Annotated in this window: 48 protein-coding genes (1 of these 48 running past the window's edge); 35 read left to right on the top strand and 13 right to left on the bottom strand. The window is 35.1% G+C overall.

Annotated features, from left to right (window positions below):
* The 4 genes from VFM92_RS08300 to VFM92_RS08285 form a co-directional block, all read left to right on the top strand.
* Positions 1–354, top strand: the 3' portion of a protein-coding gene (locus VFM92_RS08300; RefSeq protein ID WP_325121742.1) for a BamA/OMP85 family outer membrane protein. 2,313 nt of this gene lie to the left of the window's left edge; only the last 354 of its 2,667 coding nucleotides appear in the window; its start codon lies beyond the left edge, outside the window; the stop codon is at positions 352–354.
* Between the two features lie 6 nt (positions 355–360).
* Positions 361–903 (top strand): OmpH family outer membrane protein, encoded by a 543-nt coding sequence (locus VFM92_RS08295; protein WP_325121741.1) that lies wholly within the window; start codon positions 361–363, stop codon positions 901–903.
* A 16-nt stretch (positions 904–919) separates the two neighbouring features.
* Complete coding sequence (locus VFM92_RS08290; protein WP_325121740.1) at positions 920–1,450, top strand: OmpH family outer membrane protein; 531 nt, start codon at positions 920–922, stop codon at positions 1,448–1,450.
* A 135-nt stretch (positions 1,451–1,585) separates the two neighbouring features.
* On the top strand, positions 1,586–2,506 hold the full coding sequence (locus VFM92_RS08285; RefSeq protein ID WP_325121739.1) for an LD-carboxypeptidase: 921 nt from the start codon (positions 1,586–1,588) through the stop codon (positions 2,504–2,506).
* On the opposite strand, the gene chrA is transcribed toward VFM92_RS08285, so the two are convergent.
* Together chrA and VFM92_RS08275 are read right to left on the bottom strand one after the other, a co-directional pair.
* Positions 2,483–3,661 carry a chromate efflux transporter gene (gene chrA, locus VFM92_RS08280; protein ID WP_325121738.1) on the bottom strand — a complete coding sequence of 393 codons (1,179 nt, stop codon included), beginning with the start codon at positions 3,659–3,661 and terminating at the stop codon, positions 2,483–2,485. The genes VFM92_RS08285 and chrA overlap by 24 nt on opposite strands.
* A 3-nt stretch (positions 3,662–3,664) precedes the next feature.
* Positions 3,665–4,639: an isopenicillin N synthase family dioxygenase gene (locus VFM92_RS08275; RefSeq protein WP_325121737.1), complete on the bottom strand. Its 975-nt coding sequence runs from the start codon at positions 4,637–4,639 to the stop codon at positions 3,665–3,667.
* A gap of 94 nt (positions 4,640–4,733) precedes the next feature.
* On the opposite strand from VFM92_RS08275, the gene VFM92_RS08270 reads away from it, so the two are divergent.
* The 10 genes from VFM92_RS08270 to VFM92_RS08225 all read left to right on the top strand — a co-directional run bounded on the left by VFM92_RS08270 (position 4,734) and on the right by VFM92_RS08225 (position 17,462).
* A complete protein-coding gene (locus tag VFM92_RS08270; RefSeq protein WP_325121736.1) occupies positions 4,734–5,564 on the top strand; it encodes a phosphopeptide-binding protein in 831 nt (276 codons plus the stop codon).
* A gap of 271 nt (positions 5,565–5,835) precedes the next feature.
* Entirely contained in the window at positions 5,836–7,038 is a 1,203-nt protein-coding gene (locus VFM92_RS08265; protein ID WP_325121735.1) for a pyridoxal phosphate-dependent aminotransferase, read from the top strand.
* 175 nt (positions 7,039–7,213) lie between these two features.
* Positions 7,214–8,209, top strand: coding sequence for a bifunctional ADP-heptose synthase (locus VFM92_RS08260; RefSeq protein WP_325121734.1), 996 nt, complete (start codon positions 7,214–7,216; stop codon positions 8,207–8,209).
* A 38-nt stretch (positions 8,210–8,247) separates the two neighbouring features.
* On the top strand, positions 8,248–10,071 hold the full coding sequence (locus VFM92_RS08255) for a TrkH family potassium uptake protein (protein WP_325121733.1): 1,824 nt from the start codon (positions 8,248–8,250) through the stop codon (positions 10,069–10,071).
* Between the two features lie 81 nt (positions 10,072–10,152).
* Positions 10,153–10,704: a hypothetical protein gene (locus VFM92_RS08250; RefSeq protein ID WP_325121732.1), complete on the top strand. Its 552-nt coding sequence runs from the start codon at positions 10,153–10,155 to the stop codon at positions 10,702–10,704.
* Positions 10,691–11,347 carry a hypothetical protein gene (locus VFM92_RS08245; RefSeq protein WP_325121731.1) on the top strand — a complete coding sequence of 219 codons (657 nt, stop codon included), beginning with the start codon at positions 10,691–10,693 and terminating at the stop codon, positions 11,345–11,347. The genes VFM92_RS08250 and VFM92_RS08245 overlap by 14 nt, the downstream gene beginning before the upstream one ends.
* Positions 11,348–11,407: 60 nt before the next feature.
* Entirely contained in the window at positions 11,408–12,187 is a 780-nt protein-coding gene (dapF, locus tag VFM92_RS08240; protein WP_325121730.1) for a diaminopimelate epimerase, read from the top strand.
* Positions 12,188–12,253: 66 nt separating this feature from the next.
* Positions 12,254–15,607 carry a preprotein translocase subunit SecA gene (secA, locus tag VFM92_RS08235; RefSeq protein ID WP_325121729.1) on the top strand — a complete coding sequence of 1,118 codons (3,354 nt, stop codon included), beginning with the start codon at positions 12,254–12,256 and terminating at the stop codon, positions 15,605–15,607.
* The gene (locus VFM92_RS08230) at positions 15,600–16,109 is read left to right on the top strand and encodes an SPOR domain-containing protein (RefSeq protein WP_325121728.1); all 510 of its coding nucleotides are present in this window, start codon (positions 15,600–15,602) and stop codon (positions 16,107–16,109) included. The genes secA and VFM92_RS08230 overlap by 8 nt, the downstream gene beginning before the upstream one ends.
* Before the next feature lie 162 nt (positions 16,110–16,271).
* Positions 16,272–17,462 carry a M20 family metallopeptidase gene (locus VFM92_RS08225; protein WP_325121727.1) on the top strand — a complete coding sequence of 397 codons (1,191 nt, stop codon included), beginning with the start codon at positions 16,272–16,274 and terminating at the stop codon, positions 17,460–17,462.
* A gap of 84 nt (positions 17,463–17,546) precedes the next feature.
* On the opposite strand, the gene VFM92_RS08220 is transcribed toward VFM92_RS08225, so the two are convergent.
* Positions 17,547–18,686, bottom strand: a complete 1,140-nt coding sequence (locus VFM92_RS08220; protein WP_325121726.1) for a hypothetical protein — start codon at positions 18,684–18,686, stop codon at positions 17,547–17,549.
* 335 nt (positions 18,687–19,021) lie between these two features.
* On the opposite strand from VFM92_RS08220, the gene VFM92_RS08215 reads away from it, so the two are divergent.
* Positions 19,022–20,164, top strand: coding sequence for a Na/Pi symporter (locus tag VFM92_RS08215; RefSeq protein WP_325121725.1), 1,143 nt, complete (start codon positions 19,022–19,024; stop codon positions 20,162–20,164).
* On the opposite strand, the gene VFM92_RS08210 is transcribed toward VFM92_RS08215, so the two are convergent.
* Positions 20,153–20,383, bottom strand: coding sequence for a cytochrome b5 domain-containing protein (locus VFM92_RS08210; protein WP_325121724.1), 231 nt, complete (start codon positions 20,381–20,383; stop codon positions 20,153–20,155). The genes VFM92_RS08215 and VFM92_RS08210 overlap by 12 nt on opposite strands.
* A 278-nt stretch (positions 20,384–20,661) precedes the next feature.
* Between VFM92_RS08210 and VFM92_RS08205 the strand changes: the two genes are divergently transcribed.
* Complete coding sequence (locus VFM92_RS08205) at positions 20,662–21,051, top strand: STAS/SEC14 domain-containing protein (RefSeq protein WP_325121723.1); 390 nt, start codon at positions 20,662–20,664, stop codon at positions 21,049–21,051.
* Between the two features lie 306 nt (positions 21,052–21,357).
* Here the strand turns inward: VFM92_RS08205 and VFM92_RS08200 are convergent, their stop codons facing one another.
* Complete coding sequence (locus VFM92_RS08200; RefSeq protein ID WP_325121722.1) at positions 21,358–23,667, bottom strand: M1 family metallopeptidase; 2,310 nt, start codon at positions 23,665–23,667, stop codon at positions 21,358–21,360.
* A 25-nt stretch (positions 23,668–23,692) separates the two neighbouring features.
* The gene (locus VFM92_RS08195) at positions 23,693–24,280 is read right to left on the bottom strand and encodes a HupE/UreJ family protein (RefSeq protein WP_325121721.1); all 588 of its coding nucleotides are present in this window, start codon (positions 24,278–24,280) and stop codon (positions 23,693–23,695) included.
* A 181-nt stretch (positions 24,281–24,461) separates the two neighbouring features.
* Between VFM92_RS08195 and VFM92_RS08190 the strand changes: the two genes are divergently transcribed.
* Together VFM92_RS08190 and VFM92_RS08185 are read left to right on the top strand one after the other, a co-directional pair.
* Complete coding sequence (locus VFM92_RS08190; RefSeq protein ID WP_325121720.1) at positions 24,462–24,962, top strand: DUF6702 family protein; 501 nt, start codon at positions 24,462–24,464, stop codon at positions 24,960–24,962.
* A 178-nt stretch (positions 24,963–25,140) separates the two neighbouring features.
* Positions 25,141–26,028 carry a hypothetical protein gene (locus VFM92_RS08185; RefSeq protein WP_325121719.1) on the top strand — a complete coding sequence of 296 codons (888 nt, stop codon included), beginning with the start codon at positions 25,141–25,143 and terminating at the stop codon, positions 26,026–26,028.
* A gap of 89 nt (positions 26,029–26,117) precedes the next feature.
* On the opposite strand, the gene VFM92_RS08180 is transcribed toward VFM92_RS08185, so the two are convergent.
* The 3 genes from VFM92_RS08180 to VFM92_RS08170 form a co-directional block, all read right to left on the bottom strand.
* Positions 26,118–26,996 carry a YicC/YloC family endoribonuclease gene (locus tag VFM92_RS08180; RefSeq protein ID WP_325121718.1) on the bottom strand — a complete coding sequence of 293 codons (879 nt, stop codon included), beginning with the start codon at positions 26,994–26,996 and terminating at the stop codon, positions 26,118–26,120.
* Between the two features lie 79 nt (positions 26,997–27,075).
* Positions 27,076–30,336: a hypothetical protein gene (locus tag VFM92_RS08175; RefSeq protein WP_325121717.1), complete on the bottom strand. Its 3,261-nt coding sequence runs from the start codon at positions 30,334–30,336 to the stop codon at positions 27,076–27,078.
* Between the two features lies 1 nt (position 30,337).
* Positions 30,338–31,396: an NAD(P)/FAD-dependent oxidoreductase gene (locus VFM92_RS08170; protein WP_325121716.1), complete on the bottom strand. Its 1,059-nt coding sequence runs from the start codon at positions 31,394–31,396 to the stop codon at positions 30,338–30,340.
* Positions 31,397–31,555: 159 nt separating this feature from the next.
* Between VFM92_RS08170 and VFM92_RS08165 the strand changes: the two genes are divergently transcribed.
* From VFM92_RS08165 to VFM92_RS08140, 6 genes are all read left to right on the top strand, one after another.
* A complete protein-coding gene (locus tag VFM92_RS08165; RefSeq protein WP_325121715.1) occupies positions 31,556–32,200 on the top strand; it encodes an MBL fold metallo-hydrolase in 645 nt (214 codons plus the stop codon).
* A 6-nt stretch (positions 32,201–32,206) separates the two neighbouring features.
* Positions 32,207–32,890 carry a CDP-diacylglycerol--serine O-phosphatidyltransferase gene (gene pssA / locus VFM92_RS08160; protein ID WP_325121714.1) on the top strand — a complete coding sequence of 228 codons (684 nt, stop codon included), beginning with the start codon at positions 32,207–32,209 and terminating at the stop codon, positions 32,888–32,890.
* Between the two features lie 41 nt (positions 32,891–32,931).
* A complete protein-coding gene (gene porU, locus VFM92_RS08155) occupies positions 32,932–36,309 on the top strand; it encodes a type IX secretion system sortase PorU (protein WP_325121713.1) in 3,378 nt (1,125 codons plus the stop codon).
* Positions 36,310–36,335: 26 nt separating this feature from the next.
* A complete protein-coding gene (gene porV / locus VFM92_RS08150) occupies positions 36,336–37,505 on the top strand; it encodes a type IX secretion system outer membrane channel protein PorV (protein ID WP_325121712.1) in 1,170 nt (389 codons plus the stop codon).
* Positions 37,506–37,545: 40 nt separating this feature from the next.
* Positions 37,546–38,805 (top strand): pitrilysin family protein, encoded by a 1,260-nt coding sequence (locus tag VFM92_RS08145; RefSeq protein ID WP_325121711.1) that lies wholly within the window; start codon positions 37,546–37,548, stop codon positions 38,803–38,805.
* A gap of 83 nt (positions 38,806–38,888) precedes the next feature.
* On the top strand, positions 38,889–39,494 hold the full coding sequence (locus tag VFM92_RS08140) for a YkgJ family cysteine cluster protein (protein WP_325121710.1): 606 nt from the start codon (positions 38,889–38,891) through the stop codon (positions 39,492–39,494).
* A gap of 73 nt (positions 39,495–39,567) precedes the next feature.
* Here the strand turns inward: VFM92_RS08140 and lpdA are convergent, their stop codons facing one another.
* The 4 genes from lpdA to VFM92_RS08120 all read right to left on the bottom strand — a co-directional run bounded on the left by lpdA (position 39,568) and on the right by VFM92_RS08120 (position 45,829).
* Positions 39,568–40,971, bottom strand: coding sequence for a dihydrolipoyl dehydrogenase (gene lpdA, locus VFM92_RS08135; RefSeq protein ID WP_325121709.1), 1,404 nt, complete (start codon positions 40,969–40,971; stop codon positions 39,568–39,570).
* A gap of 102 nt (positions 40,972–41,073) precedes the next feature.
* Positions 41,074–41,427, bottom strand: coding sequence for a four helix bundle protein (locus VFM92_RS08130; RefSeq protein ID WP_325121708.1), 354 nt, complete (start codon positions 41,425–41,427; stop codon positions 41,074–41,076).
* A gap of 57 nt (positions 41,428–41,484) precedes the next feature.
* The gene (gene odhB, locus VFM92_RS08125; protein ID WP_325121707.1) at positions 41,485–43,068 is read right to left on the bottom strand and encodes a 2-oxoglutarate dehydrogenase complex dihydrolipoyllysine-residue succinyltransferase; all 1,584 of its coding nucleotides are present in this window, start codon (positions 43,066–43,068) and stop codon (positions 41,485–41,487) included.
* Between the two features lie 28 nt (positions 43,069–43,096).
* The gene (locus VFM92_RS08120) at positions 43,097–45,829 is read right to left on the bottom strand and encodes a 2-oxoglutarate dehydrogenase E1 component (protein WP_325121706.1); all 2,733 of its coding nucleotides are present in this window, start codon (positions 45,827–45,829) and stop codon (positions 43,097–43,099) included.
* A gap of 284 nt (positions 45,830–46,113) precedes the next feature.
* Between VFM92_RS08120 and VFM92_RS08115 the strand changes: the two genes are divergently transcribed.
* The 11 genes from VFM92_RS08115 to rplS all read left to right on the top strand — a co-directional run bounded on the left by VFM92_RS08115 (position 46,114) and on the right by rplS (position 57,484).
* On the top strand, positions 46,114–46,425 hold the full coding sequence (locus VFM92_RS08115; protein WP_325121705.1) for a DUF6660 family protein: 312 nt from the start codon (positions 46,114–46,116) through the stop codon (positions 46,423–46,425).
* A 297-nt stretch (positions 46,426–46,722) separates the two neighbouring features.
* A complete protein-coding gene (locus VFM92_RS08110) occupies positions 46,723–51,129 on the top strand; it encodes a CusA/CzcA family heavy metal efflux RND transporter (RefSeq protein WP_325121704.1) in 4,407 nt (1,468 codons plus the stop codon).
* 35 nt (positions 51,130–51,164) lie between these two features.
* Positions 51,165–52,373 (top strand): efflux RND transporter periplasmic adaptor subunit, encoded by a 1,209-nt coding sequence (locus tag VFM92_RS08105; protein WP_325121703.1) that lies wholly within the window; start codon positions 51,165–51,167, stop codon positions 52,371–52,373.
* A 58-nt stretch (positions 52,374–52,431) separates the two neighbouring features.
* Positions 52,432–53,223, top strand: coding sequence for a cation transporter (locus VFM92_RS08100; RefSeq protein WP_325121702.1), 792 nt, complete (start codon positions 52,432–52,434; stop codon positions 53,221–53,223).
* Between the two features lie 2 nt (positions 53,224–53,225).
* Positions 53,226–54,113 carry a cation diffusion facilitator family transporter gene (locus tag VFM92_RS08095; RefSeq protein WP_325121701.1) on the top strand — a complete coding sequence of 296 codons (888 nt, stop codon included), beginning with the start codon at positions 53,226–53,228 and terminating at the stop codon, positions 54,111–54,113.
* Entirely contained in the window at positions 54,103–54,543 is a 441-nt protein-coding gene (locus VFM92_RS08090) for a Fur family transcriptional regulator (protein ID WP_325121700.1), read from the top strand. The genes VFM92_RS08095 and VFM92_RS08090 overlap by 11 nt, the downstream gene beginning before the upstream one ends.
* Before the next feature lie 58 nt (positions 54,544–54,601).
* Positions 54,602–54,964, top strand: coding sequence for a DUF3703 domain-containing protein (locus VFM92_RS08085; protein ID WP_325121756.1), 363 nt, complete (start codon positions 54,602–54,604; stop codon positions 54,962–54,964).
* A 240-nt stretch (positions 54,965–55,204) separates the two neighbouring features.
* Positions 55,205–55,795, top strand: a complete 591-nt coding sequence (locus tag VFM92_RS08080; protein ID WP_325121699.1) for a 30S ribosomal protein S16 — start codon at positions 55,205–55,207, stop codon at positions 55,793–55,795.
* A gap of 12 nt (positions 55,796–55,807) precedes the next feature.
* The gene (gene rimM, locus VFM92_RS08075) at positions 55,808–56,362 is read left to right on the top strand and encodes a ribosome maturation factor RimM (RefSeq protein WP_325121698.1); all 555 of its coding nucleotides are present in this window, start codon (positions 55,808–55,810) and stop codon (positions 56,360–56,362) included.
* On the top strand, positions 56,352–57,032 hold the full coding sequence (trmD, locus tag VFM92_RS08070) for a tRNA (guanosine(37)-N1)-methyltransferase TrmD (protein WP_325121697.1): 681 nt from the start codon (positions 56,352–56,354) through the stop codon (positions 57,030–57,032). The genes rimM and trmD overlap by 11 nt, the downstream gene beginning before the upstream one ends.
* Before the next feature lie 101 nt (positions 57,033–57,133).
* A complete protein-coding gene (rplS, locus tag VFM92_RS08065; protein WP_325121696.1) occupies positions 57,134–57,484 on the top strand; it encodes a 50S ribosomal protein L19 in 351 nt (116 codons plus the stop codon).
* The last annotated feature ends 187 nt before the right edge of the window (positions 57,485–57,671 follow it).

The following is a 57,671-nucleotide window of genomic DNA, read 5'->3' as shown; positions in this document are numbered from 1 at the left end:
CTCAGACCAATTGAGTCGGTAAGAAGTGTTGAAAAAGGTGACGTAACTACTCGTCAGATTAGTGGCGGTACGATATATAATAAATTTGTGATGGAACTAAGGTATCCTATATCTTTGAACCCTTCTGCAACAATATATGTACTCGGTTTTGGTGAGGCGGGAAATACTTGGACTAGTTTTGACGACTACAATCCATATGACTTAAAACGTTCAGCAGGTGTAGGTGCGAGAATCTTTATGCCAGCTTTTGGTACAATTGGTATTGATTGGGGCTATGGATTTGATAATGCGCCTGGTAGAAATCAACCGAGTGGTGGACAAATTCATTTTACGATTGGAAATCAAATAAGATAAATTGGTATGAGATTTGTTAATGTCCTTATAACAATTGTAATTTTGAGTATTAACACGCAAATGGCGTGTGCTCAAAAGTTTGGTTATGTGGATTCAAAATTCATCCTTAGTAAAATGCCAGAATATCAAGAGGCAAAAGATGAAATAAATGCTTTAACTTCTGCTTGGCAAAATGAGATTAAAGAGATGCGTAAGGAAATTGAATCAAAGTATGCTGAACTGAAAGCAGAAGAGGTACTTTTAACCAATGATTTAAAAAACGAGCGCTTGGCTGATATTGAAAAGAAAGAAAAGGAAGTTGAGGAGTATCAGAATAAAGTATTTGGCGTAAATGGGTTGCTTTTTCTAAAAAAGAAAGAATTAGTGAAGCCTGTTCAAGATAAAGTCTTTGAGGCAGTTGAAGTTGTTGCAAAAAGGGAACGTTTACAAATAGTATTTGATAAAGCGGGCGAATTAATAATGATTTACACTGATCCTATTCACGACTATACAGATTTAGTTTTGGAAGAATTAGGGTTGATTGATGAAAACGATTTAAATAAAAATTAATAAAGACAGAAAAAAGATGAAAAAGGGTTTAGTTTTGATTTTAGCATTGGGCGTATTTTTTACAGCAAATGCCCAACAAACAAAAATAGGTTTTACTAATGCGGATTACGTATTAAGTTTAATGCCAGAGTCTAAAGTAGTACAATCTCAAATTGAAGCGTATGAAAAGCAATTTTCAAATTCAATTCAGCAAAAATATCAGGATTTTCAAACAGAAGTAGCTGAATATCAACAAAATGCACCTACTATGACTGAACAAGTCCGAGCTGAAAAAGAACAGGAATTGCAAGATTTACAGCAATCTTTACAAAAATTTCAGCAAGATGCTGAGCAATCTATTCTTCGTAAGCAACAGGAGTTGTATCAGCCATTGTATGAGAAAATTCAAAATGCAATTGATAAAGTTGCAGAAGAAAACGGATATACTCATGTTTTAAGAGCTGAGTCTTTATTGTATATAGGTGATGAAGAAACTGGTGATATTTCTGATATGGTTTTAAGAAAATTAGGAGTTGAACCACCAAAAGCTTCAGCAACTGACGAATAATCAATATTGAAAATATACCGAATTTCTATTTAGCAGCTATTTATTGAACTTAGCCTCGAATTTATTCGAGGCTTTTTTTTTAATTTTTCCAAAGTTCTGAACTTTGGAAAATGTTTTCTTGAAAAGAATATATTTATGATACAAAATCCACCATTCCTTTCTGGAAAAGATTTAATTCTGGTCATTAGCCCTTCTGGAGTGGTAAATGAAGGTTTAGTTCGAAAAGGAGCTTTCATTCTAGAAGAAGCAGGGTATAAAGTTGATTTTGCCCCTAACGTTTTTAATGCTCATTTTAAGTTTGGTGCCAAACATCAAGAAAGACTTTCTGATTTACAGTATGCCTTAGACCACAAAGAAGCAAAAGCCATTTATTGTGCCAGAGGAGGTTTCGGAATTACGCATATTATCGATTCTTTGGATTGGACTCAGTTTAAGAAATATCCAAAGTGGATAATTGGCTTTAGTGATATTACAGCTCTCTTACATGCTACTTTTCAAAATGGATATTGTGCATTACACACCAGCGTTCTGCAAGGATTACCTAAGCTATCCATTAATTACCAATCACAAGTTATACATGCATTGTCTGGTAAGTTTGAAAATTTGAAATCTAAAAGTTCCTTTAATAAAGATGGGAGTGCTTATGGACAATTAATCGGAGGTAATCTATCTCTTTTGGTTCATCAAATTGGAACAAAAACTGAATTAGATTATACTGGTAAAATTCTTTTCATTGAAGAGGTGGCAGAACCTCTTTATCATATTGACCGAATGATGCTGCAATTAAAAAGAGCTGGGAAATTAAGAGAGTTGGCTGGATTGGTAGTGGGTCAGTTTACAAATCTATCGGAGGATAAATCCATTTATGGGCAATCAGTGGAAGAAATCATTTTGGGTCACTGCCAAGATTATGATTTTCCTATAGGTTTTAATTTTCTATTTGGGCATGGTGTAGATAATGTTCCTATTATTCATGGGGCAGAAACTAGTCTTAAAGTTGAAAAGGGATTTTCGACTTTAGAATACAAAAATTTACCCCAACAAAAACCCAGCTAGCAACCCAATCAATACCACATAAGGAGCTGGAATTTTTGTGAATAGTAAAATTCCCACAGTACCAATTATCAAACTAAAATTGAGCAGGTTAGTCTGAACCGGTTCGAAAAGCAAGAAAATTGCCGCTATCACCATTCCAGAGCTGACTGCGGTGATACCTTCAAGCGAGGCTTTTATGATCCTGAATTTTTTCAGTTGATCCCAGAATCTAATCAAGAAAATCATCATCAAGGTGCCCGGAACAAATATTCCGACTGCGGCTAAGAAGCCACCTAAAATTTCACCCCAAATGCCATATTCTCGCATGGAAAGCGCGCCTATATAACTGGCAAACGAAAAAGTAGGGCCAGGAATGGCTTGAGCAATTGCAAATCCACTAAGAAATTCTGAGGAAGACAAATAATGTTTGAAATCAACAAATTCCGTATAAAGAAAGGGAATCAATACCTGTCCACCACCAAATATCAAGCTTCCGTTTCTGTAGAAATTCTCTAAAAGTCGGATGGGTAATGATTGAGTATATAATCCAATTATAGCAATTAAAATCAAAACACTGATCCAGATGATTAAAGCCGTCCACCTGATTTTAATCTTTTCCTTTTCCTCTATCGGTTGAGACTTGTATTTGAATGCGGTTATAAATCCACCAGCCAAAATCAATGCTGGAAATAAGTAAGGTGAATTAATCCAAACTGAAATGGCCGCTGATATAATTAATAATACCACACTTGTTTTAGTATGAATTACTTTTTTAACAATCCTGTAAGCTGCAGCTGCCACAAAGCCGACTGCAATCGGCTGCACAAAAGTTAAAAAATGAGTAGAAACCTCTCTTTCATCTAGATTTGACATTAAAATTCCAAAGCCAGTCATTAAAGCAACTCCTGGAATAACCCAGACAAATAAAGTCAAAAAAGCAAAAGGTGCTCCTCCTATTTTTGTAGCCAGACCCGTTAAGATTTGAGTAGAAGAAGGCCCTGGCAACATTTGGCACAGGGCGTTCATTTCTATCAATTCTTTTTCAGTTAAATATCCTCTTTTGTAAACTAAATGATCCAAAAAATAGGCAAAATGGGCAGTAGCACCTCCAAAAGTGGTGATAGATAGGATAAATATATCCTTTAAATATATTAGATATCGGATATTTCTAACCACTAATTACTTCTTCAGCAATCCAATTTCGGCTAATCTTTCAGCCAGAAATTCTCCAGCTTTCATATCAGTATAATTTTTAGGGTTTTCCTTATCCACGCAACTATCTAAACAGGTTAAATCCATGCTTGATTTCGGATGCATAAAAAACGGAATGCTATAGCGGGAAGATTTCATTTGTTCTCTTGGCGGATTTACTACCCTATGAATAGTAGATTTTAATTTATCATTAGTCAATCTTGCCAACATATCTCCTACATTCACCACCAATTGATTAGGTAAAGCTGTAATCGGAATCCATTCGCCATCTCTTCTTAAAACTTGTAATCCATCTGCACTAGCGCCCATCAACAAAGTAATTAAATTAATATCACCATGTTGAGCTGCTCGAACGGCATCTTCTGGCAAATCTTCAGGATTTTCAATCGGTGGATAGTGAATTGCACGCAAAATACTATTTCCGTAGGTTACTTCTGAATCGAAATAATTTTCATCCAAACCTAAATAAAGCGCAATGGCTCTCAACATCTCAAAGCCAGTTTTCTCTAATTTTTGATACGCTTCTTTGGCTAATTCAGCTAATTCCGGAACTTCAGATGGCCATAAATTATTAGGATATTCTTTTTTCATTTCATGACCATCAGGCACGAATTGTCCAACTTGATAAAATTCTTTTAAATCAGGTACTTTGTGCCCTTTTGCTTGCTCTTTACCTTTGCTTGTATAGCCTCTTTGTCCTGCTAGCTCTTCTTTTTCATAGGCTTTTTTCTGCTCAGGACTCAGGTTAAAGAATTTCTCAACTGCTGCATAAAGCTTTTGGCTTAAATCATCGCTTAAGTAATGTCCCTTTATGGCGACAAATCCTATATTATTGTAGGCTTCACCTAATTCTTTGACAAATTTTGCTTTTGTTTCTTTTGTTCCCTTGGTGAAATCCTCCAGATTTAAGGATGGAATTTCATTATATAATCTTTTGCTCATAACAGTATCGAAGTTTATTAAGTTGATAGTGTAACATATTCGCACTACCTTAGTACACATTACTAGAGTAAAATAAAACAAAAAACACAAAACCATGAAAAAAGCCACAATAAGATTTAGTTTTTTATTTGCGATGGCAGCAATATTTGCTTGTAGCACCGGAAATAATGAAGAAAAAGCCACGTCTGAGGATGAAAATTCAACAGAAGAGAATTCTGAAAAATCATCGTCTATTAGTTTAACACCAGTAGAATCCCCTGAATTTGAGGATTCAATGTTAGAAATGTTAAGCCCAATGGAAAATGAAACCAACTTGGAAGCTGGCGCAGTTAAGTTTTCTTACAATGTGAAAAATTATGAATTAGCAACACAAACTATAGATGCGGATATTAAAAACTGTGCAAATTCGCCTAAAGGTCAACATATTCATTTGATTTTAAATAATCAGCCGTATTCTGCGCATTATGAGTCTGAATTCACCAAAGATTTAGAAGAAGGTCATTATGTAGCCTTATCTTTCCTGTCTCGTTCTTATCACGAAAGTGTGAAGAGCTATGGTGCAGCTAATATTCGTCAGTTTACAGTAGGTAAGAAACCAGCTGATGAAGAAATAGCTGATTTATCTGACCCACATATGTTTTATAGCCGTCCGAAAGGAACTTACACTGGTGATGATGCCAAAAAAGTATTATTAGATTTCTATTTATTGAATACTGAACTTTCTGAAGAAGGGAATAAAGTAAGGGCTACTATTAATGGTCAGGAGTTTATGATAGATAAATGGCAACCATTTTTTATTGAAGGTGCTGAGATGGGCGAAATGACTATTAAGCTTGAATTATTGGATGCAAGAGGAGAGTTAATTCCTAGCCCTTTCAATCCAGTTGAAAGAACTGTTACTTTAGAAGAAGGTGATGCTTCTTGATTATTTATAAATTAAAATTTAGACCCGCTAGGCTTCAAAAATCTTGCGGGTTTTTTTATATCAACTTTTCCAAAGTTCTTAACTTTGGAAAAGGTAATCAGGCTTCTTTGGTCAATTCTCAGTTGAAAAACATTTTGTCAATTGAAAAATTAGCACATCATTCGCTAATTACTTAATTTTAGCACTGTAATAAAAGATGTATGAAATAAACAGAAGGAGAATTATCTGATACTTAACTAATTTTCATACCATAAAGTAATAACTCAATATTATGAATTATCCGATAAGCGAACGCATCAATAATATGTCAGAATCTGCAACTTTAGCTATGGCAGCTAAAGCTAGAGAATTGAAATCTCAAGGAATTGACATTATCAGTTTGAGTTTGGGAGAACCTGACTTTAAAACTCCTAAGCATATTCAGGAAGCAGCTAAAAAAGCGATTGATAGCGAAAAATATTTTACTTATCCACCAGTATCAGGTTATCAGGATTTGCGTGAAGCGATTGCCCGCAAACTGGAAAAGGAAAATGGTATTCCCAGTTCTGCTGACCAAATCGTAGTTTCCAATGGAGCTAAACAATCGATAGCGAATTTGATGTTGTCCTTATTAAACCCAGGAGATGAAGTGATTGTCTTCGCTCCATTTTGGGTAAGTTATACGGAATTGGTGAAATTGGCAGGAGCAACTCCTGTTTATGTAACTGGGACGCTTGAAAATGATTTCAAGCCTACTGCAGAGCAATTGAAAGATGCTATTACAGATAATACAAAAGCCGTTTTATATTCATCTCCATGTAATCCTACAGGAAGTGTTTTTTCAAAAGCAGAGTTAGAGAAACTGGCGATGGTACTCAGGCAATATGATAATATTGTGGTGATGTCTGATGAGATTTACGAGCACATCAATTTCGGAAAAGAAGGACATGTAAGCATGGCTTCTTTACCTGGAATGGCCGAAAGAACCATCACGATTAACGGTTTTTCAAAAGGATTTGCCATGACAGGCTGGAGAGTGGGTTATATTTCTGCTCCATTACCGATTGCTAAAGCAGCTGCGAAAATACAGGGTCAAATTACTTCTGGTAATGCTTCTATCTCGCAAAGAGCAGCTTTAGCAGCAATCACAGGAGACCTACAACCAACCCGTGATATGACCAAAACCTATCACAAACGCAGGGATATGGTGTTGGATTTATTGAAAGAAATGCCTGGTGTTGTGACTAATGTACCGACAGGGGCGTTTTATATTTTTCCAGATATCAGTAGTTTCTTTGGGAAGTCTGATGGAGAAACAAAAATAAAAGATGCAGATGAATTAGCGGTCTATATTTTGAAGAAAGCGAATGTTTCAGTAGTAACTGGAGGTGCATTTGGAGCACCAAATTGTATTAGAATTTCTTATGCTGCTTCTGATATTGAACTGAAAGAAGCAATGAAGCGCTTGAAGAAAGCATTAGCAGAATTGAACTAAATAGAGCCTATTTAAATAGATAGCGTCATGCCGGAAAATTAAGTCTTAATTTTTCAAAAGACTTCATTTATGCGGTATTTCTTGTCAAATTTCCGAGATGACGTATTGCCATTTATTTGAATAATATAAAGTACCAAATTTTATTGTTGAGTAATTTTATTTTAGAATTTAATAGATGTCGATCAAAAGTATTCCTGATATATTTAAAGCATTTCAACAACTGAAAGTATTGGTCATTGGTGATGTGATGATTGATGCTTATATCTGGGGCACTGTTTCAAGAATTTCTCCTGAAGCGCCTGTGCCTGTTGTAAATGTTAAAAATCGTGAAAAGAGAATGGGTGGGGCGGCTAATGTTGCTTTAAACTTACAATCATTGGGAGCAGAGCCGATTTTATGTGCTGTTTTAGGAGATGATGAGGGGGCAGATATTTTTGAAGGCTTATTGGAAAAAAGAAATATCACAGGAAAAGGCATCATTCGTAGCAAGGACAGAATTACCACTCTTAAAGAACGAGTTTTATCAGGTTCACAGCATTTATTAAGAGTAGATTCCGAAAGTCTAGAGCCGTTAATTCAAGCAGAAGAAAATTTATTACTGGCAAAAATTCTTGAATTGATTAATGAGGTAGATGTTATTGTTTTTGAGGATTACGATAAAGGTACGATTACTCCTCAAATCATTCAGCAAACTGTAGAGAAAGCCAAAGAATTAGGAAAGCCAGTTGTTGTAGATCCTAAGAAAAATAATTTCTTCGATTATAAGGGAGTTGATTTATTCAAACCTAATTTGAAAGAGTTGAAAGAAGGTATGCACGTGGATTTCTCCAATTCTGATCAGGATATGCTAAAAGAGCAAACACGATTATTGCGTGAAATGCTTTCTGCCAAGTTTGTGATGACTACTTTATCTGAAAAAGGAGTTTACATTCAATCAGAGAAAGAAGATTTTTTAATTCCTGCTTATAAAAGAAGTATATCTGATGTTTCAGGTGCTGGAGACACGGTAATTAGTATTGCAGCCCTCTGCATAGCATTAAAACTAAGGTCTGATTTTGTTGCTTCACTATCAAATTTAGGTGGTGGAATCGTTTGCGAGGAATTAGGGGTTGTACCAATTGATGCTAAAAAGTTGGAAGTAGAAGCAATAAAGCATAATTTACAGTTCTAAATAGGGCATAAATTTAAAAGCCAAGCATTTCTAATAGAATGAATTTTTCAAAGCTTAAAAATGACGTAATAGAGTGGTTAAATAATGCAATCTACAACAGTAGAAACGCAGTATTAAATACTTTAGTATCATTAAAGGCATTTATTTGGCTTACTGCCGCTATTTTATTGTTTTTCGTTTTTGGATTTGAAACGGAGTCTAATGAGTTAGATCAAGTCTTTTTAGGGCTCGATATTGTTCTGATAATTTATTTCTTCTCATTCTTAATTCGCCTACTTTATGAATTCCGAAGGACTGAATTTCTGAAATCTAATAAACTGGAGGCCGTATTGGTATTTATTATCATTATCAATACAATAAGTAATTATTATTTTGATAATCAACTAATAAAATACTTAGCGGATACACTTGGTTTTAAAAATTATGAAGACGCATATCTCACTTTTATTACCTTCTACTTCTTAGTATTAATTATATATGAATTTATCAGGGCAAGTACCGTTCTTTCCAAATTAAAGACGAAGCCTGCTAGAACTTTTATCTATAGCTTTTTGCTATTGATTGCCTTTGGAACAGGAGTATTGATGTTGCCAGCTATGAGTGTTGAGGAAGGCTCCATGTCTTTTATGGACGCTTTATTTACCTCAGTTAGCGCAAGTTGTGTTACTGGATTGATAGTAGTGGATACTGCCACATATTTCACGATGAAAGGGCAATTTGTCATCATGATTTTATTTCAACTAGGGGGATTGGGAATTATTTCTTTTACCTCCTTTTTTGCCACTTTCCTCAAAAGTGGGGTAGGTATTAAACAACAATTAATGCTTCAGGATTTTTTAGTGAGTGATTCTTTGTTTTCCGCAAAGGGCTTATTAAGAAAAATCATTGGTATTACTATCATAATTGAGGTTATATCCTTCATTATGATATTTTTTAGCTGGGGAGAGGATGTTGTATTTGATTCCATGGGACAAAAGATATTCTTTTCGGCTTTTCATGCAGTAAGTGCATTTTGCAATGCAGGGTTCAGTTTATTTACAAATGGGCTGTTTGAAGAAGAAGTTGCAAATGGATATGTGTTACATATTATTATTGCCTTGACCCTTATCTTAGGTGGATTAGGATTTTCTACTATTCAAGATTTATTTTCCAGGAAAAACCTAAGAGATAGGTTTCAGAATCCTTGGAAGGACTGGGCGCTAAGCACTAAAATAGCGGTTTATACTTCATTAGTTTTACTTGCATCAGGTACACTGATATTTTATCTATTAGAATATAACAATACACTATCAGATAAAAACTTCATTGAATCATTAATAGCAAGTTTCTTTCAATCAGCATCAGCTCGTTCAGCAGGTTTCAACACAGTCGACTTTGCTGCACTAAGAACGCCAACTTTAATTGTAATTACCTTTTTAATGTTTGTGGGGGCTTCTTCTGGTTCTGTAGGTGGAGGAATTAAAACGTCAACTTTCTATTTATTGATAGTTTCAGTTTTCGCTACTTTAAGAGGAAGATTAAAAATTGAGATTGACAGAAAATTCATTCCTAAAGAATTACTGTTTAAAGCTTTATCCATTTTCTTCTTTGCTGCTTCATTAAATTTAATTGGGATTTTTATCCTTACGATTACCGATAGTAATTTCACCTTAAGGCAATTAATTTTTGAGCAAGTTTCAGCTTTCGGAACTGTAGGGTTAAGTACTGGTATTACTGCTGATCTTTCATTTGCCGGTCGGGTTGTTATTATCCTTTCCATGTTCATTGGTAGGGTAGGGACATTAACATTCGCCCTTGCCTTAAGCAGCAGAAAATCTACTCAAAGCTATAAATATCCTAAGGCGCATTTGATGGTGGGGTAAATTTGCCTTCTTTATTTCCAACTAATTTCATAAATAAGTTGTCTTTAAAACTGATACTATCAACCTTAATTTTTTTAATCAATGAAGATCTTAATTATTAGTTTCCTAATAGCGTCCGTTGGATTCTGTACTCCTAAATGTGATGAGAGTAATCTTATCGATGCTTACGCCTTTCCGGAAAATATGGAGGAATTAATTCCTTACGAAAATCAAGATAAATTTACGCTCATCCATAATTCAGGAACTGAAATTCCTTTTGAGGTATTTAGAAATTCCACAATTGAAACTGGAGGCTGCGACCATTGTTGTGATTATTATACCTATGAAAACGAAGAATTATTCGTTATTTCTGATTATCCTTTCTATGATATCCAATTTAATATTAATGCTGGAGAGGAAGGGATATTTAATTACGGAATTTCTATAGGAAGAGAATATTTTTCATTGGAAGAAAATATGCAAATGTCAGATTCTGTAAAAATTAATGATCAGTACTTTCATGAAGTGTTTAAATTAAAAAGCAATAGCTACAGTGAGGAATATGAAAGAGAGGTTGATAGTTTGTATTTCAATTATTCTACTGGAATTCTGAAAATAATTCAGCAAAACGGAGATACTTATGAAATTCATTAAATTATTCCTCTTTGCATCTTTTTTACTATTAATTTCATGTAATGGAGCTATAGTTTACGAAGAAATTGACCTCCAAGCTGAGACAGAAGCCTGGATTGTGCAGGAAGAAAGTTACCGTAGTTTTCAAATGACAGATGAAAATGGGATTAAAAATAGCTGGAATCTTACAGAGGAAGATAATTATTATAGTGAGTCAGGGAGTGCATTTTTATTAATTCCTACACGCAAGACAATGCGTGAAATGTATTATCAAAAATTCAGGAATACCATTTTAGGTGATTTTAGTATAAACGCTGATGCTGGATTCTCTGATGTTAATCCTTGGGTATCTTTTAATATGCCTGATTTATCTTTTGAATTTGATGCAGTAACTCATAAACCAAATCGTTTATACTTGTCCCCAAATAATGGTAAATCTTTTTCATGGTCAGAATATGAGGATGTGGAACTGCCTTTGGAATTTCAAGTCGTGACCAATTTTGAAGTTAATGGTAAAACTTATCAAGAGGAGGTTGCAATTTTTGAATTAACGGATCAGATAGGGATTTTAGAACCAAAAAGTGTAGTAAAATTTGCCTTTTCAAAAGATGTAGGACTTATTTTTATAGAGCTTAAAAGCGGGTTGAAATATTTTAGGATTTAAATTCAAAGTGCCAATCTGGCATAAGAAATTCTTTGGTGCTATTTTCGCTTAATGGAGCACATGGCAAGTATGGAATTTTATAAATATCAAGGAACAGGCAATGATTTTGTGGTGGTAGATAATCGTTCCCAAAAGTTGGATAGAACAGATAAAACCATAGCCCAAAAACTTTGCGACCGTAAGTTTGGAGTGGGTTCCGATGGATTGATATTAATTGAAAATCACAAGGAATATGATTTTGAAATGATATTTTTTAATCCGGATGGATCTCAAAGCATGTGTGGGAATGGAAGCCGATGTGCTGTTAAATTCGCTCAATTTTTAGGTATAATTGAGAATAAAACTACTTTTCTTTCTACGGATGGAGTTCATAAAGCCACTATTGAAGGTGATATTATTCGCTTAAGTATGCAGGATGTAGCCCAATCCAAAATCAATACTTTTCCTGAGCATTTTACCATTAATACAGGTTCTCCTCATTATGTTATTTTTGCCAGTAATTTAAAAGACAAAGATGTAAAAGAAGAAGGGGCTAATATTCGTTATAGTGATGAATTTGCAGCCGAAGGCATCAATGTTAATTTCGTTGAAAAGCAATCTAATAATAAAATTTCAGTTAGAACCTACGAACGTGGTGTTGAAAATGAAACCTTGTCATGCGGGACTGGGGTTACGGCTTGTGCCATAGCTCATGTGTTGCATGGAGGTATTTCTCCTGTTGAAATTGAAACCTTGGGGGGGCAATTAAGTGTTGAGTTTGAGTTGGAAAAAGATGCTGCAAAAAATGTGTGGTTAATTGGACCGGCAAAGAATGTTTTTAAAGGTGAAATCACACTTTAAAATTTAAATAAATCATAAAAAAGCGTGTAAATTAGCGCATATTTAAAATTATTATAGCAAAAAAGCATGTTTGATTTTTTAGCAAAAGGACTAACGAAAGTTTTCGGAACGAAGTCTGATAGAGATATAAAGGAAGTTCTTCCAATAGTTGAGCAAATTAATAAAGAATTTGCCAAGTTAAAGGATATATCCAACGATGAGTTGAGGGCTAAAACCAATGAGGTTTTAGAAAGAATCAATCAATATTTGAAAGATATTGATGATGAAATAGAAGCTCTTCATACCAAAGTGGATGATAATCCTGATATGGATTTACATACTAAAGAGGACCTTTTCAATGAGATTGATGCATTAGAGGAGAAAAGAAATGAAAAGTTGGAGGAAGTACTTTTGGAAGTGCTGCCTGAAACTTTCGCTATAGTAAAAGATACTGCTCGCAGGTTTATGGAAAACGAGCAATTGGAAGTGACTGCTTCCATGTTCGATAAGGAAATGTCTGGCAAGGCTGAACACGTAAATTTAAAGGGCGATAAAGCCATTTGGAATAATACTTGGAAAGCTGCTGGAAATGATACGACCTGGGACATGATGCACTATGATGTGCAGTTGATTGGTGGTATTGTGCTCCATAAAGGGAAAATTGCTGAGATGGCAACGGGTGAAGGTAAAACTTTGGTGGCTACCTTACCTGCTTTCTTAAATGCCTTAGCTAAAAGAGGCGTTCATATTGTGACCGTAAATGATTACCTAGCTAAACGTGATGCCGAATGGATGGCACCTATCTTCCAATTCCATGGAATTTCATGTGATTGTATTGATAAATATAGACCTAACTCGGAAGAGAGAAGAAGAGCTTACCAATCTGATATCGTTTATGGGACCAATAATGAATTTGGTTTTGATTATTTGCGTGACAACATGACGCGTGAAACCAAAGAATTGGTTCAGGGAAAACACCACTTCGCCATGATTGATGAGGTGGATTCCGTTTTAATTGATGAAGCTAGAACTCCACTAATTATTTCCGGACCAGTTCCTAAAGGAGATGTTCATGAATTTGATTCACTTAAGCCCAGAATTGAGAAACTAGTTCAAGAGCAAAGAAAATTAACTTCGGACTTCCTTTTAGAAGCAAAGAAACTTATAAAAGAAGGAAAAGAAGATGAAGGTGGATTGGCACTGTTTAGAGCTTTCAGAGGTTTGCCAAAACATAAGCCTTTAATTAAATTCTTGAGTGAGCAGGGCATGCGTCAGATTTTACAAAAGACTGAAAATATTTATCTGGCTGATAACTCCAAATTGATGCCAGAAGCTGATGAGCCATTGCTTTTCACCATAGAGGAGAAAAATAATAATATTGACCTTACGGAAAAAGGGATAGATTTAATTACAAAAGATGGTGAAGACCCTAATTTCTTTATCCTTCCTGATATAGGTATAGAAATCGCCAATTTGGAAAAAGATGATTCTTATTCCGATGAGGAAATGTTGGAGAAGAAAGATAAACTCATTAAAGATTATGCTGAAAAAGCAGAGCGAATTCACTCTGTAAATCAGCTATTAAAAGCTTATACACTTTTCGAAAAAGATACAGAATATATTCTAGTCGATGGAAAAGTGAAAATTGTAGATGAGCAGACAGGTCGTGTGATGGAAGGAAGAAGATATTCTGATGGACTCCACCAAGCGATTGAAGCAAAAGAAAATGTGAAGGTAGAAGATGCTACGCAGACTTATGCTACTATCACATTGCAGAACTATTTCAGAATGTACCACAAATTAGCTGGTATGACAGGTACTGCAGAGACAGAAGCTGGTGAGTTTTGGGATATTTATAAATTGGATGTAGTGGTAATTCCTACTAACAAACCAATTATAAGAGATGATCGTCAAGATAAGGTTTACAAAACGGTAAGAGAAAAATTTAATGCTGTTGCTGCTGAAATTGAAGAAATGAGTAAAGAAGGAAGACCTGTTTTGGTGGGTACAACCTCTGTAGAGATTTCTGAAATCTTGAGCCGTATGTTGAATATGCGTAAAATCAAGCATCAAGTATTGAATGCAAAGCAACATGCGAAAGAAGCTGATGTAGTTGCAGAAGCAGGTAAGCCTGGAACCGTAACCATTGCGACTAACATGGCAGGTCGTGGTACAGATATTAAATTAGCTAAGGAATCTAAGCAAGCGGGTGGTTTAGCAATTATAGGTACAGAAAGGCATGAGTCACGAAGAGTCGATAGACAGTTGAGAGGTCGTGCTGGACGTCAGGGAGATACTGGTTCTTCTCAGTTCTTTGTATCCCTAGAAGATAACTTGATGCGTATGTTTGGTTCCGACAGGATTGCCAAACTGATGGATAGAATGGGATTGGAAGAAGGAGAAGTAATTCAGCATTCCATGATTTCGAAATCCATTGAAAGAGCGCAGAAGAAAGTAGAGGAAAATAACTTTGGTACTCGTAAGCGATTGTTGGAGTATGATGATGTGATGAACTCTCAACGTGAAGTAATTTACAAGAGAAGAAAGAATGCCCTTTATGGAGAGCGATTACAGTTGGATATCATGAACATGCTTTTTGATACTTGTGAAGATATCGTCAACAACTCCAAGGCAATGGATGCATTTGATGATTTCAGATTAAGCATTTTAGGCACTTTCGGAATTGATTTTGAAATTAGTAAGGAAGATTATGAATCCTTAAAGCCAAATGAGCTAACTGAGAAATTGTATAATCATGTTTATACGTCTTATAAAGCTAAAAATGAGAGAATAAAGGAAAAAGCATTCCCAATTTTAAAGGAAATTTCTAAAAATAAAGGTGCCACTGTTAGAGAAGTGATGGTTCCTTTCACAGATGGGAAAAAGCAAATTGGCGTAGTAACCGACTTGCAGAAAAATTTAGATTCTGAAGGTCAGGAATTGGTATTATCCATGGAGAAAATCTCTACACTTGCTATCATTGATGAAAATTGGAAAGAGCATTTAAGAGAAATGGATGATTTGAAGCAATCGGTACAAAATGCGGTTTATGAGCAAAAAGATCCATTATTGATATATAAATTTGAAGGCTTTGAACTCTTCAAAAGATTTATAGGTAAATTGAATGAAGACACCAGCTCATTTATGATGAAGCTTGATTTACCTGTTCAGGATAGTTCTCAGGTGCAAGCAGCAGCTCAAAGAAAGCAACAGCAGAATTATAAGGAAAGTAAAGAGGAATCAAGCTCCGTATTAAGTGGAGGTCAAAATAAAAACAGACCGCCAGTTGAAAAGCAGATGCCTGTAAAATCTGAAAAGATTGTGGGTAGAAATGATAGAGTTTCCGTTCAGTATCAGGATGGAAGTGTGAAAAAAGATGTGAAGTTTAAGACGGTGGAAGAAGATGTTAAAAATAATAAATGTGTTTTATTAGATGAATAAATTTGGAACCCTTATAGCGTTTTTATTATTTGGTTTTTTTATAGTAGGTTGTGCTACTACGCAACCTACTTCTACTGCTAGCAAATCTTTTAGCGAGGACTTGAGTGAGTATCGACCAGAAGTTGACACAGCTTTCGAGATGGAGGAAGAAAAGAGCAGTTTCCGAAAAACGAGTGAGTATTTTGAAGCCGAAAGTGATGTAACAGAACTTATAAATAAGAAACTGGATACACTGGCAGAAAATAATAAGGAAATACGTTATGTAAATGGTTATTCTATTCAAATTTATAGCGGGAGTAGCAGTTCAGAAGCTTATGAAGCGAGAGATACAGCCAGAGTGGTTTTGCCTGAAATTAGAACTGATGTGGAATACAAACAGCCTATTTATAAAGTAAGAGTAGGCAGGTTTACGGAAAGGCTGGAAGTTCAAAGGACGTTGCTACAATTAAAGCCTAAGTTTCCTGATGCTATTTCTGTTCCGCAGAGAATTTATATTAATTAGGCATTACAAGGAAACTGTCAGGTTTAGTGAATAGAGATGCTTGAAGCATTACCAACAATTGTCAAACAGCTTGCCCCAGTCGGTAGCTCAGCAACTTGAATTATGGAAGCAAGAAACCCAGCAAAATTTTAGGTGATAAAGACTTAATAATCAACATATATTATGGATTTAAAATCAGAGATTCAATCACTCGCAAAGTCACAATTTGAAGAAGTTAAGGGTATTCGTGAGCATTTGCACCGGAATCCTGAATTATCTTTTGAGGAGTTTGAAACGGCTAAATTTATCAGTAAAACATTAACTGACTGGGGAATTAAGCATCAAACAGGAGTGGCTGAAACAGGTACTGTGGTTTTAATCAAGGGTAAAAATCCAGATAAGAAAGTGACAGCTCTTAGGGCAGATATTGATGCCCTTCCTATAACAGAGCAAAATGATGTTCCGTATAAAAGCCAAAATGTTGGGGTGATGCATGCTTGCGGTCATGATGTTCACACTTCTTCCATGTTAGGGGCTGTAAAAATCCTACATCAATTAAAGGAAAATTTCGAAGGGACAGTTAAAGTAATTTTTCAGCCAGGAGAAGAGAAAGTGCCTGGTGGAGCTTCTAAAATGATTAAGGAAGGGGTATTGAAAAACCCCGATGTAAATAATATTATTGGTCAACATGTGATGCCTTTAATTGATGCCGGTAAAGTAGGATTCCGAAGTGGAATGTATATGGCCAGTACGGATGAATTGTATATGAAAGTTATCGGCAAAGGTGGTCATGGAGCTATGCCTGAATTGAATGTTGACCCTGTTATTATAACAGCCCATATTTTGGTTGCACTTCAACAGATTGTAAGTCGCCATGCCAGCCCAAAAGTCCCTTCTGTTTTATCTTTTGGGAAAGTGATTGCCAATGGAGCCACTAATGTAATACCTAATGAGGTTTATTTAGAAGGTACTTTCCGTACGATGGATGAAGAATGGAGAGCTTCTGCCCATAAGAAAATGAGAAAAATGGCAGAGGGAATGGCAGAAAGCATGGGGGCCAAGTGTGAATTTGAAATTAGAAATGGATATCCATTTTTGATTAACGAACCCGAATTGACGGAACGGGCAAAGACTAATGCAATTGAATATTTAGGAGAAGATAATGTGGAGGACTTGGATTTATGGATGGCAGCTGAAGATTTCGCTTATTTCTCTCAAGCTTCTGATGCTTGTTTTTACAGATTAGGAGTCAGAAATGAAGCAAAAGGAATAAATTCTTCCGTACATACACCTACTTTTGATATAGACCCTGTTGCTTTAGAAACTGGCATGGGCCTAATGGCCTGGTTAGCGATTAAGGAATTGGAAAGTTAAAAGTTAGATAAATCCTAGAATAATAAAGCCAATATTTAAAACTTGAATATTGGCTTTATTATTTTTAATCAGTGAGAAGATTTCTTAAAACAAATTCATGAATTCACTCACAATCTGGTCTTGGAATTTTTTATTAACACCAATTGCTAATAGTACAGAAAGTATCAGTCCTATTGTAGCGTAAAGGAAATCTCTCCCTACAATTTTACTAGCTCTTCTAATGTTTTTAATTCTTTTCTTATGTCGTTTTTTGCTAATTGCAATTGCCACTTCTCTGCCGCCCAACAATCCTATAAATACCCAAGTTGTACTAATTGGAACGGTGCTGATTACCTTGAAATAGTATAGTAGAATGGCATATACGAAATCTACTATTGTGGCCGCCCGGACATCTGTTACACCGGCTTTTTCATTTACTATGCTTTGAATTTTATCTCCTTTTAAATAAAATAACAAGCCCATTCCAATGAATATAAACCCAGCAAATGCTATGAATTGATAAATATCTAAGCTTCTTGGAAGAAAAACGGCAATATTAGCTGCATCTTGAGATACCCAAACTGACCATAGAGCTCCACTTATAATCCATTGTAGTGGAGTCCAAAACTTAGCTGGTTTCTTACTTGTGAAGTACTTAGAAACAAATCTAGAGACAATAAACCAAATAAAAATGGCAGTCACAAAAGCTAATAAATAACCTGATAAACTTTTACCAACCATTGCTCCAATGGAAGATGCTTGAGTTGAAAAAGCACTTAATAATAAAAAGGTAGTAGAAACAGGCATTCTAAAGCGCGTTAATACTAAAAGTAATATAGGAGCTGCTAATTGTAGAAAACTAAAAGAAGTCGGGGCTTTATCAAATCCTTTTGTCATTAAACGCTGGCTACTCACATCTCCGTCAAAAACTATCCAACTATAAAGTACGGTTGCCAGAAAAATTAACCCCATAAATAACCATAATATCCACCATGGTTTTTTGCTGTTGGAAGCTATAAATGTTCCTATAGTTTGAATACTATCATTGGCAATGGCAGAGTAGGCGGCTAATCCAAAACCTACCCACATGGCAATTTGTGGATATGGACTAATGATACCGCAGATGAAAGTGAAAATAGCTATTAGAGTTATAAAAGCCTTTTCTTTTTTTGCTATCTCAAAAGTTTTGTAAGTAACTTCAGAAACTGTGCTTCGATTGTAATTAAGAAATGGTTTTTTAGCCATAAAAAATTTGATTCAAGACTGCTTTAAGCAAAATTATGTTTCAGCCACAAAGCTAATTAATCTTAGTGAAACAATGCGTTAAAAAATTGTTAACAATGTTACCTGAATGTTAATCGTATTTACAATACTTAATTTTTTATGCTAATAAGCAGATGTAATGTTAACTTTAGGTTAACTGGGGTAATATTTAAATCTTAACAATTGCTTTACTTTGCAAATGCAATTACTAAAAATATTGCAGTTAATTTTGCATTTTAAATACCCTAAGAAAATATTTAATTATCAGCAATCCAGTTTTAAATAGTGAGCAGAAGTGGCAATCAACCTTATTTAGGGTGATATTGATTGCATTTAATATTTTTCTATTTCTATTGGCGATAGATTTTATCGGCTATTCCTTTAGATTGCTGAATAAGGATATTGCCAATTCTATCATAAACCTTACAGCAAATCCATTTATAAGTCTTTTTATTGGACTCTTAATCACAGCAATTATTCAAAGTAGCAGTACCAGCACTTCTATGATTGTGGCTATTGTGGCTTCTGGCTCTATTGAGTTTTCTGATGCAATTCCTATGATTATGGGGGCGAATATTGGAACTACTTTAACCAGTACTTTGGTTTCTTTGAGTTTTATCACGAATAGAGATGAATTTAGAAAAGCAATAGGAGCAGGTGTAGTCCACGATTTCTTTAATATATTGGTAGTGGCCATACTATTTCCTTTAGAATATAATTATGGTGTATTGACTAATCTTTCCTCGGCAGCCTCCAATTTCATTTTAGGAGCTGATTATGTAGCCCAAGATTCTGAATTTAGATACTTTTTGTTTACTAAGCCAATAGTATTGTTTATTGGCGGTTTAATTCCTTATCCTGTTGTTTTGGCTATTTCTTCTTTTGTTATGCTAGCCATAACAGTCAAATTTTTATCTAAGACTTTATATAAATCTATTACAGGTGGCTCAAGAGAATTTTTACAAAAATACTTCTTTGGAAGTCCATATCGCTCTTTTTTCTGGGGGATTGTTTTTACAGCTGGCGTTCAAAGTAGCTCAGTAACAACATCAGTGATTGTCCCATTTGTGGCAACTAGAAAAATCAGTTTGAAGCAAAGTTTTACTTTTATTTTAGGGGCAAATATTGGGACTACTATTACGGCATTAATTGCAGCACTTTTTAAATCAGAAGCAGCTGTTAGCATTGCCTTGGTTCACTTGTTTTTTAATTTGATTGGAGTCTTAATTTTCCTTCCATTTCCAATTATTAGAAATATTCCTGTAAGAATGGCTAAATCCTTTGGGCGTTTGGCTATGAAATTTAGAATTGCTGGTTTTGTTTATATTATCCTAACCTTCTTCCTAATTCCATTTGTTTTAATATCCTTTAACAAAGAAGAAGGAAATGAAAAGGAGACAGATATTAAAATAGAAGAAAGTATACATAAGACTATCAATCCGACTGATTCATTGGATTAATTCCCCAATAATATTCAATCTTTCAAATACTATTTCTGTATGTGGTGCATCTTTTAACTCATTGGTTAAATCTTGTCCTGACCAATGTTCATAATGCGTTCCATTTCTCCACAGTTTGGAATTGGTTGCATCATATATAATTCCCTTATAAGCTATCCAGATTTCTTCTCTGTCTTGTCCGTTACGCAAAGCAAGCTGTTGAGGGCTATATTTCTTCATTAGATACTTTTTTAAAATTAAAGCTAATCAATATATAATTTTATTACATGCTAATTTATTTCAAATTTCAGAATAAAAATTTGAAAATATGTAGTTTTTGGGAATAATCTAACCTATTCATGTTTATAGGCAATAGGTCTATCTTAAAAACTAAAGGTTGTCTAATCAAATAATTGAAAAATACATTTAGAACTACTTCTGTACCTTAATTCGTCAGCTAAATAAAACAGTTTTAAAGTAGTCAGCTACTTTTACATTGTATAAAAAATTATAAGAATATGTCAACTTTAGTGTCTCAATCAGAAAAAGTAACCATTGAAGAACAAAGCGATGTTCAAGCTGCCATGATTACTTTTCATGGAAGTTTAAAAAGTGAGGATTATCGTGCTGCAATGCTAGCGAATTACGAATTATGTAAGCAACCGCAAATCAAAAATTGGCTTCAAAATAATATTGATGCTGGATTATTGTCATTAGAAGATCAAAAGTGGGTTTCTGAGTCACTAATTCCAAAAGCAGCTCAGGAAGTAGAGAAAATTGCGGTGGTGGTTTCAAAAGATGTATTTAGAAAATTTGCTGCGAAAAATATTTTAGATAAGCAGAAAGGGAAATTGAATTTTCAATATTTCAACAGCTTGGAGGATGCTAAAGTGTGGTTGAAAGCATAAGTCATTTCATGTAAAACAGGGAATAATTTAGTTTAGGTTAACAAAAAAGGCAGGGGTGGTTCCCTGCCTTTGTTTTTTCACAGCCTAAGGCTGTGTACTTTTAACCACTAAGTGTCTCGAAAAATTCACGAAGGACACAAAGGGTATTAAAATTGATCAATATCTATTTTTAATAAAAAACCACAAAAGAATCTAATTGATCAAAAGTACTTGAGGCTTTATGCTCATTTTAATTGCCAACGGCAATTATACTTTTGTTTTCTGTTGACTCTTTTGTGGTAAAATATTAATTGTAGTGAAACTACTTTATTTATTTCTGCTCATTTCATTATCCTCAGGAGATTGACCTCTTGGGGTAGCATTCCTTATTTGATATAATTCAAATTTGTTTGGAATACTTCTTGGTGGCCAGTAGTTGTTTTCTTCATCAACATCCGCTGTCTCTCTTTTAGGGTCCACCTGAAATTGAATAATCTCTTTTTGAGAGATAATTACTTTCGTGGCAGTATTTTCTCTCTTTCTCCAAATTTCAGCAGGATATTTTAAAGTTTCTTTGCTTCCATCTTTATAAGTAACTTCCACTATGATTGGCATTACTAATCCACCTTTGTTTTCATATTTAACCTCGTAGAAATTATATCCTCCATCCATTAATTCTTTTTCTTTTGGAGATAAGGAGGCTCTAAAAGATTTGTAAGCTTTTCTATCATCGCTGCTTACTTCAAAAGGATCGTAGCTATTGTAGAAATCTTTCAATTCAGGATGTTTTTCTACAACAGTTTGAACGCCTTCTTCACTGTTTTTATCTGGAGTTACATGATAACTTCCTTGTTCAGCTCTCTCTTTATTGATTTTGTTTTCAATATCAGGATTTTTAGAATCAAGCTGGTACCATTCTACATCTTTGATAGCGATATCCACATGGTCAGTGCTGTAGAACCAACCTCTCCAAAACCAATCTAAATCAACTGCTGAAGCATCTTCCATTGTACGGAAAAAGTCTGCAGGAGTGGGGTGTTTAAATGCCCATCTTTGAGAAAATGTTTTAAATGATTTGTCAAAAAGCTCTCTTCCCATTACTGTTTCTCTCAAAATATTAAGCGCAGTTGCAGGTTTCCCATACGCATTATTTCCAAACTGGATAATGTTTTCAGAGTTAGTCATAATTGGACGGATATTGTTTTTATCGCCCTTCATATATGAAACAATATTTCCAGCAGGACCTCTACGACTTGGGTAGTTTGGTTCCCATTCTTGCTCAGCAACAAACTGCACAAAGCTGTTCAAACCTTCATCCATCCAAGTCCATTGACGCTCATCTGAATTTACAATCATAGGGAAGAAGTTGTGACCAACTTCATGGATAATTACACCTATCATTCCGTATTTAGTTCTTGCTGAATATGTACCATCTTCTGCTGGTCTTCCGTAGTTGAAACAAATCATTGGATATTCCATCCCGTTGGCTGCTTCTACCGAAATAGCCACAGGGTAAGGATATGGAATAGTCATCCTTGAATAAACTTTTAAAGTGTGAGCTACAACCTCGGTGGAATATTTATCCCACAAACCCCAAGCTTCTTTTGGATAGTATGACATGGCCATTACCGTTTTGCCATCAATATCAACACCCATTGCATCCCAGATAAATTTACGGGAAGAACCGAAGGCAAAGTCACGAACATTTTCTGCTTTGTATGTCCATGTTTTGGTACCAGACGCTTTACTTTTCTCAGCTTTTTCAGCCTCTTTTTTAGTTACAATTAAAACAGGCTCATCAGCAGTTTTTGATTTTTCCCATCTTTCTAATTGGTCAGCGGTTAATACTTCATTTGGATTTTGCAATTCTCCAGTTGAAGCAATAATATGGTCTTCAGGAACAGTGATGTTTACTTCATAATCTCCGAATGGCAATGCAAACTCACCGCTTCCGATAAATTGCTTGTTCTGCCATCCTTCGAAATCATTGTAAACTGCCATTCTTGGAAACCATTGTGTGATAGTATAAACCGTATTATCATCACCCTCAAAGTAGTCAAAACCACCTCGGCCGCCCATTCTGGCTCTGTCGTTGATGTTGTAAAACCAGTCAATAGAGAAAGAAATTTGTTCACCTGCTTTTAAAGGCTCATCCAAATCAATTCTCATCATAGTATTGTTGATGATGTAATTCATGTCGTTACCATCAGCATCAACTAATTTTTGGATTTTATGTCCACCATCATAATCAGGATAACCCATCATCTGGTCAATTTGTCCTTCACTTGCTCTGCTAGGAACACTATTTTCATCCACAGCATAAGTCATACTATTTTTAGCACGCATATTCTGGTCAAGCTGAACCCATAAATAGGTCAAATCATCAGGAGAATTATTGGTGTAAGTGATGGTTTCTGAACCAATTATTTGGTTTTTCTTTTCATCTAACGTCACATCAATTTTGTAATCCGCTTTTTGTTGCCAATACATATGTCCTGGTGCACCTGAAGCTGTTCTATACACATTCGGTGACCTTAACATATAATCAAGTTGCTCAAATTTGCCTTGGTTTTTATACTCTTGAGCAGTGGCTGCAAAAGCAAAAAATGCCATTATGGCTGTAAATATTCTTTTCATATCTATTTTTAATTTAATGTACTACTTACCAAAATTTTGTTTCCATCATGATTGTCACAGCGATTCCTGCAATGGCGCTGGAAACAATCAGCACCCAATCTCTTCTTTTTAAACCGAATAGATCTATAAAGATAAAAGATAAAACCAAGAAGCACAGCACTATGATAATTTGTCCTACTTCAAGTCCTATATTGAAAGCCAATAATTCCATTACAATCGAACTGTTTTTACCCAATATAGCTTTCAGGTAATTACTAAATCCTAATCCATGTATTAAACCAAAAAGCAAGGCGAAAATATAATTTAATTGCATGCTTCCATTGTTTCTTAACGCTTGCTCCTTTTTAAAAAGATTGACAAAAGCGGTTATAAAAATGGTGACAGGAATTAAAAATTCTATTAATGCTGGGTTTATCACCACATAATTTAAAGTTGATAACGCCAAGGTAATAGAATGACCAATTGTAAAAGCTGTGATGAGGATTAAAACCTTCTTCCAGTCACGGATTAAATAAATAGCGGCCAGCGCAAGAACGAATAAAATATGATCATATCCGTTTATGTCCAGTATGTGTTCTAGTCCTTCTAGAAAGTAGGCTTTAAAAGTTGACATATTCTTTATGTAGAATCTAAAAATTAATATTGCATTAAATTTATCATTTGCTGCTGAATATCAAGTAGATGTAGACCATTCCTAATATTTATAAATGGACTATTTTAGTAATTTTTCAGTTTTATGATAACAAAACATAATATTACCATAATTTTGTAAAACAGTCACTAGACTTTCAAAAATGTTGTATAGCAATTTTATTATCGGTTTTTTATGGGTGCTTAGCGGAATGCTACATCCTTTCTATGTTTCCATATCAGACTTGGTTTATAAGGAAGATAGTAAGTCAGTTCAGATTATGCATAAAGTTTTTGTGGATGATTTCGAACAAACTTTAAATAAACATTATAATGTTAATCTTGATATTTTAGCAATGGAAAGCACTGCTGAAATTGACGAAATGGTTAAAGATTATTATTCCAAAAGGTTTGCAGTTGAGATTGATGGTAAGATACAGGAAATCACATATATAGGCAGTGAGTTAGAAGAAAATGTGCTTTGGGTATATCAGGAAATCTACAAAGTAAGGAAGCCAGAAAAATTTAAAATCACCAACACAGTCTTGTTTGATGAATTCGATACACAATCTAATTTGGTTCACACCGATTTAGCCGGAAAAATCAAAACGCTAAGATTAACAGAAGGTAATGGAACTCAAGAAGTAGAGTTTGAGGTGTATTAGCTATCATTAAGTAAGAAACAGTAGGCTATATTTTAATTTCTCAAGAAGCACCCTAAAATCAAGTTTAAACTCTGCTCAAGAGTTTATTTATCTCTTCATTCAATTAAATGTTGACTTTAATCAACTATAGTAAATCTTATACGTTTGTATTATAGATAAAAAATCTAAATTACTTAGTATGAAAAATTATACGTTGATTTTGTTCCTGGTATTCATGGTGTCTTTCACTTCGTGCCAGAATAAATTAAAAGAAGAAAATGCCGAATTGAAAGAGAAAATCTCTGAATTGAGAATTGAGAATGATAAATTAAGAAGAAGTAGTAGTGAAATTGAGGTTTCTATTGACCAATACGAAACTACATTAGATGAGATTGATGAAAACCTTAAAGAAATTGCCGAAAATCAAGCATCGGTTAGTGAGCTAAAAGCTGATTTAAATGATAGCAAAGATAAAGATGTCGCTAAAGTCATTCGTAATAGAATATCTCAAATAAATGCTATTATTGAAAATTCTAGAATAAAAATCATGAATTTGACTAAAAGTCTAGTTCATTTAAGACAACAATCAGGAGCTAAAAGTGAGGAGATTTTGGCGTTAGATAAAAGATTGGAAGAATCCAGTAAAAGCCTTATCGAAAAGGAGAATGAAATAACTGAATTACGAAATTCACTAGAGCAACAACTAAGCGAGTTAGAAGTTAAGCTGGAAAACCAGATTTCAATATCTAATGAACTAGAAACCAAATTAAATGAAGCGTTTTACCTAGTAGCTGATTCAAAGACTTTAAAAGAAAAGGAGATTGTAAATAAAGAAGGCGGTTTTATTGGATTAGGAAGAGTGAAAGTGATTAATGCGGAAGCTTCTGACAGCCTGTTTAATAAAGCAAAGAAAGACGAATTGATGTCGATTGAATTGAACAGTAAAAAAGTCAAATTGATAAGTATACACTCAGAAGACAGTTATGAATTAGTAGAAAATTCATATGAGGTTGAGCGCCTTAATATTTTGAAACCAGATATTTTTTGGAAGGATACAAACTATTTGGTTATAGAGATTGATAAGTAATAACTACAAAAAAAAGGTATCAGCTCTTCAGATAAATTATAAGAAGAGCTGATTCCTACTAAAAACCGATACAAAATTATTGTTTTACCTTAAAGTACGTTCAAACTCTGTTCTTTAATTTTTTCTAGCTCTTCTTTCATTTGAATGACTTGTTCCTGCAAATCTGAATCATTGGCTTTGGAGCCTAAAGTGTTGATTTCCCGACCAATCTCCTGGCTAATAAACCCCAATTTTTTTCCGTGAGATTCTTCTTTGCTCTTGAGCGTATTTAAGAAATATTTTAAATGAATAGACAAACGTTCTATTTCTTCATTTACATCCAATTTTTCTGAATAATAGATTAATTCTTGCTCCAATCTTTCTTGGTCATAATCCACAGATAGAGTCAATTCTTTAATGTTGTTTTGCAATCTGTTGCGGATCTTCTCCATTCTTTTTGGCTCAATTTCCTTGGCCTTTTCCAGTTTTTCAGAAATTGTGTTAATGTAACCTCCTAAAATATCACTCACTGTTTTCCCCTCTGTTTCTCTGAATTCATTACATTTTTCTAAGGCACTTTTTAAGGTTTCAATAATTAGCAATTGGTCTTCTTCCCGAAGCTGATCTTCTTCATATTTTATGATATCTGGTGCATCTAATGACATTTTCATAATATCATGAAAGTTTCTACCATTAAGCTTTTCTAGTTCTGAAAGCTTTTCCAAATAAGCAGCGAAAAGTTCTTGGTCAATATTGGGTAATGCCAGTTGTTTATTTTTTTCTGAAACTTTGATGAAAACGGATGTTTTCCCTCTAATCAATTGTTGAGTAATTAAATTTCGGACCTCAATTTCTTTTGCATTTAAAACTTTAGGAAGCTTTAAGGATAGGTCTAAAAATTTAGAATTAAGCGTTTTTATTTCTACCTCAATTGTAATGTTATCGTTTTGGGCTTCGGCAATACCAAAGCCAGTCATTGATTTTATCATAAAATTTTTAAATCTGTAATTAATTCGCTTTCAAAATTCAGTTTTAAACTAAATCGTTTATTCTAATAGATTGAAAAGATTAAAAATCGTAACCGATGCTTAAACTTAATTTTGGATTTTGTACGATATAATCTTCAATAGGATAGGCGTAATCAAGTCTTACATAGTATCCTAAAATAGTGGTGCGAATTCCCATTCCGAGCGAAGATAGCCAAGGGTTTTTATAGTTTCTAATGACTGCAGAGAAATTTTCTGATTCTATAGTTTGCCGGTTAATACTATTATTTTGATCCCATGGGCTTCCACCTAACCAGGCAGTTCCGATATCGTAGAATCCAATGAGTTGAAAATTTCTAGCAAAATCAGAAGTCATTGCGTTATTACTTAAAACTCTAAAAATAGGAAATCTTAATTCATTACTAAGCAACATTACATTTTTCCCACTAAATTCATTTAATTGAAAGCCTCTTAAGCCAGTTACAAAGTCATGAAATAAAATATGCTTATTGTGAACAGGACTTTCAGCAGAAGTAAGGGTTAAAGGATTATCTTCAATACTAACATTATCGGAATTTGGTCTAGGCTGATTTATTCTTCTGAACACCCAATTATCTACACCTCCAAGCATAAAATACGGAGAGTTTTTCCCAAAAAATCCGCCAGCATAAAATCTACTTGCAAAAGTTATTTCTCTAAATACTTTTTGATAATTCCTTAAATCAAGGTACAATTTGCTAAAGGATTGACCTTCTTGAAAACCTGAAGTATAATTTTCAAATACTACTTTCCCTCTAAAACCTTGTCTCATATTAAGTGCTATTGGCTGAGAGTTATCGTATATATATTCAATTTTTCCTCCAAAAAAGATATCATTTTGTAGTGGTGATTTTGCAAGAGTGTTGCTTTGGGTCAATACATTATAGCTAGTTTCTACATAGCGCTGATACACTATATGTGGTTTAATACTGATTCTACTATTATTGGAAAAAGGATAAGCACCTCCAAAACTGAAATGATTTAAAGAATAGGTCTGGTCAGTTTCCCTATTATTTAATTTATGGGCATAAACTTCTCTTTCAAATCGAACACTATAATCAACTAATCTTTCTAAATACTGATATTCACCGAAAATAGCACCGCTTTTAAAATCTTGTAATGACACATTAAAACCGCCATAGAATTTGTTGTTTTCTCTCAAGTCATTCATTTGATATCTGGAATACATGGTTAGCCCAATTAAAGGGTCAATATTCCAAGAGGCCGTAACATTATTTGTAGTGAAAGTAGGTTCATAATCTAATGGACCAACCAGACTAGCTGTATTTCTTAATTTACTTAAGTTTTTTAATAATGAGCTCTCACTTTTATTACCAGCACTTTCCTTCTGTTCAAAATCGAAATTATCAGCATTTAATTTCGAAGTTGATTCAGTTCTTTCATTTAGCTTTCGTTCTAAACCAGATAAAGTTGAATCTCTTTTAAACTCATTGGGATTTTCAGGTTTGGGTTTTATCTTAAGTTCCCTTTCCTGTGGCTCATTTTTTGGTGAAATGTTAAGGTTTCTACTTAATTCAACCTGTTTTCTTAAAGTAGAAGGTAAAAATTTGGCTTCATTTCCAGAGAAATCTTTCCTAAAATACAAATTCTGATCCCCATGTTTATCGATAACAAAAGAAAAGTATTCGTATTGTGGTCTGAAATCGTAATCTTTAATACCTGTACCAAATGCTGTAATTTGTTTTGCCGTATTATTGGATAAATCGAGTTTGTACAAATTCTGAATACCTGACTTGTCACTCACATAATATAGAGCACTACTGTCTGGAATAACTACTTTAGAGTTTTGTCCAAAATCATTAGTCACTTGATCTAATTGGTCTAAATCGTCAATATCTAATTCAAAAAGATTGCGATTATCAGCTAAATCAGCATATTTAAATTCTGTAGATAGGCTATCTGTATTTCTATTCGATGAAAATATTATTCTCTTGGTTTCAGGGATAAAAGCGGGATGTAAATCATCAAAAACATCATTTGTCAATCTTCGGATATTAGGCCTGCCAGTACTTATCAAATATAAATCAGATTGTGCATTAATATTGGCGCTTAAAACAGCTGTTTTTCCATTCGGGTAAATATCCATTTGATTTACCTGATCAAAACGTCTCAAGTCTCTCTTTTGAAATTTACCCTCATAAGGATTGTACAGATATAAAATATTAACTCCTCTTTCGTAATTAACTATACCGAAGGTAGCACTGTCACCCCAATCCATTACGGGTGCAAATGCGTCATGTCTTTCCTCATGAATTCTTTGTCCGCCTGTGAAAATAGTTTTTTCTTTGCCTGTATTAATCTCTCTAAGAATTATTTTGAATTTCCCATTATTATTCATTGAATAAGCAAGAAAGTCACCATTAGGGCTGATTTTTGTTCGGTATTTCAAATCATCACGCCATGGTTTCGATAGTCGATTTTTATTGCTAAGCTCTTCAGGTTCCATATCAGAGAAATTATTAACATAAAAGTATTTGTATTCATTTAAAAATGCTTTGTAAGGAATGCCTAATGTGTTAGTAATACTTTTCTCTTCATTTCTAATTATTCTAGTCAAATTTAAAATATTTGAAATATTTATTCTTCCGTATTTTTCAGAGATAAAATTCCATACTGATTGACCTGCTAATTCAGCTTCCTTTCCTTCTAATTTATCGATCGTCTTTGGACTGTTATTCATTAAAAAACTTCTCACAAAATCATCCATTTCGGCACTCCAGCCAAATGCTATATAGGCAGCTATCCCATCAATAAACCAGTCAGGCACGTTGAACAATGAGTTGGATTGAAAAACTTCAGAAACCAATCCGCCTCCAAAAAGCATATCTTTAACATAAAGCTTAGATATTTTATAAATTAATTCGTCTTTGAATTTTTGGTAAGAACCTGAAAAAGCAATTTCGATATGGGTTTTTAGAAAATTAGTCTGGCCACTTATACTAAATTGGGCTTCATTTAATCCAACGTTACTTTGATTGTAATCTAGATTACTATTGAAAATGAATATTTTCGTTTTGTTGAAAGGGGCATAACCCATAATATCAGTAATACGAAGGAAATCTTCTTCAATATTTTCAGCAATTTGTTTTGCTAAAGTTTGTCCACCATAATAGTAGTAAACATCAAAGTGTGGAGTGCTGTAATATTTCCATTCAAAATAGCGGTACTGAATTCTACTCTTTCCAAAAGTTTCTTCAGAATTTTGCGAAAATCCATTTTTAGGCACACAAAAACAAAGTATGCTTAGAATGATGAACGTATTTTTAAAGTATTTCCAATTCATATTAATTTGAATATAATGGATAATAACGGTTTATGTTTACTTCATCGTTAACTTTTCTTGAATTTATTATCGAATCCACAAACTCACGGGCGAAATATGGTGCTAATGATACACCTTTTGTGCCTAAACCATTGAAAATAAATACGTTCTTCATTTCAGGATGGTTTCCTATTAAAGGTCTACGGTCTTTTGAGGCTGGTCTTATACCTGCTACCTGGTCAATAATTTTATACTCAACATTTAATAAATCATTTAATTTATCTGTCAGTTGATGTTTAGCTTTCTCTGTAGGTTGATAATCTAAATTCTTCCACTCGTAAGTGGCACCAACCCTATAGTAATCGTGGTTTGGATTTTTGACAATGAAAACCCCTCTATTAAAAATTACATCATCTGGCAGTGGCTTTTCAGTGGTGATATGAAGAATTTCACCTTTGACAGGAGCAGTGGGTAGCCAATCGAAAAATGGATTTTGGCTTAAAGGACCATCGCAAAAGATTATCTTCTCACTTTCAAAATCTTTATATCGTATTTGATTTTTTTCGATTTTTAACTCCTCATAATTCACTTTCTCTTCTACAAATTGTTTATCATTTATAAGTTTTTGACGGTGATATGTGAGCATTTTCTTGACATCCAAAAAGCCACTCTGTTTTAGTAATATCCCACCAAAATTATCTCCAATAAATTCTGAAAAATTAGAATTCGTAAACGTGCTTTTAATAAAAAAATCGTTTTTATGTTCTTTTGCTATCCAATCATTTTGGTCTTCAAGTGACAAGAAAGGGCGATAGATTGCTTTCTTATGTAAAAATTCAGTTCTAAGAGATTTTTCCAAGTCACCATAAAATTCCTCTAAATAGGGGAAAAGTTCTTCGGCCAGCCATGTTTGTTTCATTTTTCTGCCCGTAACAGGGTTGTACAATCCAGCTGCAACTTGTGAGCTGGAATTTGGGTTTTCATGCGAAAAAACAACAAAAGTTGCACTACATTTTCTCAAGTGTTCAACCACGGCCACAGAAGCCAAACCATGCCCCACTACAATAAAATCAACTTTCATAAACTGAATGAGTTCTTCGTTTTAAATTTGTGTTGCTAAAAAAAGCAATTTTTGGTTATTAATTTAATACGTTACTTTCCTTAAAGACGTATCATTTAGTAATTCTTATTTTAGGCAAACAGTTTTAATTTCAGCAAATTTGCATCAAACTTTAATGATATGATAAATATAAAGCAATTTGTTTTTAATCCATTTATGGAAAATACCTATGTAGTGTATGATGACAACAAAAATGCCGCCATTATAGATCCAGGATGCTATGAAGGCTATGAACAAAACGAATTGGTCGATTTCATTAAAAGTGAGGGTTTAAAAGTTCAGCAGTTGATTAACACCCATTGTCATATCGACCATGTGTTGGGAAATGCTTTTGTTAAAGATAAATTTGGAGTGGAATTGTATATGCATGAACTGGATTTACCGGTGTTGGAGGCAGTCCCAAGTTATTCAGCGGCATATGGTTTTGCAAATTACCAGCCTTCTCAACCTGACCATTTTCTTAAGGAAGGTGACATTCATAAAATTGGTAATATCGAATTTAAAGTTCTATTCTTGCCAGGACATGCGCCTGGTCACATTGGTTTTATGAATGAATCTGAAAGAGTATTCATTGGTGGAGATGTTTTATTTGATGGTAGTATTGGAAGGACAGACTTGCCAGGTGGTGATCATGAAACTTTAATAAGCAGCATCCAGAATAAACTTTTTAAATATCATGATGATGTAAAGGTATATTGCGGCCACGGACCTGAAACAACATTAGGGAAAGAAAAAGCTACCAACCCATTTTGTGCTATAAAATAAATTCCAATGATTAAAAAGAACATTCCAAATATAATTACTGCGGCTAACCTTTTTACTGGAGCTGTAGGGGTTTATTTTGCGAGCCAATTTGATTTTGAATCCGTAGCTTTTTGTATTGTATTGGCTGCCCTGTTTGATTTTTTGGATGGAATGTTGGCTCGATTGCTAAAAGTGCATTCTGAAATCGGAAAGCAATTAGATTCATTGGCTGATATGGTGACTTTTGGATTTCTTCCATCTTATGTTCTTTTTCAATTTTTGCAATTGAATGATGCTGGGATTTTAAGTTTTGCAGCTTTCTTAATCGCAGTTTTTTCAGCATTTAGATTGGCTAAATTTAATATTGATACGCGACAATCAGAAGAATTTATAGGCTTACCGACTCCCGCAAATGCTTTGTTTATTGGCTTTTTAATTTTCTTAAAAGATATTGAGAATACAAGCTTTTTATTTGAAACGCCTGCTTTGCTTGTCATTTCTGTCGTTTTTTCATTATTGCTTGTAGCTGAGCTGCCTATGATAGCGCTGAAATTTAAAAACTTCAGTATGAAAGAGAACATTTTTAGGTATCTAACTATTGTAATGGCAATAATTTTAATTAGTATATTTCAATTTTCTGCTGTGCCAGTCGTTATCTTGCTTTACATTTTATTATCAACAATTAAGTTTACTTTGTTAAAACGAAATTAATTTGATTCAAAAGCTGTTAAGTCAGTTATTCAAAACATTTAATGAAATACTTACTAGGTGTTATATTAACCATTTTGGCTTGTCATGAACTATGCAGTCAATCTATTTTAGAGAAAAGCGGTCTTATAAAAGTGGCTACTGTTAAGGAAGGTATTCATAAAATAGATTTGGCTTTTATTGAATCCGCAGGTTTAAATGCGCAAGATGTTAATCCTAATCAAATTCAAGTTTATGGAATGCCAGGCGGGCACATTCCTCAAGCAAATGCAATCCAATATCCTTTTGATCCGCAGCCTCTTCCCATGAAGATTCAGTCTAATGGCGATGACAGTTTTCAGTCCGATGACATTGTTTATTTTTATGCGGATGCAGTTCAAAATATCAAGTATGATTTTGAGAAAGAGGTTTATCAGTATAGTAATAATCTTTATAGTGATTCTTTATTTTTCTTTATTGATGTGCATGCTGATGAAGTAAATGAAATAATAACGGAATCATCCAGCGAATTTTTAGGGGGAGAAGTAATTGATTGGTTTGATGCTGTTTATGCTCATGAAATTGATGAAATCAATATTTTAAGGTCAGGAAGACAATGGTTTGGTGAATCATTTAATATTAACAAAACACAAGAATTTCAATTTCAATTAACCCATGAGTTAGCACAGAATAATGAAATAATTCTTTATACGCAGTATATGGCACAGACCTATAACTCAGCAAATTTGAATATTTCGTTAAATGAGTTTGATTTGGCTTCTGAGAGTATGCCCACAGTTTCGGACTTTACCATATTCCCATACAGAGAAAAAGGAGAGATGGTACGAAATTATTCTCAGCTTACTACAAATCTTTTGTCAGGTCAAGATCTTATTGTGAACCTTACGCATGAATCATTAGGGTCGGGTAGGTCAGATGGATATTTGGATTTTTTATTTCTAACCGTTCCCCAAAAGTTAATTGTGGGTGACAAACAACTTGTATTGAGAAACAGAGCATTTCAACATGCTGGAAATTATCAAGTGCAATTTTCAGGTCTCACGTCTTCTCATGAAGTTTGGGAGGTAAGCGATCTACTAAATTATAAAGAAATAAGTATTAAAAATCAGCAATTTAATTTCAGTCAATCCGAGGATTTGAAAGAGAGAAAATTTGTGGTCTTCGATGCATTTAATGCCCACGATGTTGCTTTCATTGAAGAAATAGAAAGTCAAAACCTAAAAACTTCAACTAGCCCAAATTATCTGATAATTGCTTATGATGATTTTGCGGAAGAAGCGAATCGATTAGCTAATTTTAGAAGAAATCATAATGGATATCAAGTAGAGATTGCTTCGGTTAGCGAAATTTATAATGAGTTTGGGTCTGGAAGGAAGGATGTTTCCGCAATTAGGAATTACATAAAATCTTTTTATCAAAAAAATCCTGATAAACTTCAATATGTCCTCCTATTAGGAGGAGCTTCTTACGACTATAAGGATAGAGTCACCAATAATACTAATCTGGTTCCCGTCTATCAATCCAGAAATTCCCTTCATCCTGTATTCACCTACGCCTCTGATGACTTTTATGGTTTCATGGAAGAAAATGAAGGAGTTTGGGAAGAGGTTTTTAATAATATTGACGATGTTGATTTAGGGATTGGTAGAATTCCAGCAAAATCAATTGAAGAGGTTCGAGATGCTATTGATAAAATCATTCATTACGAAAGTAATCCTCAAGTTTTTAATAAGTGGAGAAACGAAATCTATTTTATTGCTGATGATGAAGATGGAAATATTTTCCATAGAGATTCGGAAATTCTTAGCGATTATGTCATTGATAACTTTGGATTCTATAATATTAATAAACTTTATTTAGGGGCTTTTGAGCAAGAGGTTTTTGCCAGTTCGCAGCGTTCTCCAAAAATGCGAGAAGCCATCAATGAGATGAGTGAAAAAGGAGCACTCATAGTAAATTATATTGGACATGGTTCGGAAAATAGCTGGACCAATGAGGCAATTCTTACAAAAGAAATGGTGAATGATTGGAATAATTTGGACCAATTACCACTTTTTGTTACCGCTACTTGTGAATACGGAAGATTTGATAATCCTAATATAGTTTCTGGAGCACAAGAAATGTTACTGAAAGCGGATGGAGGAGCAATTGGATTATTAACTACCTCCCGTCCAGTGGAATCAAGTTCAAATGCAACACTAAACCGCGCTTTTTTTCAACATGTATTTAAGCCAGCCGGAGGAGAGCCTCAAAAGTTTGGCGATATCATTAAGAATACTAAAAATTCAGGAATAGTAGGGGTGAAGAATCGAAATTTCATTTTATTGGGAGACCCTGCAGTAACCTTAGCGGAGCCTCAAAATAATATAAAAATTGAGGAAGTACTGAATGAAAATGGTCCGACTGATACGATTAGCAGTATGTCTAAAATTACGGTGAGCGGTATAATTGAAAATTCTTCCGGACAAAAAATGAATTCTTTTTCGGGTCAACTAACAGCGGAATTGTATGACAAACCAGCGGAAAGCAGCACGACAGATCCAGGTGAAAACCGATTTAATTTTATGACTTACGATCAAGTGATTTACCGTGGAAAAGCAAGTGTTTCAAACGGAGATTTTGATTTCACTTTTTTCGTTCCCAAGGAAATTGATTACAAAATTGAGAATGGTAAGTTTAGCTTATATGCTGAAAACAAAGAGCAACTTTTAGATGCCAATGGTTTTAATGATAATTACGTGATTGGGGGTAGTAGTCTAGTAACAAACCAGGATAATATAGGACCTGATATTAATATTTTCTTAAATGATAGAGGTTTTACAAATGGAGACAAAACAGGTAGTGGAGCTGATTTAATAATTGATTTATTTGACGAACACGGTATTAGTATTTCTAATAATGCAATCAATCCTGGGATCACTTTTTCGTTAGATGGAAACGAACCTGCAAAGTTGAATGATTTTTTCTATTATGATATAGACTCTTATCAGGAAGGTACAATTCGCTATAATTTAACAGATTTGCCAGAAGGCAAGCATTATTTAACTGTGACAGCCTTAGACGTTTTCAATAATAAATCGAAATCTACAATAGAATTTGAAGTGGTAGGAAATGAAGAATTTTCAATTTTAGATTTTAGAATGTATCCAAACCCTGCCACTAATGAGGTTAATTTTACTTTAAGACAGAATAGAAGAAATGCAGAAGTAGAGTTCACTTACCAAATACTAAATAATCAGGGGAAGTTAATATATGCACATAATTTTCGGACAGAAAATGATTTCCAACAGGATATCTGGAATCTGAAAGATAAAAATGGAAGAAAACTTTCGGCAGGAATATATTTTGTCAGGGTTTTTCTTCGTTCTGTAGAAGATAATGCAAAAACTGACCAAATTAAAAAGCTAATTGTTATCAATTAAGTATATTTGAAGTAAATCATGATAAAATGCGAGCAGCTAAATTAATATATATTACCGCTTTTACATTCATATCGAGTGCAGCTTTAGGCCAAATAGCAAATCCTTCAGGTTTGACAGGGGCTGATCCTGAAAGAAATGTGATTACAACAGCTATGCCTTTTTTGGTAATTTCTCCTGATTCTCGTTCGGCAGGTATGGGCGATGTAGGTGTTGCTCTTTCAGCTGATGCAAATGCTATGCAATGGAATGCAGCTCGATTAGCCTTTGTAGAAAATGAAATTGGGGCTGCCGTTTCCTATTCGCCTTGGCTTTCTAATTTAGGAGTTACAGACATGTCTATATCTTATTTAAGTGGATACTACAGGTTAGATAAAGAGCAAGTTATAGGCCTAGCTTTGAAATATTTCGATTTAGGAAATATTTTCTTTACCGATAATGGAAATACTGGTACTGATTTTTCACCTAAGGAATTTTCGATTTCAGCTGCTTACTCAAGAAAGTTAAGTGATAATTTTAGTGCTTCTTTAACAGGTATGTTTGCTCGATCAAATTTATTCGGAAACTTTAATAATAATAGTAATTCAAGTCCTACTCCTGCAACTGCAGTTGGTGTAGATTTAGGTTTGTTTTACACAAAGGATGTTCTATTTAATGGTCAGGATTCAGAATTTTCATCTGGTCTTCAAATTTCCAATATTGCAAATAAAATATCCTATAGCGGAGATGATAATGAGCAATTCTTACCAATAAATCTTAAAATTGGTTCGGCATTTACTACCAATTTAGACCCTTATAATACCATTACAGTAGCACTTGATTTTAATAAACTGATGGTTCCAACTCCAAATGAAGCCGATACAGTTACTGCCACATTGCTCGAAGGTATGTTTGGCTCATTTAGTGATGCACCTGGCGGATTTCAGGAAGAACTAAGGGAAATTTCAATTGCTTCTGGTGTAGAATACTGGTATAATAACGTATTTGCTATTCGTACAGGATATTTTTATGAACACTTAAGTAAAGGTGGTCGTCAATATTTTACAGCAGGTTTAGGATTTAGATATCAAGTATTAGGATTAGATTTTTCCTATTTAATTCCTACCAAACAAAACAATCCATTAGCAGAGACGCTTCGGTTTACTGCAGTTTTTAAGTTTGAAAATTTAGGAACTGCAAAAGCCTCTATAACAGAATAATATCTGAATAAATTTATTTATAATATTTAATTTCCTTTCCATGTTAGACAGACAAATAGCTCCTCAATCCTTTATGTTAAAAGATTTGGCTCTTACAAAGCCAGAAGTAAAGGAATTGTCGAATGGCTTGTCTATACATATAATTCAGGATGAAACAAATCCTGTTTTGAAAATCGATTTTCTTTTTGCAGCTGGCAAGGTGAATGACGAAAAATCAGGGCAATCATTAATATGTGCAAAGGCGATGGTGGAGGGAACCAAAAGTTATCCCGGAAGTGAACTACAAGAGTTATTGGATCATTATGGGGCTCATTTAGATGTGTCTGTCGATTACGATCACACAACCGTTAGTTTATTGTGTCTTAAAGAGCATATAAATCCCTTATTACCAGTGCTTAAAAGTGCTATCACTGAGCCTTTATTTGATGAAGCTGATTTTGAAAAGATTAAACTTCAGCAAATTCAAAAAATAAGAGTAAATAATCAGAAAAATGCACTGATTGCCACCAAAAATCTTAGAAATAAGCTTTTGAATGGAACGCCTTACGCTACAACTTTAGAAGAAGAGCATTTGAAAGCTATTACAAAAGATGATATTGAAGATTATTTTAAACAATATTTCACCATTAAGCCTGAAATAATTATTGCTGGAGATTTTGATGATGATATCTTTAAATTTTTGGAAGAGCATTTTGTAATGCTGGAGTTTTCAAGACAAGAAGAACAATATGATAGTAAATTATCTCCGGTAATTGTAGATGACTTGATTAAACGAGATGGTTCTGTTCAAGCCTCTATTCGAATGGGAGCAATTTCAATCAACCGTAATCATCCTGATTACTTTGATTTGTCTATTGCAAACGAAATCTTAGGTGGATACTTTGGTTCTCGTTTGATGAAGAACATTAGAGAAGACAAAGGGTATACTTACGGTATTTATTCTGTTTTAATAAATTATAAGCATTTAGATTATCATATCATTGGTGCTGATGTTAAAATTGACCATGTTGAAGATACGGTTTCAGAAGTATATAAAGAAATGGAACTATTAAAAAACAGCCTTGTTCCAGAGGAAGAAATTGAAACAATTAAGAATTATATGTTAGGCAAAATTGCAAGTAGCCTAGACACCGTTTTTCATCAATCTGAAAATTACAAATCCAAACTTGCGGAAGGTGCAAATTATTTGGATTATTTTGATGCTTACGTGAAAAGTATCCGAAACATAACAGCCGATCGAATTTTGGAAATCAGTAATAAATACTTTTCTGAGAAGTATTGCGTAGTGAAAGTAGCCTAATCAAAGTCGTTTTATTCTCAGAAAATATTTATGTGAAAAATGAATTGAATGATTAATTTTCAATCTACATTTACACCTGAAATATGACCATAAAACATAAAGTTCTAGCAGTTGAAAAATTATTCAAAACCCTTGATAATGAGATTGCTGCATTTAGAAAAGAATCTGGGATCTACTGTTTTTCCGGTTGCGGAAAATGTTGTAATAAATCAGATATTGAAGCATCCCCTCTTGAATTTTTACCATTAGCTTTTCATTGGTTTTCTCAAGGGAAAGCCGATGAAATGCGTCAGAAATTGGAAGAAAACCAATCGCTTAATTGTATGGTTTATCAGCCTCTTTCAAAGGATGATCCGAATCACGGTCATTGTGGAGAATACCAACATAGAGGATTGATATGTAGGCTATTTGGATACGGAGCAAGTAAAGATAAATACGGTCAACTCCGTATGGTTACTTGTAAGTTGATTAAAGAAAATCAAACAGAAAGTTTCGCAAAGGCAGTGGAGATGTTAAAAACAAAATCAACCGTACCAGTTTTTGCTGATTATTATCAAAAACTAATGCAAATTGATTTTAGACTTGCAAAAGATGTACTTCCTATAAATGAAGCGATTCTCGCAGCATTAGAGACAGTTATGCAATATTATGCTTACAGGGAATTCCCAGCGAGTAAAGGAGTGGCCTAATTGTTATGAATTCAAAATACAAAAGCCCGAAGAGTTATCTACGGGCCATTGTTTATGAGTTTAAATTCTAAAATTACATATGAATCGGTCGGTTATCAGAAGCTGCTAAACAAGCTTCCTTAACCGCTTCCATATAAGTTGGATGTGCGTGAGACATACGAGAAACATCTTCAGCAGATGCGCGATATTCCATCGCAGTAACCCCTGCTGCAATCATATCAGCAGCTCTCGCTCCTATGATATGAATTCCTAAAATTTCATCTGTCTTTTTATCGGCTATTACTTTTACCAAACCTTCCGTATCACCACTTGCTCTGGCTCTTCCTAAAGCTTTATAAGGGAAGGAACCAGTTTTATACTCTGTGCCTTTATCTTTTAATTCCTCTTCAGTATAACCTACACCTGCAACTTCTGGCCAGGTATAAACCACATTCGGAATCAATTTATAATGGATATGAGGTTTTTGGCCTGCCATAGTTTCAGCAACAAATACACCTTCTTCCTCGGCTTTATGGGCTAACATTGCACCTCTTACTACATCTCCGATGGCATAAATATTATCTACATCAGTTTTTAGGTTGTCATCTACCGAAATTCTTCCTTTATCATCTGCTTTTAGTCCTGCAGCTTCTAAATTTAAGCCTTCGGTATAAGGTTTCCTTCCAACAGCTACTAAGCAATAATCACCTTTAATGGTTTCCTCCTTACCTTTATCAGTTTCAAAAGTTACTTCAACTTCTTTGCCTTTATTTTCAACCTTGGTTACCTTATGTTTCAGTTTCAAGTCCATGCCAAGATTCTTCATGCTCTTTTTCATTTCCTTGCCCATAGTTCCGTCCATAGTTGGGATAAGGCTGTCCATAAATTCAATCACTGTAACCTTAGCACCAATTCTTTTATAAACTGAACCTAATTCAAGCCCAATTACTCCGCCACCTATTAAAATCAAATGCTTAGGCACTTCTTTTAATTCCAAAGCCTCAGTACTGCTGATTACTCTTTTCTTATCAAATTTTGCGAATGGTAGCTCCACTGGTTTAGAGCCTGTAGCAATGATTACTTTGTCAGTGCTAAGCTCTTCTTTTTTACCATCAGATTTAGTAACAACCACAGTGTTTTTGTCCTTAAATGAGCCAACTCCCGTGTGGACGTCAATTTTATTTTTCTTCATCAAATAAGCAATTCCTTCAACATTTTGCTTTACTACATCCGCCTTTCGATTGATCATTTGCTTAATGTCCACTTTTAAGTTGCTAAGGTTAATCCCATGGTCTTTAAAAGTAGTTTCCGCATTATGATAATGCTCTGAAGAATCTAATAAAGCTTTTGATGGAATACAGCCAACATTTAGGCAAGTTCCTCCAAGCGTATCATATTTTTCAATTATAGCGGTTTTCATTCCCAGTTGTGCACAACGAATTGCTGCCACATAACCACCAGGACCGGAACCAATTACTGTTACATCGTATTTTGACATGTTGTTAGTATTCAGTATTGGGTAGAGTGTATTGAGAAAACCTTTTAAGTTATTTTATTTAGCTATAAGATGTCAATAACCTACCCAAAATGGTTTAAAAAATTATTTAGATATCGTATTCTGAAATGAAAACATCATTTTTCTAATTTTGACAATTTCAGACATAATAGTACTAAAATCACTTTCTGAAATATACTTAAACTTATAACTCAATTCAACTTGAGTATCTAATTCAAATAAAGACCCTAAAGCGATTCCTATAAATTGTTTAAATTCTGCTTTCCCATTTCTACCTGCACCTTCAGCAATGTTAGATGGAATTGATACTGCACATCTCCTCATTTGAGATTTCAGGCCAAATTTTTCTTCATCAGGAAAAGCTTGAGTAATGGAATAAATAGTTGAAGTCAGGTCCATTGAAAATTGCCAAATATTTAAATCTTTATATTTATGCATAAAATCAGTTGATTCTACAATTTATCTCACTACCCATTACTCACTACTCACTACTCCTTATATTCCAAGCAACAATCTAGTCGGGTCTTCCAATAATTCTTTCACTCTAACCAAAAAGCTTACTGATTCTTTTCCGTCAATAATTCTGTGGTCATAGCTAAGGGCTACATACATTATTGGTTTAATTTTTACCTCACCATTTACTGCCATTGGACGCTCCACTATATTGTGCATTCCTAAAATTGCCGATTGTGGTGCATTGATGATAGGAGTTGATAGCATGGAACCGAATATACCACCATTAGTGATAGTGAAAGTTCCTCCAGTCATCTCGTCTATGCTCAACTTACCGTCTCTGGCTTTTTTAGCTAATCTGATTACTTCTGATTCTACTTCATTGAATGATAGTTTTTCAGCATTCCTGATTACCGGAACCACCAAACCTTTTGGAGATGAAACAGCAATTGACATATCGACATAGTCGCTATAAACCATCTCATTTCCATCTATCTGGGCATTTACCGCTGGAAATTCTTTCAATGCTAAAGTACAAGCTTTTGTAAAGAATGACATAAAGCCTAATCCAACTTCATACTTTTCTTTAAACTGCTCTTTGTATTTTTTACGGATCTCCATGATTGGGCCCATGTCCACTTCATTAAAAGTGGTCAACATAGCCGTTTCATTTTTGACACTCACCAATCTTCTGGCAACAGTTTTTCGCAAGCTTGACATTTTCTCTTTTCGCTGCTCTCTGTTACCACTCGGTGCTGGAATCTGACTAGTTTCTATACCAGAATCTGACGGCTTACTTTTTTGGTCAGCAGATTTAGAAGACTGCTTTTCTGCATTTTCCGCATCCTCTTTAGTGATTCTACCATCTTTTCCGCTTCCTTTTACATTTGAAGCATCAATTCCTTTTTCTTTAAGGATTTTGGCAGCTGCAGGAGAAGCATGACCAGTGGCATAAGTTTCTTTTCCTTGCTCTATTGAATCATCGCTTGAATCACTTTCAGAAGAACTTTTTTCTGATGATGATTTGCTAGGGGCACCACCTTCTGAAACTTCAATTTTGCATATAGTCGCTCCAATTTCTATGGTATCGCCTTCTTGCGCAACAATTTGAAGGAAACCGTTAGCTTCAGCAGGTAACTCAAATGTTGCTTTATCTGACTCCACTTCTGCGATTATTTCATCCATTTCTACATAATCGCCCTCTGATTTCAACCAGGAGCTGATAGTTACTTCTGTGATAGATTCCCCTACTGTCGGAACTACCATTTCATGAACCTCACCAGTCTTTTTAGGACCGCCTTTGGAAGAAGAACTCTCTTTCTTTTCCTCCTTTGATTCAGATTTCTCTTCTTTTTTATCTTCCTTCTTCTCTTCGGATTTACCTTCTTTGGCATCCTCATCTATCTCACAAATGACTGCACCTACTTCAACGGTCTCGTCTTCTTGAGCTATTATTTTTAATACGCCAGAAGTTTCTGCCGGCAATTCAAACGTTGCCTTATCTGATTCTAGTTCTGCGATGATTTCATCTTGCTCAACAAAATCGCCATCTTTTTTTAACCATGAGGCAATGGTCACTTCTGTGATTGATTCGCCTACTTCCGGTACTTTTATTTCTAAACTCATGTTTCTCTGAATTCTATCTTAAAAAATTTTATTTCTTTGTGTCAAAAGCTTTTTCAACTAAAGCTTCTTGTTCTGCTTTATGTACTTTGGAGTAACCTGTTGCTGGGGATGCGCTTGATTTTCTTGAAATCAATTGCAAGCCTGCTTTATTGGCTATGGTTCTTAGCATATACGTCCAATATCCCATATTCGATGGCTCTTCTTGTACCCAGAAAATTTCAGGGTCATTGAATTTTTTCAAGGCTTTATCGATTTGGTTCATTGGGAATGGATGCAATTGTTCTATTCTAATAATCGCTACATCCTTTCTTTTGTCGTTCTGCTGCTTTTCAAGTAAATCATAATAAACTTTACCAGTACACAACAACACTCTTTTTACATTTTTATTGGTTACGAAATCATCTTCATATATTTCTCTAAATTTGCCTTCAGTAAATTCTTTTATTGGAGAAATTACTTTAGGATGACGTAACAAAGATTTAGGTGCAAATTGAATCAATGGCTTTCTGAATTCCCATTTCACCTGTCTTCTAAACATATGAAAAAGGTTAGCAGGAGTAGTAATATTAGTAACAATCAGGTTTTCTTCTGCTGCTAATTGTAAGAATCTTTCTGGTCTGGCATTTGAATGCTCAGGCCCCTGACCTTCATATCCATGAGGAAGTAACATTACCAGTCCATTCATTCTTTGCCACTTACTTTCGGCTGATGTGATGAACTGGTCAATCATAACCTGCGCTCCATTAGCGAAATCACCAAATTGTGCTTCCCAGACTACTAAAGCGCTTGGGGTTGCCATTGCATATCCATATTCAAAACCTAAAACACCAAATTCAGACAATAAAGAATTGAATATTTTGAATTTCTGATTTTGGTTTTCATCAATATGGTCAAGATTGCAATAGGGCTCGTTGGTTTCAGCATCAAATAAATAGGAATGTCTGTGTGAGAAAGTACCTCTTTTTACATCCTGGCCAGACATTCTAACAATATTTCCATCTGCTAGTAAAGAACCATAAGATAATAACTCAGCATCCGCCCAATTGAGCATTTTCTCATCGAAGAAATTTTTCTTACGATCTTTCAGGAGTTTGTCGATTTGTTTTAATGGTTTGAACCCCTTTGGTATAGTGGTTAAGGCTTTTCCAATTTTATTTACATAATCTTGAGAAATCGAAGTATCAGGAGATTCCAAAAAGTCTTCAGATTTTGCTCTTCTAAGCTGTTCCCATTCTTCCTCTATTTTCTGAGGCTTATATGGAAGCGGTTTTTGCTTTACTTCATTTAATCTATCTTGAAGCTGTTTTTTAAAATCTTTCTCTAGTTTTTTAACGGAATTATTATCCAAATCACCTCTTTCAGTTAACTTCTTAACGTAAACTTCTCTCGGATTCGGATGCTTTGCAATTTTATTGTAAAGCTTAGGTTGTGTGAATTTTGGTTCATCACTCTCATTATGACCATGTCTTCGATAGCATAGTAAATCAATGAAGATGTCTTTATGAAATTTATTTCTGTATTCTACCGCTAAATTTGCAGCAAAATTCACTGCCTCTGCATCATCTCCATTAACATGCAGAACGGGTGCATCAATCATTTTTGCAATATCTGTACAATAAATGGATGAGCGAGCATCATCATAATCAGTAGTAAAACCAACCTGATTATTGATGACCAAATGAATTGTACCGCCTGTGGAATAACCCTCTAGTAATGACATTTGAGTGGTTTCATATACAATTCCTTGCCCTGCAACGGCTGCATCTCCATGAATAAGGATTGGCAAAGCGGCATTTACATCTTCATTGTATTCATCATCAATTTGTGCTCTCGTATATCCTAAAACAACTGAATTTACTGCTTCTAAGTGCGATGGATTAGGGGTTAGTTTTACATAAGATTTTTTACCATTTGATGTTTCCAAATAGCTAGAATACCCCATGTGATATTTTACATCACCATCTCCCATGGTTAAATCTGGGTCAGTGCTGCCTTCAAACTCAGCAAATATTTGTTCATAGGTTTTATTCATGATATTAGCCAAAACATTTAGCCTACCACGATGGGCCATTCCTATTACCACTTCTTTTGTGCCTAATTCTGAAGAACGGTTGATGACTTTATCTAAAAATGGAATAGTATTCTCTCCGCCTTCAAGTGAAAATCTTTTTTGTCCTAAAAACTTAGTGTGGAGGAAGTTTTCAAAAACAACGGCTTCATTTAATTTAGATAAAACTCTTTTTTTCTCATCTAATTTTGGCTGATAGTCACCTTTTGAACTTTCTGCTTTATGTATGAACCAGTCCACAATTTTTGGATCTCGAATATGCATATATTCAAATCCAATAGATCCGATGTAAATATGATCTAATGTCTCAATTATACTTTTTAGGCTCGTTTTTCCTAATCCAATTTCTTGGCCAATAGAAAACTCTTCTTTTAAATCATCTTGTTTTAGTCCGAATTCTTCTAAGCTTATTCTTGCATCATGAGGCCTTCTTTCTCTTACTGGGTTAGTTTTAGATTTAAGGTGCCCTCTCATTCTGTAAGCCTGTATCAAGTTCCTTACTTGAGTTTCTTTTGAGGATACTCTGGTTTCAGTCGCTTGTCCATTCCCACCAAAATCTTTTTGAGAAAATTCAAAACCTTCAAAGAATTTCTGCCAAGAATCATCTACTGATTGAGGGTCGTTTTTATAGGATTGGTAAAGTTCTTCAATGTAATTACCATGGGCATTGGCAATATATGTGTATTTATCCATTATGGAATTGTTTTATTTTTCGATAAGCAAATATAAACACTTCTAAAATACTATTAAAATTGCTTATGCGATTATACGATTTATAAAGATTGTCAAGCGTTTAAGATCGTTAAACGCACCAGCTATAATTTTGTTAGTGAATTTGATCATTGTATTTGTAATCTCAATTTTTAAAAGTATTCTAAAGTTATCTCCAATAGAAATAGCCTGTTAAAATAATAGCGAATGCTTATTGCAATACCCTTGCATCGAATAATTGCCTACCTTTGCTCCCAGTGAAAGTTATGTGCTACATATTAAGTTTTTACATGATCGCGTTGTGCGGGATTCCTTGCTCTGATGCTAAATCAATATCAAACGGGCATGAAGTAACATCTTTAGATGATGTGGAAAATGATAATCAAAGTCATGACCATAATCAGGAGGAGGATGCTTGTTCACCACTTTGTGTATGTCATTGCTGCCATTTGCATTTCTTCCCCATAAATGAAATTCCATTTTCACATCCTGATATGATTTCAGGTTCATATTCTCTTTATTACCAAGATTTCAGAAATATTGAAATCTTCGATTTTCTAAAACCTCCTCGTCTATAAAGCTTTATTCAACAGGATAGTTATGTCCTTTTGTTAAGGATTTTTCATCTAGAAATCTTTAAGGTCTTCCATTATGCTGATTGAATAAGCAATTCCAAGAATCCTTATTGTCTGAAAGATTTTTTAATGCCTTGCAGGCTAAGGGTAATCTAAACAATTTATAAAAAATTGACAGAAAGAAACGCCTAGTTAAATTTTATACTGGGACTGGTGATTTCTATTGAGTTGGACGTTGAGATGTCCATCAAAAATAGATTGCGACCATTTTTTCTTTCTAAAAAACAAATTAAAAGTCTTATGATTAATAAAATCATTTCTTTTTCTATAAAGAATAAATTTATTGTGGGTTTGCTGACATTGGCACTGATTGGAGTTGGCACATACTCCATGTACACGGTCAATCTTGGGTCTGTTCCTGATATTACGAATAATCAGGTGCAAGTGATGACCGTTTCGCCCAATCTAGCCACAGAAGATATTGAACAGTTCGTGACCTACCCTGTGGAATTAGCTATGGGTAATCTGCCAGGTGTAAATGAAATTAGGTCGGTATCACGGTTTGGTCTCTCGGTAGTAACCATCGTTTTTGAAGATGAGATGGGTACTTATTTGCCCAGGCAATTAGTACAGGAAAAGCTCAACGACTTGCAAGAAACCATTCCTGATAAATTTGGTAGCCCAAGCATGGGTCCCATAACAACGGGCTTAGGTCAAATTTATGAATATACCATTCAGCCAGAGGAGGGCTATGACTCGGTATATTCCCCAATGGAGCTTCGAAGTATTCAAGATTGGATAGTGAAAAGACAATTAACCTTACTTAAGGGAGTAGTAGAAATCAACTCTTTTGGTGGGTATATCAAACAATATGAAGTGGCTATTAATCCTGAAAAGCTTAATTCCATGAACGTCAGTATTTCTCAAGTTTATGAGGCATTGGCTAGAAATAATATCAACACTGGAGGTGCCTATATTGAGAAAAACCACATGGCTAATTTCATCCGAGGGGAAGGTTTAATTCGGTCATTAGATGACATTCGTAAGATATCGGTGAAGACTGAAAACGGTATTCCAATCACTATTGGTGATGTAGCGGAAAAAGTGCATTTCGGAAACCAAGTGCGCTATGGTGCTTTCACGCAGGATGGAAAAGAAGCAGTTGGTGGAATTATCATGATGCTCAAAGGAGCTAACCCAAATAAGGTAATTCAGGATGTGAAAGACCGTATGGCAGAAGTAGAGAAATCGCTTCCTGAAGGTTTAACCATTAATACGATTATTGACAGAAGTGATTTGATTTCAAGAACCACTGATACGGTTAAAACAAACTTAATAGAAGGAGCTTTAATCGTCATTTTTGCCTTGGTATTGCTTTTAGGTAGTTTACGAGGTGGAATAATCACCGCCACTACTATTCCGCTTTCGCTTCTATTTGCTTTTATTCTGATGAAGCAATTTGGTGTTTGGGCCAATCTTATGAGTTTGGGAGCCATTGACTTTGGAATTATCATTGATGGAGCGGTCATCATTATTGAAGGAACTGTTTATGAAGTACAAAAGCGGATTAGGTCTGGCAACCTAAAATTCAATCAGGGGGTGATGGATGATTTGGCTTATGATGCAGGTAGCACCATGATGGGTTCCGCATTTTTTGGTCAAATCATCATTCTAATTGTATTTGCTCCCATTTTATTTCTCACAGGAGTAGAAGGTAAAATGTTCCAGCCAATGGCTTATACCTTTGGCTTTGCCATGATGGGTGCTATTCTACTATGCTTGACTTATGTACCTATGATGTCGGCATTATTAATGAAACCCATTCAGAATAAAAAGAATTGGTTTGGCAGATTTGAGCGAAGCTTAGAAAAGGTGAGCGATAAAATCATAAGTGCCATTCATAATGCTTACCTCCCTTTATTGAATGGAGCTTTACGCTTCAAAATGCTGGTTATCATCTTAGCCATTGCTTTACTGGGGGTGGCAGGTTATACATTTTCCAAAATGGGAGGTGAGTTTGTACCTCAGTTGGATGAAGGGGATATTGCCATGCAGGCATTAGTTCGCCCCGGGAGTTCGCTTAGCGAATCGAAGAAGGTTTCAATTAAAATAGAGGAACTCTTGCTCGAAAATTTCCCTGAGATTAAAACCGTTACTGCTCGAATTGGAGTGGCAGATATACCTACAGACCCCATGCCAATGGACATAGCTGATATGTATTTAATATTGGAAAAAGATAAGGATAAATGGGTTTCAGCTGAGACTAAAGATGATTTGATAATGCAAATCAAGGAAAAACTTGAAACTCATCTTACCGGTGTGAATTTTGTTTTCACACAGCCAGTGGAACTTCGCTTCAATGAGTTGCTTGAAGGTGTACGGGAGGATATAGCCGTTAAGCTTTATGGTGAAGATTTAGATATTCTTGCAAAGAAAGTGCAGGAAATGGCTGAAATTATTGAAACTGTGCCAGGTGCAGGAGATGTTAATCCTGAGCGGACATCAGGCCTACCTCAAATGACGGTGCGTTATAATCGAGATAAGATTGCGCAATATGGATTGGATATTCAAAAGCTGAATGAATATGTAAGCTCAGCCTTTGCTGGAGGAGTAGCGGGAGTGATTTTTGAAGGAGAAAAGCGATTCGATTTAGTCATTCGATTTGATGAAGCGCACAGGCAAAGTATAGAGGATTTGCAGACCCTGTATATAGATTTGCCAGACGGTACGCAGGTCCCGATTAAAGAGGTAGCAGACATTAGTTATGTGCCAGGCCCCATGCAGATTTCTCGTGATAATACTTATAGGAGAACTTATGTGGGCGTTAATACAAGAGGTAGAGATGTTGAATCAGTAGTGAAAGACATTCAAGCTAAACTGGATGCTGAGCTTGACTTACCGCCCGGTTATTATATTAGCTATGGTGGTGAATTTGAAAATCTGGAGCGGGCAAAAAGTCGATTGACGATTGTTGTCCCAATAGCGCTTTTCTTAATATTTGTGCTGTTATACTTTGCCTTAAAATCCTTCTCGCAATCCGTTATGATTTATATCGCAATTCCACTAGCTGCTATAGGCGGTATTTTTGCGCTTTGGCTGCGAGATATGCCCTTTAGTATTTCAGCGGGTGTGGGCTTTATCGTCTTGTTTGGGGTAGCCGTTTTGAATGGATTGGTTTTAATCAATCGGTTCAATTCGTTGAAAGAAGAAGGTGTTACAAGTATTAGAGAACGAATTTTAACAGGAACCAAAGAACGAATCAGACCTATTATGCTTACTGCAACAACCGATATTTTTGGATTTTTACCGATGGCATTTTCTGCCTCCGCAGGAGCTGAAGTACAGCGGCCATTGGCCACAGTAGTCATTGGAGGGATGCTTACTGCCACGATGCTTACGCTGGTAGTATTGCCAGTGCTTTACACTTTTGTTGAAGGAAGAATTGACAGGAGAAAAGGACTAAGATCACCAAGTGTCAATGTTATTATTATACTGATCATTTGTGGAGGATTATTTGGTTTGTCAAGCTCAGGCCATGCACAAGGTGTTCAGCAAGATTCGTTTACTGAAATCACTTTAGATGAGGCTAAGAAAAAGGCGGTCGAGAATTATCCTAAAATCAAATCGGCAAAACTGGAAATTGAAAAGCAACAAGTACTAAAGAAAACAGCTTGGGATTTGGGGAATACTCAGATTTTCACAGGAAGAGAAGAAGCGGGCAATGGTTCCAATGGAGTGTATACAAGCATTGGCTTTCAACAGCAAAATATTGATGTTTTTGGTGTCGCCTCTAAGCGAAACCTTCAAAAGGAACAGGTGGTATTAGCAGAAAAAGCACTTGGGCTATCCATTATTGAGCTGGAGCGCGAAGTAAGTACTGCCTGGGGAATGCTTTATGTAGCAAAAAATAAGTTTGAAGTTTACGATAAACTTGATTCTGTTTTTAGGGATATAGAAAGAGCGGCTAAAATCAGATTGGAAACAGAAGCTACTTCTAAGTTAGAATTTTTAGCAACAGCCAATCAAGCCAACAAAGTACATATTGAAAAACAGCAAGCCTACAGAGACTACCTAAGTGCCCTACAACGACTGAATCTGTGGTTTGCTAATGACAGCTTATTCACCGTAGCAGATATTCCATCAGAACAATTAGAAGATCCCCTAAATTTTGTGGCAGATTCTCTAAGAAGTCATCCATTATTGGATATTTCGGCACAAGAAGTTGAAGTGGCAGATGCCATCATAAGGGAGAGGCGGTCACAGTTTCTGCCGAAGTTGCAAGGGCAATATGGCAGACAGGAAATTGCAGGCCAGTCTGGGTTTTATACTTATCAGGTAGGTATTAAAATTCCTTTATTTTTTGCACCTGAACTAGGTAGGTCGCAGTCTGCTAAAATTCAAAAGGATATTGCAAAGCAAAATTATAAAGAGACTCAATTGAAATTGAACAATGAATACAATCGTGTTAGAGCGCAGTATCTGAAATGGTACGATTCCTGGAAATATTACCGTGAAGAGGCCTTGCCACTTGCTACCGAACAGCGGAAAGGTGCTATTGCAGCCTACAGAGAAGGAGCTATCAACTATGTTTCTTTTCTACAAAATGTAAAAGATGCTATTAGTGTAGAAGTGGATTCTTGGAATGCCTTTGGCCAATACTTAGAGAGTCGCTATCAATTAGAATATTATTTAAAAACATCAAAATAAGTCATAAAATCATCAGATTTATAAAACATAAAGCAATGAAAAATCAAATTATATATATTCTGGTATTCTTCTTTTTTGGAACAGTAATTACAGCTTGTGGCAGTAAATCAACTGGAATAGAAAATAATACGAAGGATAAATCAGCAGAAGAGGCTGGACATAAAGAAGCAGGAATGTCTGTTTTACATCTTTCCAATCTTAAGTTTGAAAGCCTAGGGATAAAGGTGGATTCCCTGCCTAGCCGCAACCTATCTGGAATTGTGGAGGCAAATGGACATTTAGAAGTTCCTCCACAGCATGAAGCTACCGTTACTGGCATATTAGGAGCCAATGTAACAAGTATAAAAGTGATTGAAGGAGATAAGGTTAAAAAAGGTGAAGTATTGGCTTTCTTGTCGCACCCTAATCTTGCCAATCTTCAAAGTAATTACATCCAAGCTTATAGTCAATTCCAGTATCTTGAAAAAGAGATGCAAAGACAAAAGCGATTGTATGAGGAAGAAGTAGGCTCAGGAAAGGATTATCAACAGACCATGGCTAATTATCAAGCTGTGAAGGGAGAAATGAAGGGCTATCAAGCTCAATTAAAGCAATTGAGTTTAAATATAGAAAGCATAAAGGAGGGTGAAATTTATCAGTATGTACCTGTTGTCAGTCCTATAAATGGGTACATAGAAAAAGTCAAAGTTCAGATCGGGCAATATGTTGAGCCTCAAACTGAAATGTTCATGATTGTGAATACAGAACATGTTCATGCGGATTTGATGGTGTTTGAAAAGGATGTTCATAAAGTGGAGGTAGGCCAACAAATGAAATTCTCGGTTGCTTCAGTGCCAGATGCAAATTTGACTGCTAAAATTTATTCTGTGGGTAAGAAATTTGAGCAGAACCCAAAAGCGGTACATGTTCATGCAGAAATTGAGCAGAAGGAAAACTTTTTAATCCCCGGTATGTATATTAATGCTAGAATTGAAACTAGTAATAAGCAAGCCATAGCATTACCAGAGGAAGCCATTATTGAAGAAGATGGAAAGCCTTATATTTTCCTTGCAGAAGAGCTTCAAAAAGACGGTGAAACGGAATGGACTTTTCAAGCTGTGGAAATACGAACTGGGTTGAAGGCAGATGGATGGGTTGAGATAAAACTTCTGGAGCCACTTCCAGCAGGGGCGCTAGTCGCATGGAGTGATGCTTACTATTTGATTTCAGAGATGAATAAAAGTAAGGCTTCTCATGGACATTAGATTGAATTTCAAAATTTTCAGAACATGCGGTTTTGTATCAGTTAATATTTAACAAAATATGAATAAGAGCACTTTTAAAATACATAAAATGGATTGCGCCTCTGAGGAACAGATGATTCGAATGAAACTAGAAAGTTTAGAAGAGGTTAAGCAGCTTGAATTTGATATTCCCCATCGACAATTGCAGGTATATCATAGTGCTGAAATTGATGGCATTCAAAACGCCCTAGCCGAACTTCAACTGAATGAAAAATTAGTAAACACCCAAGAAGCAGACTTGACAGGAATTGTTGATCATCGGCAGCAGAGAAAAGTACTTTGGTGGGTGTTAGGAATAAATTTAGTCTTTTTTGTAATTGAGATGACTACAGGCTGGATTTCAAGCTCTATGGGCTTAGTTGCTGATTCCTTGGACATGCTAGCAGACTCTATTGTTTATGGGCTTAGTTTATTGGCAGTTGGTGGTGCTGTTGCTAGGAAAAAGAAAGTGGCAAAAATAAGTGGCTATTTTCAAATGGGCTTGGCTCTTTTAGGTTTTTTGGAGGTATTGAGAAGATTTTTTACTGAAAGTGGAACACCTTTGTTTCACTGGATGATTATAATTTCAATCCTAGCCCTAGCAGGAAATTTAGTGACACTCTGGCTAATCAATAAAGCAAAAAGTAATGAGGCTCACATGCAAGCGAGTAGCATTTTCACCTCTAATGATATAATTGTGAATGGCGGTGTGATTTTGGCGGGTGTACTGGTGTATTTATTAGAGAGTAAATGGCCAGATTTAGTAATTGGTGGAATAGTTTTCACCTTTGTGATTCGAGGCGCAATAAGAATCTTAAATCTTTCAAAATAATTATGGGAAATAATAACGAACATTCACATGATCATTCTGAAGGCAATGTAAAAGTAGCCTTCTTCCTCAACCTTGCATTTACGATAATTGAAATTATTGGGGGGCTGTACACCAATAGTTTGGCTATTTTATCTGATGCCTTACATGATTTGGGAGATAGCCTGAGCTTGGGGCTATCCTGGTATTTTCAAAAATTATCTAAAAAAGGTCGAACAAAGACCTTTTCGTTTGGATATAAACGATTTTCCCTATTAGATGCTATAATAAATTCCATAGTATTAGTGGCAGGCTCTATATTTATCTTAACTAAGGCAATTCCCGGTCTTTTCAATCCTGAAGAAACCAATGTGGAAGGAATGCTGTACCTTTCTATACTGGGCATTATCGTGAATGGAGCAGCTGTTTTTAAACTGAGAAAGGGGGAATCTCTGAATGAAAAAGTAGTCTCATTGCACCTACTGGAGGATGTGTTAGGCTGGGTTGCCGTGTTTATAGGTAGTATTATCATGATGTATTTTGATGCTCCATTTATTGACCCATTACTTTCTGTATTAATATCCTTATTCGTGCTATACAATGTCTATAAAAATCTAAAAAAGAGTTTGCTCGTTGTAATGCAAGGAATTCCTTCTGATGTATCAATTGATAAAATACGGAAGAAATTGGAAGTGATTGATGAGATTAAAGAAGTGCACGATTGCCATGTGTGGTCTTTGGACGGAAATTATCATATTATGAGTATTCACATAAGATTGAAAAAAGATTTTAGATTATCGGAGCTTGCAGAGTTCAAGAAAAAAGCTCGCAATGAATTAAAGGATGAATCTATTAATCATATTACGATTGAAACTGAAAGCATGGATGAAAATTGTGAGTTAGATGATTGTTAAAGATCAAGAAATGAAAATAAGGGAACTGGAAAAGAATTTACAGGAAAAGAATATTAGACCAACCGCTATGCGTTTGTTGGTTTTGGAAGCCTTGCTAGGCCAGGAAGTGGCGATTAGTCTAACTGATTTGGAGAAGGAGGTTGAAAAGTCTGATAGAGTGACGTTATTTCGTACGCTTAAAACCTTTCAGGAAAATGGGCTAGTTCACAGCATAGATGATGGTACTGGGGCGCCAAAGTACGCACTTTGTGAAGAGGGGTGTGAGTGCAATATAGAAAGTGATTTACATGTACATTTTCATTGCCATGTTTGCAATGAAACCTTATGTTTGCCCAAATACAAAATCCCAGAGATAAAACTACCAAAAAACTTTATAAGTGAAGAAGCGAACCTTGTTGTTAAAGGAGTTTGTGAGAAATGTTCGGCCTGATAAATGCAATTGCTGTGCATTGAGTTAAGTAGTACCTTTACATAAGATATTTATGAATATGAAATTCAATACTACTATTCCCAAAGGTCTAAAAACGCATTACCAAGAGGAGCTAAATTTTTATAAAGAAAAATTAGTGAATGGAGATCTTCATGAAGCATGGCGTCACCTCGAACGAGCGCATATAATTGGTCAACCATTTCCTTATCAGCATTCGGAAGTCCATTGGCTGATGCTAAAATTTGGCATAAAGATCAAGAATACCAAAGAAGTTTTAGGTCAGATTCCTCGATTATTGGTGGGCGGTGTGAAATCATTTGTGGGGACAATTCCTGTGGGCAATACGGGAGGAGCTAATGTGCCTCCTTTGAAATCAATGGATATACCGGATGATCTCCAGATAATTATAAAAAACTGTTAAAGGGAATAATCTAAGATTATTTAGATTTTGAACGCAATATCTCTGATTTTAGCTTTTATTTAGAATATTAAATAAGGTGTGAAAGTATTTGTTTTTTTATAAACCCGTCATAAACAGAAAGTTTAGCTCAAAAAATGGGAAGCTGTTTATATTTATAATCTTTTTTCATTACCTTTGCAGACTAATTAAGAGAGGGACGTGATCCTTCGTAATTCGTAATTGCTAAAAACAAAATAAGAAATGGCAGTAAAAATCAGATTGGCCCGTAGAGGTCGAAAAAAACTGGCGATATACGATGTAGTCGTAGCAGACGCCCGTGCACCACGAGATGGTCGCTTTATTGAAAAAATTGGTACTTATAACCCCAATACGCCTGTTGCAGCAATTGAGCTGGACAATGATAAGGCATTTCAGTGGTTAATGAACGGTGCCCAGCCAACCGATACGGTTCGTGCTATGTTATCATACCGAGGCTTGCTTTATAAAAAGCACCTACAAATTGGTGTGATTAAGGGCGCTATGACCCAAGAAGAGGCAGATAAGAAATTGGAAGCTTGGATGAAAGACAAGGAAGCTACAATTGAAGGAAAAGAGAAGTCATTAGCAGATAAAGTTGCGGCTGAGAAGAAAGCAAGATTTGAAGCTGAAACTAAAGTGAACGAAGCAAGAGCTGAAGCGATTAAAAAGCGTCAGGAAGAAGCAGAAGCTGAGGCTAAAGCTGCAGAAGCACCTGCTCAGGAAGAATCATCTGAAGAGGCTCCAGCAGAAGAAGCATCTACCGAAGAAGCTCCAAAAGCTGAAGCAACTGAAGAAGAAAAGAAAGAAGATTAATATTCTTTAATCATGAAGCTGGACCAATGCTTTCAACTAGGTATGGTATTAAAGCCTCATGGTTTAAAAGGAGAATTATACATTTCTTTGGATACAGATTATCCAGAGGATTATCAAGAAATGGAATCAGTATTCCTGTTGCAAAACGGAAAACTGGTTCCATTTTTTATTGAGCACATTCAGCTTAAGAATAGAGAAGCTTTAGTAAAGTTTGAGGATGTGGAAGATAAAGAAGCGGCTTTAGCTTTGCGGGGCAGTACTTTGCATCTGCCTTTATCTGAACTTCCTGAATTAACGGGGAATCAGTTTTATTTTCACGAAATTAATAATTTTCGAATAGAAGATTCGGAGAAAGGTATGCTGGGCGTAGTGAAAGAAGTGTTTGAGGCTGGCCATCAGGATTTGATTGGAATGGAATACAAAGGCAAAGAGGTTCTAATTCCCATAAATGATGACGTGATTTTAAATGTGGATAGAGAAAATAGAATCCTCAAAGTAAGTCTCCCAGAAGGCTTACTGGAATTGTACATGGAAGAAGATGAGTCAAATGAGCAAGATGAGGATTGATATTATCACTTGTTTACCTAAGCTTTTAGAAGGGCCATTTTCTGATAGTATTTTAAAACGTGCTCAGGAAAAAGAATTAGTAGAAATTCATGTCCATGATTTGAGAGTCTATTCCAACAATAAGCAACGGAGTATAGATGATTATGCTTATGGGGGAGGGGCTGGAATGGTGTTGCAAATAGAACCTATTGCTGCGGCTATTGAAGATTTGAAAGCACGAAGAGTTTATGATGATGTGATTTATATGAGTCCTGATGGAACACAATTCACCCAAAATTTGGCAAACCAATTTGCGTTAAAAGCTAATCTATTAATTCTATGTGGGCATTATAAAGGAGTAGACGAAAGAGTTAGACAACATTATATCACTAAAGAAATTAGTATAGGCGATTATGTGATTTCAGGAGGAGAATTAGCAGCAGCGGTGGTGACGGATGCTATAGTGCGACTTCTGCCGGGTGTGTTGTCAGATGAAACCTCCGCCCTTACGGATTCTTTTCAGGATGGACTATTAGCCCCACCCGTTTATACTCGTCCAGCAGAATTTAATGGCTTGAAAGTGCCAGATGTGTTGTTATCAGGACATGCAGCTAATATTGAAAAGTGGCGATTTGAGCAATCCGTTAAAAGAACAGAGGAGAGAAGACCGGATTTATTGAAAAAAGAATAAAAAAATATAGTATATGGATGCAAAAATTAAAATTATCCTTATATTTGCACTCCGTTTTTCGGGCATCGTACCGAGACCATTATAGGAAAAAAGAAAGAGCCATGAGCGATTTGATCAAAGAAATTGAAAAAGAATATCTAGAGGCAGTAAGTAAACTTCCTGATTTTAAGGCAGGTGATACTGTGAATGTTCACGTAAGAATTAAAGAAGGAAATAAAGAACGTATTCAGCAGTATCAAGGTGCTGTAATCCAAAGAAAAGGTTCTGGTAACTCTGCTACTTTTACTGTAAGAAAAGTTTCAAGTGGAATTGCTGTTGAAAGAATATTTCCAATCATTTCCCCAGCTATCGATAAAATCGAAGTTGTGAGAAAAGGTTCTGTAAGAAGAGCTAAATTATACTACTTAAGAGGTAGAAAAGGAAAATCCGCAAGGATTAAAGAAAAAATCTAATAGCATAAGATTGTAAAATATTTAAGGCGATTATGGAAACATAATCGCCTTTTTTGTGTGTCAGGCATGGTCATCATGCTATAGGGTGCAAGTCCCGAACGAGAGTTACAGTACTTATCGTTAGCCAATAGCAAGGGTGTCGTGGGCGACTGCGAATCTGAAAGAAGCTGGCGGCAAATATTCGAGC

Origin of the sequence: Marivirga sp., assembly GCF_035704835.1 — a bacterium.
Classification (GTDB): Bacteria; Bacteroidota; Bacteroidia; order Cytophagales; family Cyclobacteriaceae; genus Marivirga.
The sequence above is the reverse complement of the archived record's forward strand: the minus strand, read 5'-3'. Positions and strand labels throughout refer to the sequence as shown.

Bases quoted from the DNA above. Each gene is read 5' to 3' on its own strand.
- VFM92_RS08295 (WP_325121741.1), top strand. From the start codon at position 361: ATGAGATTTGTTAATGTCCTTATAACAATTGTAATTTTGAGTATTAAC.
- VFM92_RS08290 (WP_325121740.1), top strand. From the start codon at position 920: ATGAAAAAGGGTTTAGTTTTGATTTTAGCATTGGGCGTATTTTTTACA.
- VFM92_RS08285 (WP_325121739.1), top strand. From the start codon at position 1,586: ATGATACAAAATCCACCATTCCTTTCTGGAAAAGATTTAATTCTGGTC.
- VFM92_RS08275 (WP_325121737.1), bottom strand. From the start codon at position 4,639: ATGAGCAAAAGATTATATAATGAAATTCCATCCTTAAATCTGGAGGAT.
- VFM92_RS08270 (WP_325121736.1), top strand. From the start codon at position 4,734: ATGAAAAAAGCCACAATAAGATTTAGTTTTTTATTTGCGATGGCAGCA.
- VFM92_RS08265 (WP_325121735.1), top strand. From the start codon at position 5,836: ATGAATTATCCGATAAGCGAACGCATCAATAATATGTCAGAATCTGCA.
- VFM92_RS08260 (WP_325121734.1), top strand. From the start codon at position 7,214: ATGTCGATCAAAAGTATTCCTGATATATTTAAAGCATTTCAACAACTG.
- VFM92_RS08255 (WP_325121733.1), top strand. From the start codon at position 8,248: ATGAATTTTTCAAAGCTTAAAAATGACGTAATAGAGTGGTTAAATAAT.
- VFM92_RS08250 (WP_325121732.1), top strand. From the start codon at position 10,153: ATGAAGATCTTAATTATTAGTTTCCTAATAGCGTCCGTTGGATTCTGT.
- VFM92_RS08245 (WP_325121731.1), top strand. From the start codon at position 10,691: ATGAAATTCATTAAATTATTCCTCTTTGCATCTTTTTTACTATTAATT.
- dapF (WP_325121730.1), top strand. From the start codon at position 11,408: ATGGCAAGTATGGAATTTTATAAATATCAAGGAACAGGCAATGATTTT.
- secA (WP_325121729.1), top strand. From the start codon at position 12,254: ATGTTTGATTTTTTAGCAAAAGGACTAACGAAAGTTTTCGGAACGAAG.
- VFM92_RS08230 (WP_325121728.1), top strand. From the start codon at position 15,600: ATGAATAAATTTGGAACCCTTATAGCGTTTTTATTATTTGGTTTTTTT.
- VFM92_RS08225 (WP_325121727.1), top strand. From the start codon at position 16,272: ATGGATTTAAAATCAGAGATTCAATCACTCGCAAAGTCACAATTTGAA.
- VFM92_RS08220 (WP_325121726.1), bottom strand. From the start codon at position 18,686: ATGGCTAAAAAACCATTTCTTAATTACAATCGAAGCACAGTTTCTGAA.
- VFM92_RS08210 (WP_325121724.1), bottom strand. From the start codon at position 20,383: ATGAAGAAATATAGCCCTCAACAGCTTGCTTTGCGTAACGGACAAGAC.
- VFM92_RS08205 (WP_325121723.1), top strand. From the start codon at position 20,662: ATGTCAACTTTAGTGTCTCAATCAGAAAAAGTAACCATTGAAGAACAA.
- VFM92_RS08200 (WP_325121722.1), bottom strand. From the start codon at position 23,667: ATGAAAAGAATATTTACAGCCATAATGGCATTTTTTGCTTTTGCAGCC.
- VFM92_RS08195 (WP_325121721.1), bottom strand. From the start codon at position 24,280: ATGTCAACTTTTAAAGCCTACTTTCTAGAAGGACTAGAACACATACTG.
- VFM92_RS08190 (WP_325121720.1), top strand. From the start codon at position 24,462: ATGTTGTATAGCAATTTTATTATCGGTTTTTTATGGGTGCTTAGCGGA.
- VFM92_RS08185 (WP_325121719.1), top strand. From the start codon at position 25,141: ATGAAAAATTATACGTTGATTTTGTTCCTGGTATTCATGGTGTCTTTC.
- VFM92_RS08180 (WP_325121718.1), bottom strand. From the start codon at position 26,996: ATGATAAAATCAATGACTGGCTTTGGTATTGCCGAAGCCCAAAACGAT.
- VFM92_RS08175 (WP_325121717.1), bottom strand. From the start codon at position 30,336: ATGAATTGGAAATACTTTAAAAATACGTTCATCATTCTAAGCATACTT.
- VFM92_RS08170 (WP_325121716.1), bottom strand. From the start codon at position 31,396: ATGAAAGTTGATTTTATTGTAGTGGGGCATGGTTTGGCTTCTGTGGCC.
- VFM92_RS08165 (WP_325121715.1), top strand. From the start codon at position 31,556: ATGATAAATATAAAGCAATTTGTTTTTAATCCATTTATGGAAAATACC.
- pssA (WP_325121714.1), top strand. From the start codon at position 32,207: ATGATTAAAAAGAACATTCCAAATATAATTACTGCGGCTAACCTTTTT.
- porU (WP_325121713.1), top strand. From the start codon at position 32,932: ATGAAATACTTACTAGGTGTTATATTAACCATTTTGGCTTGTCATGAA.
- porV (WP_325121712.1), top strand. From the start codon at position 36,336: ATGCGAGCAGCTAAATTAATATATATTACCGCTTTTACATTCATATCG.
- VFM92_RS08145 (WP_325121711.1), top strand. From the start codon at position 37,546: ATGTTAGACAGACAAATAGCTCCTCAATCCTTTATGTTAAAAGATTTG.
- VFM92_RS08140 (WP_325121710.1), top strand. From the start codon at position 38,889: ATGACCATAAAACATAAAGTTCTAGCAGTTGAAAAATTATTCAAAACC.
- lpdA (WP_325121709.1), bottom strand. From the start codon at position 40,971: ATGTCAAAATACGATGTAACAGTAATTGGTTCCGGTCCTGGTGGTTAT.
- VFM92_RS08130 (WP_325121708.1), bottom strand. From the start codon at position 41,427: ATGCATAAATATAAAGATTTAAATATTTGGCAATTTTCAATGGACCTG.
- odhB (WP_325121707.1), bottom strand. From the start codon at position 43,068: ATGAGTTTAGAAATAAAAGTACCGGAAGTAGGCGAATCAATCACAGAA.
- VFM92_RS08120 (WP_325121706.1), bottom strand. From the start codon at position 45,829: ATGGATAAATACACATATATTGCCAATGCCCATGGTAATTACATTGAA.
- VFM92_RS08115 (WP_325121705.1), top strand. From the start codon at position 46,114: ATGTGCTACATATTAAGTTTTTACATGATCGCGTTGTGCGGGATTCCT.
- VFM92_RS08110 (WP_325121704.1), top strand. From the start codon at position 46,723: ATGATTAATAAAATCATTTCTTTTTCTATAAAGAATAAATTTATTGTG.
- VFM92_RS08105 (WP_325121703.1), top strand. From the start codon at position 51,165: ATGAAAAATCAAATTATATATATTCTGGTATTCTTCTTTTTTGGAACA.
- VFM92_RS08100 (WP_325121702.1), top strand. From the start codon at position 52,432: ATGAATAAGAGCACTTTTAAAATACATAAAATGGATTGCGCCTCTGAG.
- VFM92_RS08095 (WP_325121701.1), top strand. From the start codon at position 53,226: ATGGGAAATAATAACGAACATTCACATGATCATTCTGAAGGCAATGTA.
- VFM92_RS08090 (WP_325121700.1), top strand. From the start codon at position 54,103: ATGATTGTTAAAGATCAAGAAATGAAAATAAGGGAACTGGAAAAGAAT.
- VFM92_RS08085 (WP_325121756.1), top strand. From the start codon at position 54,602: ATGAAATTCAATACTACTATTCCCAAAGGTCTAAAAACGCATTACCAA.
- VFM92_RS08080 (WP_325121699.1), top strand. From the start codon at position 55,205: ATGGCAGTAAAAATCAGATTGGCCCGTAGAGGTCGAAAAAAACTGGCG.
- rimM (WP_325121698.1), top strand. From the start codon at position 55,808: ATGAAGCTGGACCAATGCTTTCAACTAGGTATGGTATTAAAGCCTCAT.
- trmD (WP_325121697.1), top strand. From the start codon at position 56,352: ATGAGGATTGATATTATCACTTGTTTACCTAAGCTTTTAGAAGGGCCA.
- rplS (WP_325121696.1), top strand. From the start codon at position 57,134: ATGAGCGATTTGATCAAAGAAATTGAAAAAGAATATCTAGAGGCAGTA.